We start from the raw sequence: 57472 nt of genomic DNA, 5'->3' as shown, positions 1-57472 counted from the left end.
CGGTCTTTTCCGGCTCGGTGATGCGGTAAAACACCGATGTGTCCACCTGGACCAGCACGTTGTCCTTGGTGATGGCGTCTTGGCTGGCGGTGGGCAGTTGCCGTTCGAGGATGGAAATCTTGTGCTTCACCACATCGAGAAAGGGCACGATGAAATTGATCCCGGGTCCCAACACCGCGTGCAGCCGGCCGAAGCGTTCCACCACGTGCTTTTCCGACTGGGTCACGATGCGTACCCCGCGATAGACAACCGCGATGATGAAGAGCGCCACAAGCAGCCAGATCACGGTGCCGGATTGTATCCCGTTAATGAGCTGGGTCATAATTCATTTCCTCAATTCAATTTGTTGACTTCAAATACGATGTGGCCCCTTGGACTTCCAGAGCTTTCGGGATTAAAGGGCTTCAAAAGCAAAAGGTGCATCGATGACACGCCGTTTCGAATTCGAAAAACTGGGACAGGATGGCAAGGCGCGGCTGGGCGTGATTCACACGCCGCGCGGTGACATTCGTACCCCGGCTTTCATGCCGGTGGGCACCGCGGCGACTGTCAAGGCGATGATGCCCGAAAGCGTGGCCTCGACCGGGGCCGACATCCTGCTGGGCAACACCTATCACCTGATGCTGCGCCCGACGGCGGAACGGATCGACCGGCTGGGCGGTTTGCACAGGTTCATGAACTGGCAAAAGCCGATCCTGACCGACAGCGGCGGGTTCCAGGTGATGAGCCTGGCACAGCTGCGCAAGCTGACCGAGGAAGGCGTCACCTTCAAATCCCATATCGACGGATCGAAACACACACTGACCCCCGAACGCAGCATGGAAATCCAGCGGCTTCTGGGCAGCGACATCGTGATGTGTTTCGACGAATGCCCGGCGCTGCCGGCCGATCGTGACCGGATCGCGGAGTCGATGCGCCTGTCGATGCGGTGGGCGCAGCGGTCGCGCGACGCCTTTGGCGACCGTCCGGGGCACGCGCTGTTCGGGATTCAGCAGGGCGGGCTGGAACGGGATTTCCGCGAAGAGAGCGCCGCAGCGCTGAAACAGATCGGATTCGACGGCTACGCGGTCGGCGGGCTGGCCGTGGGCGAGGGGCAGGAGGCGATGTTCGATTGTCTGGATTACGCCCCCGACATGCTGCCCGAGGACAAGCCGCGCTACCTGATGGGGGTGGGCAAGCCCGACGATATCGTCGGCGCGGTGGCGCGCGGCATCGACATGATGGATTGCGTGCTGCCGACCCGGTCGGGCCGTACCGGCCAGGTGTTCACCCGCCACGGGGTGGTCAACATCAAGAACGCGCGCCATGCCGACGACCCGCGACCGCTGGATGAACACTGTTCCTGCCCGGCCTGTCGCAATTATTCGCGTGCCTACCTGCATCACGTTTTCCGGGCCCAGGAAATGATCAGCGGGATGCTTCTGACCTGGCATAACCTGCAATATTATCAGGATCTTATGCAGGGGATGCGGGACGCGATCGCGGCCGGAACGTTCGACGATTTCCAGCGCGACTTCCACGCGCAGCGGGCAGAGGGCGATATCGAGCCTCTCTAGGACTTGTTCCTGTTTTCAGGGTTTTCGGTAAAACCAAAGACTGTGCTGCCGTTGGTTAATGTGCAGTCAATAACAAATTAACAAAATCAAGAGTTTTGCAGGCCGCTTGGTTCCTCTGGTGCCATCGGGGCCTGCATAGAAGTGATATGCGCCTTTCCGCCCACTCTCCGGGGGTGGTGAGACGGAAGTTGAGTTGTGTAAAACCGCCAAGGAGACCCCCTGTGAATATGCAGCCTTCGGAGGTGTTGAAACCCAACCTCGGGACAATGCCAGAACCCCCGCCATCCTATGCGACAGACGGTGCCGAAATGCCCTTCGGCATCGAGGAAATGTTTTTTTCCAAAACCGACAAACGCGGCGTGATCGACGATTTCAACGATGTTTTCGTGCGTGTGTCGGGCTTCAGCGGCGAAGACCTGTGCGGTGCGCCGCACAAGATCCTGCGCCACCCCGATATGCCCAAGGCCGTGTTCTGGCTGCTCTGGAACGGTCTGCAAAACGGCGAAGCGGTCGGGGCCTATGTCAAGAACCGGACCAAGGACGGCAGGTATTACTGGGTCTTTGCCCTCGCCGCTCCGGTGGCAGACGGCTACTTTTCGGTCCGCATCAAGCCCACCAGTGAGATACACAAGCAGGTCATCGCGCTCTACGAGGAAATCCGGGCGGCGGAACTGACCGAAAAGCTGACCGCCGAAGAAAGCGCGCAGCGCCTGCTGCAACGGCTGCGCGACCTGGGATATCCCAATTACGGCTGGTTCCAGTCCGCCGCTTTCGGCCTTGAATACGAGGCGCGGCAACAGGCGCTGAAGGCGCCGCCGATGATGGACGTGGTCAACACCAAGGTCGCGTCGCAGATGACGCAGGACCTGCAACGGGAACTCGCTGCGCTGGCCGCTGAATTCGATGGTGCGGAAATCCTTACCGCCAACATGAAGATCTTTGCCGCCAAGCTCGATCAGGGGCGCGCTGTCATCAACGAGGTCGCGAAGAATTACGACCTGATGTTGCGCGACATCCAGGGCCATCTGAAAACGTTGCTGGCGCTGCCGCAATCGGGCGGTATCTGGTCCACGCCGGAGGGCCAAAAAGCAAGCTTCATGCTGTGCGGCTACCATCTTCTGGACGAGGTGGTGCATGATTACGAACACGAGAAAATCAAGTCGGGCGATCCCGCAACGCCGGAAGAGATGCACCAGATTCAATCGCTGCGTTCGGGCTACAAGGGGCATTCGGACGACGCGGTGAGTGATTGCGTGAAATCGGCGCTGACCATCCAGCGCCGGATCGAATTCCTGCTGCGGATGGTGCTGGGATTGTCGACGATCCGCATCGCCTGCCGCGTCGAAGCCGGCAGCCTGCGCCAAAGCGCGCACGGGCTCGATACCATCGTCGGTCGGCTTGACGATTTCCAGGATCGGATTGAAACGCGGATGGTCGGGATTCAGCAGCTGGCCACCGATATCCTCGATCGCATCGGGAGGCCGCAGGGCAATGTGAAATAGCGCTGCCGCAGAGAAAAATCGACGAAAAGAAATGGCCGCCGGGAGCGGCCATTTCTTTTAAACATGAAGAAAAACAGGGGTGCCGCGCGCGCGCGTGCCGGAAACCTTCGATGCGGCCTTCTGACCGGCTAAAATTCGATTTTTTCAGGACGTTTTGATTGACAGAAACAAGCGCTCGGAACCGCGCGGGCGTACCGGTTTCGGGATGAAATACATCCCGTGCCGGGCGCGGACGTGGGTTGCGAGCGCACATCGACAAGGAATGCCCCGGAACCGAAACGGGGCGCTACGGGTACAAGGTCTGGAAGGGTAGACTTCATGAATACCATGACAATGAGGGAATTCGACAGCGCGAAGCGCGAACCAAGAGCGCGCGCCGCCGCCGAAGTGAACGTCGAGGAACCCTTCAATGTCGAGGAGATGTTTTTTTCACGCACCGACAAGCGCGGGGTGATCGAGGCCTACAACAGCATCTTCATCCGGGTATCGGGATTCAGTTCCGAGGAACTGAAAGGCGCCCCGCACAAGCTGATCCGTCACAGCGACATGCCCAAGGGCGTGTTCTGGCTGTTGTGGAACGGGCTGGAAAGTGGTGTGCCGGTCGGGGCCTATGTGAAGAACAAGACCAAGGATGGCCGCTATTACTGGGTGTTCGCGCTGGCAACCCCGGTCGAGGGTGGTCACCTGTCGATGCGGATCAAGCCGACCAGCCCGCAACTGGCGTTGGTGGAACAGCTTTACAGGGATATCCGCAAGCTCGAGCTGGAGGAAAAGCTGTCGGCCGAAGACAGCGCCCGGCTGATCTTGTCGAAGCTGGCAGAGCTGGGCTTCGACAGCTATGGCGCGTTCCAGGCCCATGCGCTGCACCAGGAGTTCGAGGCGCGCCGCAAGGCATTGGGAATGCCGGCCTACAACGATCTGCGCAACACCGAAACCATCGCGGTCACATCGGAAAAGCTGCGTCATGAACTGGACGAGCTGACGAAGAAATTCAAGGGCGCCGAGCTGCTGACCGCCAACATGAAAATCTTTGCCGCCAAGCTGGCGGTCGGCCGTGCGACCATCAACGAGATCGCCAAGAATTACGACCTGATGCTGAACGACATCCGCAACCACCTGAACACGCTGGTGGTGCCGCTGATGGGATCCGGCATCTGGGACGCGCCGAAGGAACTCAGCGCCTATTTCATGATCTGTGCGTCGCACCTGATGACCGAGATGTGCGAATTCTTCGAGTCGCAGAAAAGCGGCGTTCCCGGGGTCGATTGCGAGAGTGAAAAAGACTACCTGATAGGGCTGCAGAAAGCCTATGACAAGCAGTCCCAAAAGGCGGTGGAATACGGGGTGCAGTCGGCGGCGTCGATCCAGCGGCGCGCCGAATTCCTGCGGCGCATGGTTCTGGGCCTGTCCACCATTCGCATCGCCTGCCGGGTCGAGGCGGGCATGCTGCGCGGAAAGGCCAAGGGGCTGGAAACCATCGTGTCGCGACTGGACGTGTTTCACGATGAAATCGAGGCGCACCTGGAAACGATTCAACAGCATGTCTCCACGATCCTGCTGTCGGCCGACGATTTCGCATAAGTCGCGATGCCGGGGCAGGCTTCCCGGCCGGGCAGTAATCCTTGCAGGGACCCGATCGCACCTTGCTCATTCCTGTTGGCCGGGGCATTCTGGCCCCCGGTTTTGCCGAATGTGGTTGAAATCGATGGGGCCGACCCCAGATAAAACCACAGGAAACGGAAAGGGCCGGGGTTGCCATATCGGGACCAGCGCCTTTTTGCCAAGAACAAGGAAAACGCATGCAAGAGCCACTTAACGCATCCTATCCAGTTCTGCCGCTGCGCGACATCGTGGTGTTCCCGCACATGATCGTGCCGCTGTTCGTCGGACGCGAAAAATCGGTCCGCGCGCTGGAAGAGGTGATGCAGGACGACAAGCAGATCCTGCTGTCGAGCCAGATCGACCCGGCCGAGGACGACCCGACCGTGGAGGGGATTTACAACGCCGGCGTGCTGGCCAACGTGCTGCAGCTGCTGAAACTGCCCGACGGCACCGTGAAGGTGCTTGTCGAAGGTCAGGCCCGCGTCAAGATCACCGAATATCTGGAAAACGACGATTTCTTCGAGGCCCGCGCCGAATACCTGAATGAAATTCCGGGCGACGCGGCCACGATCGAGGCGCTGCTGCGCACCGTGGGCAGCGAATTCGAACGCTATGCCAAGGTGAAGAAAAACATCCCCGAAGAGGCGCTGGTCACCGTGTCGGAAGCCACCGATCCGGCCAAGCTGGCCGATCTGGTGTCGGGGCATCTGGGCATTGAGGTCGACCAGAAGCAGGACCTTCTGGAAACGCTGTCGGTCAGCGAGCGGCTGGAAAAGGTGTACGGCCTGATGCAGGGCGAAATGTCGGTTCTGCAGGTCGAAAAGAAGATCAAGACCCGCGTCAAGTCCCAGATGGAGCGCACGCAGCGCGAATACTATCTGAATGAGCAGATGAAGGCCATTCAGAAGGAACTGGGCGACGGCGAAGAGGGCGGCAACGAGATTGCCGAACTCGAGGAAAAAATCGCCAACACCAAGCTCAGCAAGGAGGCCAAGGAAAAGGCCGAGGGCGAGCTGAAGAAGCTGAAGTCGATGAGCCCGATGAGCGCCGAGGCGACCGTCGTGCGCAATTACCTCGATTGGATGCTGTCGATCCCGTGGGGCGTGAAATCCCGCGTCAAGAAGGATCTGGGCCGGGCCGAGGAGGTTCTGGACAAGGACCACTATGGCCTGGAGAAGGTCAAGGAACGGATCGTCGAATACCTGGCCGTGCAGCAGCGTTCGAAGAAGCTGAAGGGCCCGATCATGTGCCTTGTCGGCCCGCCGGGCGTGGGTAAGACGTCGCTTGGCAAATCGGTCGCCAAGGCGACGGGGCGCGAATTCATCCGCATCAGCCTCGGCGGCGTGCGCGATGAAAGCGAAATCCGCGGCCACCGTCGGACCTATATCGGTTCGATGCCGGGCAAGATCATCCAGGCGCTGAAAAAGGCCAAGACCACCAATCCGCTGATCCTGCTCGATGAGATCGACAAGATGGGGCAGGATTTCCGTGGCGACCCGGCCTCGGCGATGCTGGAAGTGCTGGATCCGGAACAGAACGCCACCTTCGTGGACCACTACATGGAGGTCGAGTATGACCTTTCGAACGTGATGTTCCTGACTACGGCGAACTCCTACAACATGCCGGGGCCGCTGCTGGACCGGATGGAGATCATTCCGCTGGCCGGCTACACCGAGGACGAAAAGGTCGAGATCGCCAAGCAGCACCTGCTGCCCAAGCAGATCAAGAACCACGGCCTGAAGAAGGACGAGTTCGAGGTTGCCGATGACGCGCTGACCGAAATGGTGCGCCGCTACACCCGCGAAGCGGGCGTGCGGAACCTGGAACGCGAAATCGGCAAGCTGGCGCGCAAGGCCGTGACCAAGATCGTCAAGGGCGAGGCCGAGCATATCAAGGTCACCGCCGACAACATCGACGACTTTCTGGGCGTGAAGAAATTCCGCTACGGCCTAGCCGAAAAGGAAGATCAGGTCGGTGTCGTGACCGGTCTGGCCTATACCAGCGTCGGCGGCGACCTGTTGTCGATCGAAGCGCTGCGCCTGCCTGGCAAGGGCCGGATGAAGACCACCGGCAAACTGGGTGACGTGATGAAGGAATCGATCGACGCCGCGTCGAGCTATGTCCGCTCCATCGCGCCGCAGATCGGCATCAAGCCGACCAAGTTCGACAAGTGGGACATCCACGTCCACGTGCCCGAAGGTGCCACGCCGAAGGACGGGCCGTCGGCCGGTCTGGCGATGGTGACCTCGATCGTGTCGGTTCTGACCGGTATCCCGGTGCGCAAGGATATCGCCATGACCGGCGAAGTGACCTTGCGCGGCAACGCCCTGGCCATCGGCGGCTTGAAGGAAAAGCTGCTGGCGGCGCTGCGGGGCGGGGTGAAGACCGTGCTGATCCCGGAAGAGAACGAAAAGGACCTAGCCGATATTCCGGACAATGTGAAGGAAGGGCTGGACATCATTCCGGTCAGCCATGTCCGCGAGGTTCTGAAACTGGCGCTGGTCGGCGAACCCGAAGCGATCGAATGGGACGAGGAGGCGGAAGAAGCCGCCGCCGCTGCCCTGGCATCGAAATCGGGGCAGGGGGCTGTCGCCCACTGATCCGGCCTGACCGGTCTGAAAGAAACGAATGGCGCTTCCCGGATGCGGGGAGCGCCATTTTCATGCCAGGCAGCAGCGCGCCGTTAACTTTTTGACGCCCGGGGTGGATTTTTCGACGGTCCCTGCCTAGGCTGGCCGCAATATCGAGCGGAAAAAACAAATCGAGGCACAGATATAAACATGGCACGGGCCACGACAAAAAGCACGGCCGCCAAGCCGCGCGGCAGGACGGCTGCGACAACCACCCCCAAGACGCCCGCGGTGCGCCGCGCTGCCGCCAAGCCCGCCGCGGGGACTCCCAAACCCGTCGTGATCAGCGAAACCACCCCGGTTTCGGACGAACTGGAACTGCGCAAGGCCGAACTGATCGAAATGGTGGTGGCGCGCAGCGACGTGAAGAAACGCTATGCCAAGCCGGTGATCGAAGCGGCGCTGGAAATCCTTGGCGAGGCGCTGGCCGATGGCCGCGAAATGAACCTCAAGCCGTTGGGCAAGGTCAAGGTGAACCGGCTGGAACAGCTGTCGAACGCCCGGGTTCTGACCTGTCGGGTACGCCAGACGCCGACGATCAAATTTGATGCGAACGACCCTCTTGCAGAAGCCGCGGAGTGAGTTTAAAAGGCGCGCTACCGGGTGATTAGCTCAGTGGTAGAGCGCTTCGTTCACATCGAAGATGTCAGGGGTTCAAATCCCTTATCACCCACCATCATTTCGTAAGGCCGGTTGACTGCCGCTTACAAAAAAGGCGCTCCCCGACAGGGTTGAGCGCCTTTTTCTTTGGAGGCGGCGCCCTGATGCAGATTTCCGGCATGCAGCCCGGCGCGACCTGCTAACCTGCCTTCATGTGCGGGAGATTCGTCGCGGCGGAAGGCATGACCTGGGCGCAGCTTTATGCGATCCAGCGCGGGTTTCTGGACGCGGGTGGCACGCTGCGTGTCGAAGACGCGCCGGAACCGGTGCAAGGATTCAACGTTAAGCCGACGCAGCAGATCGCCATCGCCTTTGCCCGGGGCGATGATCTGGTGGCGTCGTCGGCGCGCTGGTGGTTCGTGCCGCATTGGCATCGTGGTGACGTGGCGGATTGGAAGGCGACAACCTTCAACGCCAAGGTCGAAACCGCGGCGGCAAAGCCGACCTTCCGAGATGCCTGGCAAACCGGCCGCTGCCTGATCCCGGCGCGAGGGTATTACGAATGGACCGGGCCGAAGGGCGGCAAACAGCCCTGGTTCATCGCGCCGCTGACCAACGAACCGGCGTTCTTCTTTGCCGGGTTGTGTTCGGAACTGGCAAGTGGTTTGCGTACCTGCACGCTTCTGACACGCCCCGCAGCGACCGAAATCGCGCATATCCACACGCGCATGCCGGTGATGTTGCGCGACGACCAGGTCGGGCCCTGGCTGCGCCATGAGGCGGAGGATGGCGAGATGCGTGAAACCCTTGGCACCGGCTGGCAGTTCCGTGCCCATACGGTACAGCGGTTCGGCCTGCATGACGACGGGCCGGAACTGATCGAACCGGACGGGCTGGACCTGTGAAGACGGGGGAATGCGCAGGGTTGCACATATTTTCATCGCAAGATGAAATATGCATCCAGCATGTGCGCTGTAACCCGTGTCGGGCTTGCGGGACATCCGTGCCTGATGGACAAAGGGGGGATTCAATTCGGCGGCTGGCATGATGAAAGACAAAAATCAGACCTTCAGCCTGAAACTTGCCGATTTGCTGGGCCGGATTTATCCCCATCTGGACAGCGATATCCTGGCCTCTCAGGTGATCGACGCGTTTTACCCCGCGCATACCCACCGTCGCAAACGCGGCAGGGTGCCCGGCAACGGCCAGTGGAGCGAACGCGACAGCCTGCTGATCACCTATGGCAACAGCTTCGTGGATGGTCAGCACAAGCCGTTGGACCTGTTGCACGATTTCCTGCACCGGCACCTCGGGGGGGTGATCGACGGCGTGCATATCCTGCCGTTTTTTCCCTATACGTCCGATGACGGCTTTTCGGTGACCGATTACCGGGCGGTCGATCCGCAGCTGGGCGGCTGGGCCGATATCAACCGGATCGGGGCGGAGTTCAAACTGATGTCGGACCTAGTGCTGAACCATGTCAGCAGCCAGTCGCAGTGGTTCAACGACTACCTGCAGGGCCACGCGCCCTACGACCGGTTCTTCTTCGAGGCGGAACCGAGCGATGATCTGGGATCGGTGGTGCGGCCGCGCACCCAGCCTTTGCTGCGCGAGGTCGAAACCGCCAATGGGACGCGCCATGTCTGGTGCACCTTCAGCCACGACCAGGTCGATCTGAATTTCGCCAATCCCGAGGTGTTGCTGGAATTCCTGCGCATCATGCGGCTGCATATTGATCATGGCGTGCGGATCATCAGGCTCGACGCGGTGGCGTTTATCTGGAAGGAGGTCGGCACCTCCTGCATCCACCTGCCACAGACCCACGCCATCGTTCGGTTGATGCGATTGCTGGCGGATTACGCGGTCGAGCCGGTGATCCTGCTGACCGAAACCAACGTGCCCAACGGGGAAAACCTTTCCTATTTCGGTAACCGCAACGAGGCGCATACGGTTTATAATTTCTCGCTTCCGCCGCTGGTGCTGCATGCAATGATGGCGGGCACGGCGCGGGTGCTGAACCGCTGGCAGGGCACCATGCCGCCGGCGCAGTTGGGCTGCGCCTACCTGAACTTCACCGCCAGCCATGACGGCATCGGCATGCGCCCGGCCGAGGGGCTGCTGACGGCGGAAGAACAGGCGCAGCTGATCGACGGGGTGCGCGCCTTTGGCGGGCTGGTGTCGATGCGGGCGCTGCCGGGCGGCGGCGAAGCCCCCTATGAGCTCAACATCACCTGGTACGACGCGATGAAGGGCACATTCGACGGCGAAGACCAGTGGCAGTTCGACCGGTTCATGGCCAGCCAGACCGTGGTCATGGCGTTGGAAGGCATCCCGGCAATCTATGTTCACGCGCTTCTGGGGACGCCGAACGATCACGACGCGGTGGAAAAAAGGGCCAGCAAGCGCGCGATCAACCGTCATTGCTGGAATTATTCCGATCTGAACGCCTTGCTGGAAGATCCCGAAAGCACCCCGTCGCGGGTGATGAGCGAACTGCTGCGCCGGATGTCGGTGCGGCGCAGGCAGAAGGCGTTTCACCCCAACGCCACGCAGTTCACCCTGCAGATCGACGAAAGGCTGTTCGGGCTTTGGCGGCAAAGCCTTGACCGCGGTCAGTCGATTTTTGCGCTGCATAACGTCAGCGCCGATGCGCTGACCATTTCGCCGATGTCGATCAACCTGATCGAGGGCGAACAATGGGTCGATTTGCTGAGCGGGCAGAAAATTCACCCCAGCGGCGCCGAGATCAGCTTTGCCCCCTATCAGTGCCGTTGGATATCCAACCGCTAACCGGCCTCTTCGAAATCCAGATGCGCCGCCTTGCGCCGGGCCTCCATCAGGTTCGGATCGGCGGACTGGACCCGGCTCCAGGTCGGGATGAACGGAGTTTCATGCGGGTTTTCAAGGAAACTGTGACCGGCCTCGACGATGTTTTCGGCGAACAGTTCGGCCGCCCGTTCTTCCATGTGGCGGTCGATGTATAGCCCGTTCATCCGGGCATCGTTGTAATAGAATTCCAGAAGGTCCAGCGCCGACCGGTAATAGGTCGCCTTGAGTGTGCGGAAGATTTCCTCGGTGAACACGGTGCCGTCGGCGGCCAGCTTGCGGAAGATCGATTTGCAGATGTCGATCGACATGCGCGACAGGCCCTTGGTCTTGTCGTCGGGGCTCAATACCTGGTGCTTGTGGTCGTAGGCATCGGCGATTTCGACCTGGCAGACGGATTTCGGGGCGAAGTTGCGCCACGCTTCGGACAGAACGCCGATTTCCAGCCCCCAGTCCGATGGCATCCGCAGGTCGGGCAGGACGTTGGTGCGCATGGCGAACTCGCCCGACAGCGGGTACCGGAACGAGCGCAGGAAATCGATGTAATCGCGATCGCCGATGACCCGTTTCAACGCGATCAGGATCGGCGCGACCAGCATCCGGCTGACCCGCCCGTTCAGCTTGCCGTCGCCGATCCGGGGATAGAACCCCTTGGCCATCTGGTAGGGGAAAGTGGGATTGGCCACCGGATAGACAAGCCGTGCCAGCATGTCCTTGTCATAGGTGACGATATCGCAATCGTGGATCGCCATCACCGCGCTGTCCTTGCAGGCCATCATGTAGCCCATGCAGGACCACACGTTCTTGCCCTTGCCGGTTTCCGATGGTCCCAGGTCCAGCTGTCCCAGCCGGTCGTCGATCGCCTTCATCCGCGGGCTGTCGTTCCAGATCACGATATGCTGCTGCGGCAGGCGGGAAAAATACTGCTTGGCATGGCGGAACTGTTCGGCATCCGCCTGATCCAGCCCGATGATGATCCGGTGTAGGTAGGGCACCTCGCTCAGTTCATCGAGGATATGGGGCAGCGCGTCGCCTTCGAGTTCGGAAAACAGCGAGGGCAGCACCAGCGAAATCTTTCTGGTGTCGCTGATCGCCATCAATTCGCGGGTCAGGTAGTTCGAATCGCTGCTACGCAGATTGTGCAGGGTTGCGATATTGCCGTTCTGGTGAAAATCCGACACGCGCTTCAGGCTCCTGTTTGTCTGCTTATGGCCTCTGAGAGTAGTGAGAGGATCATTTCGTTCCAACCGGCAGGCCCGGTTCGTGTGCTCTTCAAGATGTGTCCTGCCTGATCTTTGGGCATCGGGGGCAGGGGCCTTGCATGCGGGTTGCGGATCAGCACCGGGACATCCGATGCCAGCAGCATTTCCAGGTCGTTCGGCGCGTCCCCCAGGGCGATCCGGCGCGGTTGGCCGTAAAGCGCCGCGATCTCGTCCATCCGGTCGGCCTTGGTGCCGCCCAGGCTGAGCGTCAGGTAGCGACCGCCATAGCGGGCGGTGATTCCCCGATCGGCCAGGTGCCGTTCGAACGCGGCACGCTCTTCGTCGTTGCCCGTCCACTCCCCCGGTTCCGAATGGTTGCGCTGCCGGGCAAGCCGCGCGCGGTTCAGGTCCAGCCCGGTCGATCGCGCAACCTCGGCATCGCTCATGTCGCCGAACCCGATGAAATGACGCCGCAGTTCCGCCGGGACCATATCAAGCGCCGCGCGGATGCGGGCATAATCGCCGGCGTCGCGTGCGGATGAGCCATGCGCCGGCAGGATGCCGGCGCCGTTTTCGATGATGGCTGGGTAGGCTGAGAGCCCGATTTCGGCCCTGAGCGGCGCGACTTCGGCGGCAGTCTTGGAACTGGCCAGGATCACCGGAATGCCGCGTTCCCGCAATCGCTGCAGCGCCGGACCCGCGGCGGCGTGGCTATAGGTTTCGTGATCCAGAAGCGTGCCGTCCAGATCGGTGAAAACTATCAGCGCAGCTTTCGTCATCTGACCCCTTGCGCGTTATGGCGGCATTCGCTATTAGAGCCCGCACGGGTGATTAGCTCAGTTGGTAGAGCGCTTCGTTTACACCGAAGATGTCGGGAGTTCGAGCCTCTCATCACCCACCATTTCCCTTTAAAATCAAACTTCTGCAGGATTGTCCTGACGTCTTAGCGCAATTCCATCAACGACAGGTTAAGCCGCTTTGGCCGGGTTGTAAAATGGCGTGCCTGCGAAGGGCCGAATATCCGCGCCGCGCCGTGCGAACGGAATCGCCACCATCGCCGGGCCGGGTGACCGGGGACTGCGTGTTCATTTGATCCACGAAAAGGTGTCGCGGCCCCCTCCATCGCCGGTTTTCCAGCGGAAAAATCACTGCAGGATAGGGCTGCGCAATTTTGTCCGGAATATTTGTGATTTTCCGACATGATCCGCTTGACGGGGCACGGCACTGCGCATAAACAGCCTCTCACGCTCGGGACGCCCTGAGCGGGTAGCGAGCGGTTGTAGCTCAGTTGGTTAGAGTACCGGCCTGTCACGCCGGGGGTCGCGGGTTCGAGCCCCGTCAACCGCGCCACCGCTGCCCGATCAGATAGACCCGAGGAAATGCGCGGTTGTAGCTCAGTTGGTTAGAGTACCGGCCTGTCACGCCGGGGGTCGCGGGTTCGAGCCCCGTCAACCGCGCCATTTTCCTCCTCATTTAACATCTTGAGGCCTGTCAGATGCGCTTTCTCGATTCGCTTTCATGGCCGATTCTGATCATCGCCGCACTGGCTTTGGGACTGGCGCCGTTCGCCCCCGAACCGCACCTGTGGGAAAAGCTGAAAATGCTGGTGGCGGGCACTCTTGTCCGCCCGATCGACATCTTCGATCTGTGCCTGCACGGCGCGCCCTTGCTGTTGCTTTTTGCCAAGGCGGTCCGCGTCCTGTTCGCGCGCGGTCAGGAATAATCGTAGCCGACGATTTCCTCCAGCCTAAGGTCAAGTTCCTGGCGCATGAAGCCGCGGTCTTCCGCGCTCATTTCCTTTGGCGTCTCGCCACGGGTTTCGGCGTCCACCGACAGCTTGAACCGATTGCCCAGCCGGCGTGACACGCCCTTGATCCGTTCCCCCCTGAGCGGCAGGCCAAGGCTGTCCAGCGCCCATTTCGCGAACCCTTCGGGATCGGCCTGCACGGTTTCGGCCCGCACCAGCATCAGGTTGCAGTGCCGGTTCAGCATGCCCAGATGCGCCGCCAGCTTGACGCTGCGCATCTCGAACAGGTTGTCGTACTGCCGTCCGGTGATCGGGTGGCGGTCGTATTGCAGTTCCTCGCCTAGCACCTTGTCGGCCAGTTCGGGGTGCAGTTCCTCGAAATCGGTGGGCCGGTCGACGATGCTGCGCCAGGGGCTGCGGATGAAGCGGGAAAAATCCAGCGTTTGCAGCCGCGGGTCCAGATGCCAAGGCCGCTTGTGCATCGACAGCGCCCAGCTTTCGGCATTGCGCACCACCACCACGGCAAGGAAATCGCGCGGGATCGCCGGCATCCGTGGTGCCGCGTGTTTCCAGCCCAAGGCCTCGGTGCGCATGATCTCGATATTCTTCTCGAACAGCTTGCGCACCAGGTTGGTGGCCGAAGCGCGCTCGCCCAGCACCTGGAACTGGGTCAGCGGCACGTCGTTCACCCGCCGCAACAACAGCCCGGTGTCGCGGAATTCATCCAATAACTTGGGGCGGCTTGCCTGTGTCACTGCAGTTATCCTCTGTCGGGCTTTACCATATTTTAATTCTCATACCCCTTCAAACCGGTTAGGACGGGGCAGGGGACAATCCCGGGCAAACCGGGACCGGATCGGAGCGAGCGAGGCAATGCAATCGACAGCGGCCGCCGTCACCATGGTGCGTGACGACCTGTTTTTCCTCGATACCTGGCTGCGCCATTACGGGGCGGAATTCGGCCGCGAAAACCTCTATGTGATCAACCATGGTCGCGGCGAAGCGGTGGCGGAACTGGCGCGGGGCTGCAACGTCATCGGCCTGCCGGGCGATCCGCACCGCAATTTCGACATGAAGCGCTGGCGGCTTTTGAACAATATCGTCGGTGGGCTGAAAAGCTACTACAAGCACGTGGTCGTCGGCGACGTCGACGAAATCCTGGTGATGGACCCGGAAAAGGGCCGCACGCTGCTGCAGTTCCTCGAAGTCCGCCGCGCCGGCCGGGTGCTGACGCCGCTGGGGCTGGAGGTGCTGCACCGGATCGATGTGGAAACCGATCCGATCACCGATCGCGTGCTGGGGCCGCGTCGCCATGTCCGCGTGGCGCCGCATTATTCGAAACCTTGCGTGATCTCGACCGGCACCAAGATCGCCCGCGGTGGCCATTTCACCCAGTTCGGGCAGCTGATCACGCCGGAAAGCCTGTATCTCTTCCACCTGAAATTCTGCGATTTCGGCGAATACGCATCGGCGATGAACCGGCGCAACGCGGTCACCGCCGAAATCGGCACCGGTATCGACGACACCGCGGTCGGACGGCACTGGTTCGCATCCGAGCGCGGCGAGGACCGGGCGCTGTTCGACGGATTCGCGAGGCTGGAAATGGTCGAGGGCTTCGACATGCAGCCCTATCGGCAGCACATGCACGACACGTTCAAGCTGCGTGGCGATACCGGATTCTACGAATTTGACCGGCCCGACTACGACACCCAGTACCTGCTGCCCGACAGGTTCAACGGAATCTTCTAGCCAAGGAAATCCAGCAGTGCGGCGGTGGTTTCTTCCGGCGCGGTGTCGGGAAAGAAATGCCCGCCGGGAATGCCCTGCGCCCGCAGATCGCTGCAGCGATCCGCCCAGGTTCCCGGCACGTCATAGGCTCGCGCCATCGCCCCGTCGGCGCCATAGAGCACCATCGTGGGGCAGGTGACGCGCCGGTCCAGGTCGGCCGCGTCCAGCGCGAAATCCACCTCGATCGCGGCGCGGTAATCGTTGCACATGCCGCGGATCGTGTCCGCATCGCGCCAGGCCGCGCGATAGGCGGCCAGTTGCCCGGGGTCGAAATCCCCGATTTTCGATGCGCCCCATCCCAGCAGGCAGCTTTCGAAATAATAATCCGGATCGGCCCCGATCAGCCGCTCGGGAAACGGCGCCGGCTGGGCCAGGAAGAACCAGTGATAATAAGCCTTGGCGACGTCCTGCGTCAGCTCGTCCAGCAGCAGGTGGGTCGGCACGATATCCATCAGCGTGAGCGACGTCACCCGCTGCGGAAAATCCAAGGCCATCCGGTGCGCCGTGCGCGCGCCACGGTCATGGCCGACAAGGTGGAACTTCTCGAAGCCCAGTTCGCGCATCAACCCGGCTTGGTCCCGCCCCATCTCGCGGAAGGAATAATCGGCAACCACTTCGGGCTTCCAGGATCCGCCATAGCCGCGCAGATCGGCGCAGACCACGGTGAAGCGCTGCGTCAGGCGCGGCGCGATCGTCGTCCACATCGCCCGCGTCTGCGGAAACCCGTGCAGCAACAGCACCGGCGGCCCCGATCCGCCGATCTCGTAAGCGATCTCGACCTCGCCGACCCGCAAGCACCCAGCCTCGAACCCTTGCATCGCCAATCCCCTTCTCCTTTTCCCAAATATCCCGGGGGAGTCGCGCAATGCGCGACGGGGGCGGCGCCCCCATCCGCGTCGCCGTTCAGGCGACGCCACCCCCGCCAGGATCAGCCTTGCTTCGCCAGAGCGTCCAGGATCCGCGCCCAACTGCGCACGCCGTGGTGGAAGCTCGACAGGTCGTATTTCTCGTTCGGCGAATGGATCTGGTCGTCGTCCTTGCCGAACCCGATCAGCATCGCGTCGGTGCCCAGGATGTCCTTGAAATACCCCGCGATCGGGATCGAGCCGCCGCAGCCCACGTAAGCCGCCGGGTGGGGCCATTCGTCGCTCAGCGCACGGCGGGCCTTTTCGAACGCCGGGTTGTCGATCGACATCTGCGAAGCGGGCGATCCCTTTTCGGTGCGGTACTCGATGCTGAACTCTTCCGGCAACCGGCTTTCGACATAATCGCGGAACGACTTGCGGATCGCGTCGGGGTCCTGCTTGCCGACCAGCCGGAAACTGACCTTGGCGCTGGCCTGGCTCGGCAGCACGGTCTTGAACCCGGCGCCGGTATAGCCGCCCCAAATACCGTTCACGTCGCAGGTCGGGCGCGACCAGATCATTTCGATCGGCATCCGGTCTTGTTCGCCCGCCGGCTCCTTCAGCCCGACCTCGCCGAGGAAGGCCGCGTGATCGAAATTCAGCCCCTGCCACTGCGCCAGCACGTCCTCGGGCAGTTCCTCGACCCCGTCGTAGAATCCGGGCAGCGTTACCCGTCCGGTGTCGTCATGCAGGTCGGCCAGGATCCGGGTCAGCACCCGGATCGGGTTCATCGCGATGCCGCCATACATGCCCGAATGCAGGTCGCGGTCGGGCCCGGTGATGGTGAAGTCCTCGCCCAGCAGGCCACGCAGCATGGTCACGATGGTCGGCGTGCTGTCGCCGAACAGCCCCGTGTCGCAGATCAGCGCGACATCTGACTTCAGCTCCTCGGCGTTTTCCTTCATGAACGGGATCAGCGACGGCGATCCTGATTCTTCCTCGCCCTCGAAGAAGAAGGTGATCTTGCAGGGCAACGATCCGTGCACCGATTTCCACGCACGGCAGGCCTCCACGAAGGTCATCAGCTGGCCCTTGTCGTCCGAGGATCCGCGGCCGCGGATCACCTTGTGGCCGTCCACGTCTTCCAGCGCCGGGTCGAACGGGTCGCGGTCCCACAGGTCAAGCGGATCCACGGGCTGCACGTCGTAATGGCCGTAGAACAGGATATGCGGTCCCGGGCCGTCGATGTGGCCCACCACCATCGGATGGCCCGGCGTCTGACGTTTTTCTGATTCGATTCCAATGCTTTGCAGATCGCTGACCAGCCAGTCGGCGGCGGTTTGGCAATCATTCCTGTAGGCCGGATCGGTGGAAATGGAAGGGATTCGAAGCAGTTCCAGCAACCGTTCGATTGCGGCGGGCAAATCCTGATCGATGCGGGACAGAACGGTTTCTAGCGACATGGGGTCTCCTGTAAGGTATAATTTTCACGCGTCGGGCGCGCGCAGCCCGGTTTTTTCCAGCGGCATGGTTGATGCAAGTCAAGGAAATCACAAGCGTCAATTTGTTACCTGTTGTCGGGAACGCGCTCGGACTATAACGATTTCTTGCATATGTTCGAACAGGACAAGCCCGGTATAATCGCGCGACAGGATCAGCGCGCGACGCCGAGCCAGGAAGGAAGGACCAATATCGTGGATTACACGGCCAAGCTGGATCAAGCCCTGAACAAGCTGCACGAAGAGGGGCGCTATCGGACCTTCATCGATATCGAACGGGAAAACGGCAATTTCCCGCACGCCACCTGGACCCGTCCCGACGGCTCCAAGCGGCCGATCACCGTCTGGTGCGGCAACGATTACCTGGGCATGGGGCAGCACCCGGTCGTGTTGGCCGCGATGCACGAAGCGATCGACGCCACCGGCGCGGGATCGGGCGGCACCCGCAACATTTCCGGCACCACCGTTTATCACAAGCGGCTGGAGGCCGAACTGGCCGACCTGCACGGCAAGGAAGCGGCGCTGCTGTTCACCTCTGCCTATATCGCCAATGACGCGACGCTTTCGACCCTTCCCAAACTGTTCCCCGGGCTGATCATCTATTCGGACGAACTGAACCACGCCTCGATGATCGAGGGCGTGCGCCGCAATGGAGGCGCCAAGCGCGTGTTCCGTCACAACGATGTAGAACACCTGCGCGAACTGCTGGCCGCCGACGATCCCGAGGCGCCGAAGCTGATCGCCTTCGAATCGGTCTATTCGATGGATGGCGATTTCGGCCCGATCGAGGCGATCTGCGACCTGGCGGACGAATTCAACGCGCTGACCTATATCGACGAAGTGCATGCCGTGGGCATGTACGGCCCGCGTGGCGGCGGTGTCACCGAACGCGACCGGCTGGCCCATCGCCTCGACATCATCAACGGCACCCTGGCCAAGGCCTTTGGCGTGATGGGTGGCTACATCGCCGCTTCGGCCAAGATGTGCGACGCGGTGCGCTCCTATGCGCCGGGCTTCATCTTCACCACCTCGCTGCCGCCGGCGGTGGCGGCGGGCGCCGCAGCCTCGGTCGCGCATCTGAAGAAGGATCAGGAACGGCGCGATCAGCACCAGACCCAGGCCAAGATCCTTAAAACCCGCCTGAAGGGGCTGGGGCTGCCGATCATCGATCACGGTTCGCACATCGTGCCGGTCATCGTCGGCGATCCGGTGCATACCAAGCAGCTTTCCGACATGCTGCTGGAACAGTTCGGCATCTACGTTCAGCCGATCAATTTCCCAACCGTTCCGCGCGGCACCGAACGTTTGCGCTTCACGCCGTCTCCGGTTCACGGACCCGACGAAATGGATACTTTGGTACGGGCCATGGACGAACTTTGGTCGCAATGTGCGCTGAATCGTGCCGAAATGAGCGCCTAAGTCTACATCTGGTTTAAAAATCCTTGCCATATGCTACGCTGAACGAAACAAAAGATCGTGTTCGGATCGTGTGGTTCGGTATACGAATCAGCAAGTAGGGCAGTGGGGATGATCAGGCGAAAAGCACCGCAGGTGTCAGGCGAGGTGAATGTCGGGCCCAAGGGGTTTGACGATTTCGAAATGCGTCTGGGCGATGTCATGCGTGGCGAACGGGCCACGATGGGCAAATCCCTGCTCGATGTGCAGCGCGAATTGCGCATCAAGGCCGCCTACATCGCTGCCATCGAAAATGCGGACCCTTCGGTCTTCGACACGCCCGGCTTCATCGCCGGGTATGTCCGTTCTTATGCCCGCTATCTCGGCATGGACCCGGAAGAGGCGTTCAGCCGCTTCTGCGAGGAAAGCGGCTTCACCACCGCCCATGGCATGTCCGCCAGCGCATCGGGCCAGAAGAAGGCGAAAGAGGTGCCGCTGGCCACGATGAACGGTCGCGATCCCTTCAACGCGCCGACCACCCCCTTCGCGCCGGAAAAGGAAGGTTTCTTCGCGTCCGTCGAACCCGGAGCGATCGGATCGGCGCTGGTGCTGATGGCGCTGATCGGCGGCATCGGTTTCGGCGGCTGGACGGTGCTGAACGAAATTCAGCGGGTGCAGTTCGCCCCGGTGGAAAACACGCCCGACGTGCTGGCCGATCTGGACCCGCTGTCGACGACCGGGACAGGGCCGGCGACCGCGCAAAGCGGCACCTTCACCCCGCCGCAGGAAGCCTTGGATCGCTTGTACCGGCCGCAGGCGCTGGACGTTCCGGTGCTGGTGGCGCGCGACGCGCCGATTTCCACCCTTGATCCCTCCACCGTGGGCAGTTTCGTGCCGGCGATGCCGGATCGGTTCGCCGCCGTGTTCGCCGATCCCGAACCTATCGCCGGACCAGAGCCGGAACAGGTGCTGCCGCAGGTTGTCGAAACGCTTGGCGAAGGTATCACCATCGTCGCAGCACGGCCGTCCTGGGTGCGGGTCCGCGCCGCCGACGGCACCGCGGTGTTCGAAGGGATCATGGAACCCTGCGAAACCTATTCCGTGGCGCAGACGGAACAGCCGCACACGATCCGCGTGGGCGACAGCGGCGCGATCTATTTCGCCGTCGACGGCAAGACGCTGGGCCCGGCGGGCGAGCGCGGGTCTGTCACCTCGAACCTGACCTTGTCGGTCGATCATCTGGCCGCGACCTATCAGGTGGCCGATCTGGAAGCCGACGGCGAACTGGCCAATATCGTCGCCGATCTGCGCGGCGGCGCGCCCGAACCGGTCTGCCATAACCTCGATTGAGACGGTTCAACCCGTTGAAGCGGGCGCGGCGATGGCCTATGTCCAAGCTGCAATAGCAGAGGTTTCCTACCATGTCGCTGAACCACGTCCGCCCGTGGCGCAACATCTATCGCCGCGAAAGCCGCAAGATCCATGTCGGCAACGTGCCGGTCGGGGGCGATGCGCCGATTTCGGTGCAGACCATGACCAACACGATCACCTCGGACGTGAAGGCCACGATCGATCAGGTGCAGCGTGCGGCAGAGGCCGGGGCGGATATCGTGCGGGTTTCGGTCCCGGATGAGGCCAGTTCCAAGGCATTGAAGGAAATCGTGCGCGAAAGCCCGGTGCCGATCGTCGCCGACATCCATTTCCACTACAAGCGCGGGATCGAGAGCGCCGAGGCGGGTGCAGCCTGCCTGCGGATCAATCCGGGCAATATCGGTGACGAGAAGCGCGTGAAGGAAGTGATCAAGGCGGCGCGCGATCACAACTGTTCGATCCGCATTGGCGTCAACGCTGGCAGCCTGGAAAAGCACCTGCTGGAAAAATACGGCGAACCGTGTCCCGACGCGATGGTCGAAAGCGGCATGGATCACATCAAGATCCTGCAGGATCACGATTTCCACGAATTCAAGATCAGTGTGAAGGCGTCGGACGTATTCATGGCCGCCGCCGCCTATCAGCAGCTGGCCGAGCAGACCGACGCGCCGATCCACCTGGGCATCACCGAAGCCGGCGGGCTGATGTCGGGCACGATCAAATCGGCGATCGGGCTGGGCAACCTGCTGTGGATGGGGATCGGCGACACGATCCGGGTCAGCCTGTCGGCCGACCCGGTGGAAGAGGTCAAGGTCGGCTACGAGATTCTGAAATCGCTGGGCCTGCGCCATCGCGGCGTCAACATCATTTCCTGCCCCAGCTGCGCCCGGCAGGGCTTCGATGTGATCAAGACGGTCGAGGCGCTGGAAAAGCGGCTGGAGCATATCAAGACGCCGATGAGCCTGTCGATCATCGGCTGCGTGGTGAACGGGCCGGGCGAGGCCTTGATGACCGATGTCGGCTTCACTGGTGGCGGCGCCGGGTCGGGTATGGTGTACTTGGCGGGCAAGGCCAGCCACAAGATGTCCAACGAACAGATGATCGATCATATCGTCGAAGAGGTCGAAAAGCGCGCCGAAGCGATCGAGTCGGAAACCACGCCGGACGCGGCGGAATAGGCCGGTCTTGGCCCGGTCATACGCCTAGCGCGTCAGGTATTTCTCGATCACCGCCGCGGGCACGTCACCGCGGACAATCATCCGGGGCAGGACATAGCTCGGCGCCATGTCGACCCCGATCCGCTCTGCCAGTGCCGCATCCTGGTCCAGATCGAACACCGTCACCCGCAAATCGAGCCGCTCTGCAAGCGCGGCGAGATCGGCGCGCGCCCTTTCGCACCCCGCGCAACTCGGCCGCACGAAAAGCGCCAGCACCTTCTCGGCTTCGGGCGATCCGATTTCCGTGGCGGCGGGGTCGAACAATTCACCGGCGGCGGCGCTGAGCTGCACCAGATCGCGGTCGATGTCGTCCTGGTAGGGTGACGGGGCAGGCGGGTTGAAGGCCTGCCAGACCGGTTCGGGATCGGCCAGCAGCGCCGCACGCAGTTCATGCCCCAGAGCAGCACGTTCCCGTTCGTCGAAGAGCGATCCGCCCTGAGCAAAAGACGGCCCCGCAAGCAGGGCCGTCCAAGCAAGAACCAAGGCGGGCCGGGGGATCACTTCTGCGCGCGGGTGGCAGCGACCAGTTCGGTCATGTTGGCCAGCGGTACGTATCCGCGCAGCATCTGGTCCTGCAGGACGAAGGTCGGGGTGCCGCTGATGCCCAGTTTCTGCGCCAGCACGTGATTGTCGCCGATCAGCTGGTCGACCTCCGGGTCGTTCATGCGGGCGGCGATCGCCTTTCCGTCCAGCCCCATCGTGTTGGCCAGACGCACCATGGATTTTTCGCTGACCTTGCCACGGAACTTGATCAGGGCGTCGTTCATCTTGCCATAGGCGTCATCGCCCGCGACCAGCCTGGTGGCGATGGCAAAACGCGATGTCAGCACCGAGTCGTCGCCGAGGATCGGGAATTCCTTCACGATGAAGCGGATGTTGCCGTCGGTTTCCAGCAATTGCTTCACTTCGTCATGCGCCTTGCGGCAATAGCCGCAGCGGTAGTCCATGAATTCGACTAAAGTGATGTCGCCTTCGGGGTTGCCGCCGACCCAGGCCCGGTCATCGTTGAAAATGGCGTCGCTGTTGGCCTGCACCATCTGTTTGTCACGTGCCACTTCGGCCACGGCCTGACGTTGTTCGTAGACCTGGTAGGCCTCGAGGATCACCTCGGGGTTTTCCAGAAGATAGGCCCGCACCTCGGCGCGGAATTCAGCGCGTTCCTGGTCGTTCATATCGCTGATGTCGAAGGCCTGCGCCGGGAGCGCAAGGGTCGAAAAAGCGACGGCGGCGAGGAATTTCTTCATGTTTACTTCCTTTTGCTGGCTTGGGCCTCGGCAGCAGAGAGCACATCCTGCGCGCGAAGCCAAGGGGCCGACCCGCGCGGCAAAAGGTCCGCCGCGCGTTTGGCATGTATCTGGGCATCTTTGAACCGTCCGGCAAGGGCATAGCGTTCGGCGGTGACCACCGAGGCCATGCCGGTCTTGCCGGTTTTGGCATAGGCCGTGGCCATGTCGCGCAGCACCCGCGCGTCTGTGAAATCACGCGCCCGGGCTTTTTCCAGCGCCTGCAGCGCGCGCTTGGGCTGACCAGCGGCCAGCAAGGCGCGGCCCTGTCCGCCAAGGATCAAAGCATTGCCGGGCGCCAGCGCCGCGGCGCGGCCATAGGCGGCAACGGAGGCTTCGGCGCGGCGGCTTTCCAGCAGAATCTGCCCGTTCAGTTCATGCACGAAGGGATCCTTTGGCCGCAGCGCGATCAGCTTGCCGATCGCGGCGAGCGCCTTGGCGCTGTCGGGCTTGCGGTGATAGGCGACGGCCTGCCGCACCAAGGCGATATCCTTGCTGGCGCTGGATCCGGCCCGGCGCAAGGTCCAGCTCGGCGCGCGCAGGAAGGCCGACAGCTTGCCCTGGGCGCGGGCGAACCAGTAATCGGCATCCTTGTTCCGGCCCGGCTTGGCCTTGGCCGCCGTCACCTGCGCCTGCACCGCCCGCAGCCGGTCGCGGGTCAGCGGATGGGTGCGGGCATAGGGATCCTGCCGGCTCTGGTTCAGCAGTTCCTGACCGCTGAAGATATTGAGCAGATCGATCATCGCTTTGGGATCGGCCCTGGCCGAGATCATGTAGCGGATCGCGGAATTGTCGGCGGCGCTTTCCTCGGCCCGGGTATGGGACATGAACACGCGGTTGGCGGAACTGCTGACACCAAGGCCCAGGGCGCTCACCGCGGACCCGTCCGCGCCCGAGGCCGCAGCCGCCGCCGCCAGCGCGATGCCCAGCCCGCTGATCGTGTTGGCCATCCGCATGTTGCTGAAGCGCCGCGCGATATGCCCGTTGGCGATATGCGCGGCCTCATGCGCCAGCACCGATTGCAGCTCGTCTGCTGTCTTCATCTTCAGCAGCAACCCCGAATGGATGAAGATATGGCGGTGATCGACCACGAAGGCATTCAGGCTGCTGTCGCGGATCACCATCACCTTGACGGATCCCGCCGGCAGCCCGGCAGCGTTCAAAACCGGCTGCGCAAGACGGCCGAGGGCGTGTTCGATATCCGCGTCGCGCAGCAGCGTGACAGCCTGCGCCGGCAGCGCATGCGACAGCATGACCGCCAGTACGGCGAGAAAGCGAAGAAGAGGATGCATTGACGGCGCGCCTGTTTCCGGATGAATTGGCCCTTCGGTTGGCTCGCAGCATAGGAAGGAAACCATGCGGAACTCAAGACGATCACAGGTCGATCCCTTTATTGTGATGGACGTGATGGAAGCCGCCCGCGCCGCCGAGGAAGCGGGGCGCGATATCATCCACATGGAAGTCGGCCAACCCGGTACCGCGGCCCCCGAAGGCGCGCGTCAGGCATTGGCCCGGCTGATGCAGGACGACGCGATGGGTTATACCGTCGCGCTTGGCCTGCCGGCGCTGCGCAAACGCATCGCGCGGCTTTACGGCGACTGGTACGATGTCGATCTTGACTGGAACCGGGTGATCGTCACGCCGGGATCGTCGGGGGCTTTCCTTCTGGCCTTCACCGCCTTGTTCGATGCCGGCGACCGGATCGGGATCGGCGAACCGGGCTATCCGTCCTACCGGCAGATCGTCAAGGCGCTGGACCTTGTTCCCGTGGGGCTGCAGGCGTCGCCGGATCACCGGCTGCAGCCGGTGCCTGCGGATTTCGCGGGCATGGATCTGCAGGGGCTGATGGTGGCCTCGCCCGCCAACCCGTCGGGCACCATGCTGGACAAACCCGCGATGCAGGCGCTGGTCGAGGCCTGTCAGGCCAGCGACACCGCCTTCATCAGCGACGAGATTTATCACGGCATCGAATACGAGGCGAAGGCGGTCACCGCGCTGGAGGTCACCGATGATTGCTACGTGATCAATTCCTTTTCCAAGTATTTTAGCATGACCGGCTGGCGCATCGGCTGGATGGTGGTGCCCGAGGATCATGTCCGGGTGATCGAGAGACTGGCGCAGAACATGTTCATCTGTCCCAGCCACGCCAGCCAGGTCGCGGCGCTGGCGGCGATGGATTGCGGCGAGGAGCTCGAGGCCAACATGGCCGTCTACCGCGAAAACCGCCGGCTGATGCTGGAAGGGCTGCCCAAAGCCGGCTTTGACAAGATCGCGCCGCCGGACGGGGCGTTTTACGTCTATGCCGATGTCAGCGACCTGACCGATGACAGCCGCGCCTTCGCCGCCGAGATCTTGGAAAAGGCCGGGGTGGCGGTGACGCCGGGGCTGGATTTCGATCCCGTTCGCGGGGCAGGGACGCTGCGGTTTTCCTATGCCCGCGCCACGGCGGATATCGTCGAGGGGCTGAAGCGGCTGGAACGGTTCATGGCCGCGCGGCGGTAAGGCCGCCACGAGGCCGGGCGGCGCCATCGGGGTTGCGAAGAGTGATGAAACCCGCTCGCGGGGCTGTGCAAACCGGCCCCGTTCGGGATAGTGTGGCGCCAACAACAACCGGGAACCGGGCAGATGAGCGGTATTTTCAGACAGTTGCGGCTGGCCTTTGCGCTGGCGCTTTGGGCCTTGCCCGCGACGGCGCAGGACCTTTCCGGCCTCGCGCGCGTCGAGATCGGCAATTCGCAGATCACCGACCGCAGAAGCGGCATCAAGGTGGAACTGGCGCTGAGCCAGGGTGTGCCCTACCGCGTCTATACGCTGGCCGATCCGGCGCGGCTGGTGTTGGATTTCCGCGAAGTGGACTGGCGCGGGGTGACCAAGCCGGTGCTGCTGAATGCCGACAGGGCAAGCGACCTGCGCTTCGGCACCTTCCGACCGGGCTGGTCGCGGATGGTGGTCGATCTGAAAGGGCCTTACGCAATCAGCGAGGCGGGAATGGTGGTGGCGCCGGACAGCGGCAAGGCGCGTCTGTCCGTCACCCTGATCGAGACCGATTTCGAAAGCTTCGCCGCGCGCTCCGGCGCGCCGTACGATCCCCGCTGGGACCTGCCCGAACCGACGGCACGATCCGAAACCAAGGGTCTGCCGGGCGAGGGGCCTCTGGTGGTGGTACTGGATCCCGGCCATGGCGGCATCGATCCCGGCGCCGAACGCGACGGCTACAGCGAAAAGGACCTGATGCTGGCCTTTGCCCGCGAACTGAAGGAAACGCTGCTGCGCTCGGGAGGGTTCGAGGTGGTGCTGACCCGCGACGACGACCGGTTCGTGTCGCTGGAACGCCGCGTCGCCATCGCCCACGAGGCCGGTGCACATGTGTTCCTGTCGCTGCATGCCGATGCGCTGGCCGAGGGGCAGGCAAAGGGGGCAACGCTGCACCTGCTGTCGGAAAACGCCACCGACGCCGCCTCGGCCAAGCTGGCGGAACGGCATGATCGCGACGATATCCTGTCGGGGGTCGACCTGACCGGGCAGGATGACGTCGTGGCCGGTATCCTGATGGACCTGGCGCGGCAGGAAACCCGGCCGCGTACCGAACGGCTGGCCCAGTCGATGGTCGCAGGGATCAAGGAGGCGGGGCTGGCGATGAACCACCGTCCGGTGCGCCGCGCCGCCTTTTCGGTGCTCAAGGCGGCCGATATTCCCTCGGTCCTGCTCGAGGTCGGCTTCCTGTCCAATCCGCGCGACATGGAGAACCTGTCGAACAAGCAATGGCGCATCGCCATGGCGGCCGGCATCCGCGACGCGCTGCGCGCCTGGGCCGCCGAGGACGCGGCGCTGGCCAAACTGGTGCGGCAGTAGGCGGGGCCGAAACAGCGGAAAACGGCCCAGGCTTCAAGCGGAGTTGTTTTGACGGCGCCGAATGCCGACATTATAGAGTGGCAACCATTCAAAAGGGGCGGCGCGCGTGCTCAGGTTCATTCTTTCTTTCTTCGGGGCCATTTTCACCCTGGTCACCCTCGGGCTGGCGGTTGTCGCGCTGAGTATCGGGTCGATCTTCTATATCTATGGCCGCGATCTGCCCAGCCACGAGAGCCTGGCGCAATACACCCCGCCGACGATCAGCCGGATCTATTCCGGCGAAGGCCAGATGATCGACGAATTCGCGCAGGAACGTCGCCTGTTCACCCCGGCCGAGGATATCCCCGACCTGGTGAAACACGCCTTCATCTCGGCCGAGGACAAGAATTTCTACACCCACAAGGGCTATGACGCGCGCGGCATCGCCGCAGCGGCGCTGGAAGCGGTGAAAACCCGCGGCGGATCGGTGCGCGGCGCCTCGACCATCACCCAGCAGGTGATGAAGAACTTCCTGCTGGGCGGCGAACGCAAGATCGAACGCAAGATCAAGGAAATCATCCTCGCCACCCGGGTCGAAGAAACGCTGAGCAAGGACAAGATCCTCGAGCTTTATCTCAACGAAATCTTCCTCGGCCAGAATTCCTATGGCGTGACGGCGGCGGCGCAGACCTATTTCAACAAGACGCTGGGCGAACTGGCCCCGCACGAGGCGGCGACGCTGGCCTCGATGCCGAAGGCGCCGGGCAAGTTCCACCCCGTCCGCAACAAGGACCGGGTGCTGGCGCGGCGCGACTTCGTGCTGAAGGAGATGGCCGAGAACGGCTATATCTCGAAAGCGGTCTATGAGAGCGAAAAGCAAAAGCCGCTGCGCTCGGTGCAGAACGGCGATTTTGACAGCTTCAAGTCGGCCCTGCCGCCGCGCGATTATTTCACCGACGAAATCCGCCGCCAGCTGAGCCGCGATTTCGGCGAGGAACAGTTCTTCTCGGGCGGCATGACCGTGCGCGCGACCGTCGATCCCGAAATGCAGGTCGAAGCCGCCATCGCGCTGCGCCGGGGTCTGGAAAAGTACGACCGCGCGCGGGGCATTTGGATTGGCTCCGGGGTCACGATCCCGGCCGATCAGCTGACCGACGAGGCCAGCTGGCGCGCCGCGCTGGCGGCCACGGAGATGCCGCGCGACATCGATCTGGACGGGGTCTGGCACCCGGCGGTGGTGCTGGAACTGGGCAAGCAGGACGCCCGGATCGGCATCGAAGGGGTGGACGAGGACGCGGACGGCCACTGGATCATCGCCAAGGACGTGCAATGGGCCCGCAAGAAGCTGGAAGACGGCAAGCTGGCCAAGAAGGCGCGTGTTGCCGGCGACCTGCTGAGCGTGGGCGACGTGGTTCTGGTGCGTGCCCAGACCAAGAAGGATGGCAGCTTCGACCGCTGGACCCTGCGGCAAGTGCCGGAAATCCAGGGCGGATTCATGGCGATGGACGTCAATACCGGCCGGGTGATCGCGATGCAGGGCGGCTTCAGCTACCAGGACTCGGTGTTCAACCGTGCCACCCAGGCGATGCGCCAGCCGGGGTCGAGCTTCAAGCCCTTCGTCTATGCTGCGGCACTGGACAGCGGCTATTCCCCCGCAACCATCGTGATCGACGCCCCGATCGAGGTGAACACGCCGCAGGGCCTGTGGCGCCCGCGCAATTCGTCGAACAAGTTCTACGGCCCGACGCCGCTGCGTACCGGGATCGAAATGTCTCGGAACCTGATGACGATCCGCCTGGCGCAGGAAATCGGCATGGACGTTGTGGCCGATTACGCCGAACGGTTCGGGGTCTATGACAACATGGGCAAGTTCCTGGCCAATTCGCTGGGCGCGGATGAAACCACGCTCTACCGCATGGTCGCGGCCTATGCGATGTTCGCCAATGGCGGCGAACGGGTGGAACCGACGCTGGTCGACCGGATTCAGGATCGCTATGGCAAGACGATCTATCGCCACGACAGGCGCGACTGCGTCGATTGCGCCAACCCGAAGGTCCCCGCCGGTCGCAGCCCGGCCATCGTGTCGAACCGTGAACGGGTGATGGATGCGATCACCGCCTATCAGCTGACTTCGATGATGAAAGGCGTGGTCGATCGTGGCACCGCGTCGAGCACGGTCAATCTGGACGTGCCGGTGGCGGGCAAGACCGGCACCACCAACCAGGCGCGCGACGTGTGGTTCGTCGGCTTCACCAGCAATATCGTGGCGGGCTGCTACATGGGCCATGACCAGCCGCGGCCGCTGGGGCGTGGCGCCTATGGTGGCAGCATGTGCGGCCCGGTCTTCACCGAATTCATGAAGGAAGCCACCAAGAAATACGGCGGCGGACCGTTCAAGGTTCCCGAGGGCGGCCATTTCATCAAGATCGACCGCTATACCGGCGAACGCCTGCCCAACGATGCCTCCGGGGCCGACGTGGTGGCGGAATATTTTCGCGACGGGGAAGAGCCGCTGTTCGGCATCACCTTCGATGGCGGTTTTGCCATGGGATCGAACCTGCCGCTTTTCGAAGAGGTCGGCGATCCCGGTCGCGAGGTCACCACCTCGACCGGCGACACCGCGATTGTCGGGCCCAAGGCGACCTTCGGGTCGGTCTCCTCGGGCGGGCTTTACTGAGGTAGCCGGGGGGCGTGTCCCCTTGGAACGCCCGCCAGCCGGCCCTGCGCCCGCACAGCGCTTGCCCCCGTTCCCCCGCTGGTTTATCACCCGGCACTGAGAGTTTTTCACAAGGATGACCGATGCGCGCCGAGGTCCAAAATACCGTTTCCGAAATCGAAAAGTCGCTGGAGCTGTTGCGCCAGCGGATGGATTGGGAGACCGCGCAGTTCCGGCTGGAGGAATTCAACGCCCGGGTCGAGGACCCGACGCTGTGGGATGATCCGGAAAACGCCCAGAAACTGATGCGCGAACGTCAGTCGCTGCTTGATGCGATCAATACGCATGACGGCATCAAGCAGGAAATGTCCGACAATATCGAGCTGATCGAACTGGGCGAGATGGAAGAGGACGAGGAGGTCGTCACCGAGGCCGAGGAGGCGCTGAAGGCGCTGGCCAAGAAAGCCGCCAAGAAAGAGCTCGAAGCGCTCTTGAACGGCGAAGCGGATTCCAACGACACCTTCCTCGAAATCAACTCGGGCGCGGGCGGCACCGAAAGCTGCGATTGGGCCTCGATGCTGGCGCGGATGTATGTCCGCTGGGCCGAAAAGAAGGGCTACAAGGTCGAACTGCAATCGATGAGCCCGGGCGAAGAGGCCGGGATCAAATCCGCCACCTACAAGATTTCCGGCCATAACGCCTATGGCTGGCTGAAATCGGAATCGGGCGTGCACCGGCTGGTGCGCATCTCGCCCTATGACAGTGCCGCGCGGCGCCATACCTCGTTCAGTTCGGTCTGGGTCTACCCGGTGGTCGACGACAATATCGAGATCGAGGTCAACCCGGCCGATATCCGCATCGATACCTACCGGTCCTCGGGCGCGGGCGGACAGCACGTTAACACCACCGATTCGGCGGTGCGGATCACCCACATCCCGACCAATATCGTGGTGACCTCTTCGGAAAAGTCGCAGCACCAGAACCGCGACATCGCCATGAAGGCGCTGAAATCGCGGCTCTACCAGATGGAGCTGGACCGCCGTCACGCGGCGATCAACGAGGCGCACGAAGCCAAGGGCGACGCCGGCTGGGGCAACCAGATCCGGTCTTACGTTCTGCAGCCCTACCAGATGGTCAAGGACCTGCGCACCGGGTTTGAGACCTCGGACACCGCCGGGGTTCTGGATGGCGATCTGGATGGTCTGATGGCCGCGACCCTGGCGATGGATGTCGCCGGAAAAAGCCGCGCCGACGCCCAGAGCGAGGACTGATCCGGCTTTCGTTACCTGTCGTCTGAACGGGCCGTTTTGAACCGCTTGCCGCGCGGGGTTCCCGCCCGTACCGCCGGGCGGGGCAGGGGGGAAGACGCGTTCGCTTCGTCGTTTCCGGTGTCCTTCCTAAGCCTTTCGCATAGGTTTCCCTTCAAATGCGCGGCCGTAGGGGCTTGCGCCAAAGCCGCACTTGACCCATTTGTAGCAGCGCGGATGGTTCCGTCGTTTTTGTTGTGGGAGTCTTGAGTTATGGATTTGCTGGATCGGGATGCGCTTGAAATTTCGGCCCTTCTGGAAACGCGCGAGCTGAGCGCGGAAGAGCTGATGAAGGCCACGCTCGACCGGATCGGCGCTGTCAACGGCAAGGTCAACGCGATCATCTCGATGTGCGACCCCGACACGCTGATCGCCGAGGCGCGCAAGGTCGACAACTCCCCCCGGCGCGGCTGGCTGCACGGGATTCCGCTGGCGGTCAAGGACCTGGCCAATGTGGCGGGGATCGAAACCTCGATGGGATCGCCGATCATGGCCGGGCAGATCGCCAAGGAGGATTCCATTTTCGTCAGCCGGATGCGCCGGGCCGGCGGGCTGTTCATCGGCAAGACCAACACGCCGGAATTCGGCCTGGGCAGCCACACGTTCAACCCGGTGCACGGCCACACACACAATCCCTATGACCTGTCGAAATCCGCTGGCGGATCGTCCGGCGGTGCGGCGGCGGCGCTGGCGTCGCGGATGCTGTGCGTGGCCGACGGGTCGGACATGATGGGCAGCCTGCGCAACCCGGCGGCCTGGTGCAATGTCTATGGCTTCCGGCCCAGCTGGGGCCGGGTTCCCTCCGATCCCGAAGGCGACATGTTCCTGCACCAGCTGTCCACCAACGGCCCGATGGGGCGGTCGCCCGCAGACATCGCGGCGCTTCTCGAAGTGCAGTCGGGCTGGGACCACAACCAGCCGCACGGGTTGTTGCCGGAGATCTATCTCGACCGGATGATGGGAGATCTGGCCTATGCCCGGATCGGCTGGCTCGGTGACTGGGGCGGCGCCTACCCGATGGAGGAAGGCGTCATGGACACCTGCAAGGAGGCGCTGAAATCCTTCGAGCAGATGGGCGGTATCGTCGAAGAGGTGGCCCCGCCAATGCCCGCCGAACAGTTGTGGAGCGCCTGGATCACGCTGCGGTCCTGGGCCGTCGCGGCCAAGCTCGGCCCGCTGCTGGAAACCCACCGGGACGAATTGAAACCCGAAGCGATCTGGGAAATCGAACTGGGCCTGAAGCTCAGTGCGATGGACGTGCACCGCGCCAGCGTGGTGCGGACACAATGGTTCCGCAAGGCGGCAGAGCTGTTCGAGGAATACGATCTGCTGGTGATGCCCACGGCGCAGGTCTGGCCTTTCCCGGTGGAGCAGCGTTATCCGAAATCCATCGCGGGCCACGCCATGGATACCTATCACCGCTGGATGGAAGTCGTGGTGCCGGTCAGCCTGATCGGTCTGCCCTGCCTGAGCGTCCCGGCGGGGTTCGGTGAAAACGGTCTGCCGATGGGGCTGCAACTGGTCGGCCCGGCGCGCGGCGATTTGCGGGTGCTGCAGCTGGGCCAGGCCTGGCACGAAGGGACCCAATGGGCCGGGAAACGCCCGCCCTTGCTGTCGTAGAGCTTGATTTTGTCCTGAAAACCCCCTCCCATACTCAAAAACAAGAATATTTGTATGGGAGGATACGAATGCCGGATACCCCTTTGCCGGGTGCCCCCGAATTTGGAGAGGTGACTTTCGCGACATTGGCCGAGGCCTTGCGCCGGGGCTGGGCGGACATGAAGCGCGCGCCGGGCTTCGGCTGCGTCTTCGCCGCTTTCTATGTCGTGTTGGGGTTGATCATGGCCTGGGTCACCTACGTGACCGGGCAAAGCTATTGGCTGATCTTCGCGGCGGTGGGGTTCCCGCTGATCGGACCCTTCGCGGCGGTCGGACTGTACGAGGTCAGTCGCCGGATCGAGCAGGACCGGGCGATGGACCTCTACCAGATCTTCGGCGTGGTGGCGAAGCAATCGAAGCGCCAGTTGCCCTCGATCAGCGCCATCATCATCTTCATGTTCCTGTTCTGGTTCTTCATCGCCCACATGATCTTCGCCCTGTTCATGGGGACGATGACGATGACCAACGTGTCGTCTTCCTTCGACATCTTCCTGACCGCCAACGGTCTGATCATGCTGGGGCTGGGCACGGCGGTGGGCGCGGGGTTCGCGCTTCTGCTTTACATGGTCACCGTGTTGTCCCTGCCGATGCTGCTGGATCGTGAAGTCGACTACGTCACCGCGATGATCGCGAGCTTCAGGACGGTGCAGGAAAACCTGTTTCCGATGCTTGCCTGGGCGGCGTTCATCGCCGCGATCACTTTCGTCGCGATGTTGCCGGCATTCCTGGGGCTGTTTTTCACCCTGCCGCTGCTGGGGCATGCCACCTGGCACCTTTACCGGCTGATCTGCCGCGAAGGCTAAGGCGGGCCTCGCGGCCCTGCATTGATGCAGGTCAACGTATTCGGATTGGTTATTTCGTACCGATTAATGAGTGGGAACTTGTATTTCGCGGCCGTCTTTGCGTGTCGCATAATCCATTAACCAGGAGGAGAAGACCAATGCATAAAAGGGTTCTTTTCGCGGCCGCTGCCGTCGCGGCGATCTTTAGCGGGCCAACCTTGGCCGATGAAATGACAGATCCCGGAAAAACGACCTTCATGCAATATTGCGCCGCCTGCCATGGCGAATATGGCATGGGACAGGGGGCGGTCGCCGATGTGCTGACCACCGAAGTGCCCGACCTGACCACGCTGGCGGCGCGCAATGACGGGGTTTTCCCGATGCTCCAGGTGATCCATGTGATCGACGGCCGCACCGGGGTGCGGGCGCATGGCGGGCCGATGCCGATCTTCGGCGCGCTGTTCTCGGATGATCAGGATTTCGGCCCCTATGGCGGCCCGGTCTATACCCGCGGCAAAATCCTGTCGCTGGCCTATTACCTGGAATCGATCCAGAAATAACGCTTCCGGCGACACCCTGAAACTCGCCCGCAACCGCGCCAGTCCCTGGCGCGGTTGTTTCGTTTGGGGCCGATTCCCGTCATGGGCGGCGCTTTGCCGATCCGGCCGGGGCGGCAAAACCGGCGCCGGGCCGCCCAATCGCGGGGCCGCTGCCGGTGATGTTCCGCCGGGGCCGATTTCTGCGCCAAACCCTGCCCACGGGAATCGCGGAAATTCGCGGCGGACCGCCGCAAACCGGCCCTGGCCCGCCCGCCGCTTCCCGCTGCCGCGCGGTGATGATCGGATAGTCCCAGGACAGGCACAGTGCCGTCCGAGAAAACTGACAAGAGGATATGAAAATGCGTATCGCAACACGTCTGAACACCGCCGCAATCGCCCTGACCCTGGCCAGTCCGGTTCTGGCCGAGCAGATCGACGCCAGCCTCGATACCGATGGCGACGGGTCCTACAGCTTCGCCGAGCTGTCGGCGGCTTTCCCGGATCTGACCGAAGAACTTTTCGCCGAATTCGACATTTCCGCCGAAGGCCTGCTGGACGCTCAGGAAGTGTCGGAGATGAAAAAGGCCGGCGCCTTCCCGATGAAGCAAGGCTAAGAAAAAGCCCCCCGGCTTGGCGCCGGGGGGCATTGCTCGCAGAATTGCGTGACAGACGGGCAGGCGCCGGGTCAGGCCCCGCGCGACAATGCCGCGACGCCGGTACGCGCCACTTCGATCAGGCCCAGCGGGCGCATCAGCTCGGCGAAGGCATCGATCTTTTCCGGCGTTCCGGTGATTTCGAACACGAAGCTTTCCAGCGTGCTGTCGACCGCGTTGGCGCGGAAGATATCGGCCAGGCGCAGCGCCTCGACCCGCTTCTCGCCGTCGCCGCGCACCTTCACCAGCGCCAGTTCGCGTTCCACCGTCGCGCCCTCGACGGTCAGGTCGTGCACGTCGTGCACCGGCACGATCCGGCCCAGCTGCGCCTTGATCTGTTCGATAACCTGCGGCGTGCCCTCGGTGACGATGGTGATGCGGGAATAATGGCCCAGGTGATCCACCTCGGCCACGGTCAGGCTTTCGATATTGTAGCCGCGGCCGGAAAACAGCCCGATCACGCGGGCCAGAACGCCCGGTTCGTTGTCGACGATCACCGCCAGCGTGTGGCGTTCCTTCTTGTCCGAAAAGGTCGGGCGCAGGTTGTAGGCGGAATGCTTGGTCGAGCCTTTTTTGATGTGTAGAGCAGCCATGATGTCTTCTTCTTTTCAAAAATATCCACGGGGGTCCGGGGGCCGTCAGCCCCCGGGGCTCGGGGCCTAGACCAGGACCGCGCCGGAAGACCCGATCGCGTCCTTGGTGCTGGCTTCGCCCAGAAGCATCTTGTTGTGGGGCTCGCCCGACGGGATCATCGGGAAGCAGTTTTCGTGCTTTTCCACCAGGCAGTCGAAGATCACCGGACCGTCATATTCCAGCATTTCCATGATCGCGTCGTCCAGATCCGCGGGGTCGCTGACGCAGATGCCCTTGCAGCCAAACGCCTCGGCCAGCTTGACGAAATCGGGCAGCGCCTCGGACCAGCTTTGCGAATAGCGTTCGCCGTGCAGCAATTCCTGCCACTGCCGCACCATGCCCAACCGTTCGTTGTTCAGGATGAACTGCTTGACCGGCAGACGGAACTGAACGGCGGTGCCCATTTCCTGCATGTTCATCAGCCAGGACGCTTCGCCGGCGACGTTGATCACGAGGGCGTCGGGATGCGCCATCTGGATCCCGACCGAGGCCGGTAGGCCATAGCCCATGGTGCCCAGGCCGCCGGACGTCATCCAGCGGTTCGGGTCTTCGAAGCCCAGATACTGCGCCGCCCACATCTGGTGCTGGCCGACCTCGGTACAGACATAGCGGTCCATCCCCTTGGTCAGCTCTTCCAGCCGTTGCAGCGCGTATTGCGGCTTGATGGTCTGGCCTTCCTGCTTGAACTTCAGGCAGTCGATGGCCTTCCAGCCGTCGATCTGCTTCCACCAGGCCTGCAGCGCCTCGCGGTTGGTCTTGCGGCCGCGCGATTTCCACACCTTCAGCACGTCTTCCAGAACGTGGCCGACATCGCCGACGATCGGGATGTCGACGCGGATCACCTTGTTGATCGAACTGGGGTCGATGTCGATATGGGCCTTTTTCGATTTCGGGCTGAAGGCGTCGATGCGGCCGGTGATCCGGTCGTCGAACCGCGCCCCGACGTTGATCATCAGGTCGCAGTCGTGCATCGCCATGTTGGCCTCGTAAAGCCCGTGCATGCCAAGCATGCCCAGCCAGCCCTTGCCGCTGGCGGGATAGGCGCCCAGACCCATCAGGGTCGAGGTCACCGGGAACCCGGTAGCATCGGCCAGTTCGCGCAACAGCTGGCTCGCCGCCGGGCCGGAATTGATCACTCCGCCGCCGGTGTAGAAGATCGGCTTCTTGGCGTTTTCGATCGCCTCGACCAGTTCCTCGATCTCGGCCATGTCGCCCTTTATCTGGGGCTGGTAGTGGCTGATCTCGATCTTCTGCGGCTCGACATATTTGCCGGAGGCGAACTGCACGTCCTTCGGGATGTCGATCAGAACCGGGCCGGGGCGGCCCGACTTGGCGACGTGGAACCCTTCGTGGATGGTGCCCGCCAGCTTGTCGGTATCCTTCACCAGCCAGTTGTGCTTGGTGCAGGACCGGGTGATGCCCACGGTGTCGGCTTCCTGGAACGCGTCCGAGCCGATCATGAAGGTCGGCACCTGGCCGGTCAGTACCACGATCGGGATCGAGTCGAGCAATGCATCGGTCAGGCCGGTCACCGCGTTGGTGGCGCCGGGGCCCGAGGTCACCAGGACCACGCCCGGCTTGCCGGTGGAACGGGCATAGCCCTCGGCGGCATGCACCGCGCCCTGTTCGTGACGCACCAGCACGTGGCGGATATCGTTTTGCAGGAAGATCTCGTCGTAAATCGGTAGCACGGCGCCGCCGGGATATCCGAATACGACATCCACGCCCTGATCCTTAAGGGCCTGGACCACCATTTTCGCTCCGGTCATCTGACGTGTCATCTTTTCGCTCCGTTTACGACGTCAATAAATCAGCCAATAAAAAGCCCCCGATTTTCAGTCGGGGGCGCATGGGGTTCCATTATGGTGTCCGTTACCGGCCCATGCGCCATGTTCCTACGATTACGACTAGCGTTTGCATCGTCAGAGGCTCCTTAAAGTACTGGCCGGAGTATTATGGGCGGGGGCAGGGGGCGTCAACCGAGAAAAAAACGAAAAGTGTCGCCCGCGACAGTTTTTCTTTGCAAATATTGCGCGTCTTACCCTGGTCGGCGACATTCGGCGGTGCAAATGGCGCCCGGGGCGGGCAGGCCAGCTGTCAGAGGACCACGCCGGTTCCCTGCAGAACCCCATGTTCCAGCGCATAGCGGGTCAGGCCCGCGGTCGAGGAAATGCCCAGTTTGCGCTTGATGTTCTTGCGGTGGGTTTCCACCGTGCGCACCGAAATGTCCAGCGCGATGGCCACTTCCTTATTCGACTTGCCCTGCGCCAGCTGCAGCAGGATCGTCTGTTCCCGCTCGGTCAGCTGTTCACGGGTTTTGCCGTCTGGCGGGGTCAGCGATCCCTGCGCGCCGGTGCACAGGTAGCGCTCGCCGCGCATCACGGCATCGATGGCGGCCTTGATTTCCTCGGTCGGCACGTCCTTGAGGACATAGCCCATCGCGCCGTGACTCAGCGCCGAGCTGATATATTCGCGGCTGTCATGCATCGACAGGATCAGCACCCGGGTTTCGGGGCAGCGTTCGAGGATGATCTCGGTTGCCGAAAGCCCGCCGATGTCGGGCATGTTGAGATCCATCAGCACCACGTCGGGGCGCAGGGTTTCCACCGCTTCGATGATTTCGCGGCCCTTGTGGAAGGCACTGACGATTTCGATATCGTCATAGGCTTCCAGGATCGACTGGATGCCTTCGGCGACCATCGGGTGATCATCGACGATCACGACTCTAACGGGGTTTGTCATCAGATTGCTTTCTTCGGCGTCTCGGAGGGGCGGTCCGGCGGCAGCAGGTGGTTGAGAGGCACGATCGCTTCGATCGTTGTTCCGTCACGCCCCGACTGAATTTTAAGGGTTCCGTCCAGCTGTTCAATCCGTTCCTGCATGTTGCGCAATCCCAGCCCGCCCAGAGTTTCGCCGGTGTCGCGATCATGTGACCCGGACAGGCCGCGGCCGTTGTCGCTGATGCGCAGCGTCGCCCCCTGGCGGTGGCCGCGCAGATCGACCGTGACCTCGGTGGCATCGGCATGGCGTTCGACATTGGTAAGCGCTTCTTGCGCGATGCGGTAAAGCGCGATCTTGCTGTCCTCGTCAAGCCGGTTGCGGAACACAACCGTGTTAAAATCGACATTGATCCCGGTGCGGATGCTGAAATCCTCGCTCAGCGTCTGGATTGCCGGGCCAAGCCCGAGGTCGTCGAGCGCACCGGGGCGCAGGTCGCGGCTGATCCGGCGTACTTCCTGGATCGCGCCGGACAGATGATCGATGCCCTTGTCCAGCGTTTCGCTGGCTCTCTCGTCGCCGGCCTGAAACCGCCGCCGGGCGATTTCCAGCGCGTAGCGGATGCCGACAAGGATCTGGCTGATGCCATCATGCAATTCGCGCGCGACGCGGCCTCGTTCTTCTTCCTGCGCGTCGAATACCCGCTGGGTCAGCTTTTTCAGCTTGGCATCGGCCAGCCGGCGTTCGCGGATATTGATGACCATGCCGGAAAAGAACACCAGCAGCAGCGCCGCGAGGGTGATCACGCTGATATAGATGAAGGTACGCTGTACCCGTTCCTCCACCTCGGCCCGGGTCGAGGCCACGTGCTGCAGAATGTCATCGATGAACACGCCGGTCCCCACCGCCCACCGCCAGGACGGGAAAGAGGTGACATAGGTGATCATCCGCGCCTCTTCCCCGGTCGAGGGTTTCGGCCACAGGTGTTCGACATAGCCCGCCCCCTGCCGCGCGGTGGCGATGAAGTCGGCCACCACCGGGGTGCCTTCGCTGTCGGTCAGGTCCATCCAGTTGCGGTTGATCAGGTCGGTCTGGCGCGGGCTGACCAGATTGTTGCCGTCATAGTCATAGACGAAGAAGAATCCTTCCTCGCCATAGATCATCGCCGACAGGATCTGCATCACCTGCTGCTTGGCGGCCTGGTCATCCGGTGCGGCGCGGCCATAGACGAAGTAGAATCCGTTGCGCGCCTGGGTCACGTAATTGCGCAGTTCGGCCTTCTTGGCCTCGATCAGCTGGGTTTCCAGCTGGCGAATTTCGCGCGCGGCCAGTTGCCGCGACTGGTTTGCCACCAGCAACGCGATCGCCGTCACGGCCAGAACAAGTGGCAGTGTGGCCAGCAGGAAAAGTTTCTGGCCGTAAGATGGTCGTAAGCTTTGCAAAAGCCGGCGCATGCGTGATTCGATACGCGCGATTCGCGCCGGACGCAAACCCACTTTGCGATTTGCAACGCCGAAAAGGCCGTTGGCAGAGGCCGATATTGGCCAGTTTTTTCGTTCATGAACATGTTTCTACGTACTAGTAGGTATTCCCCCGAAGAGGGTCTCTGGATAGGTTTGCGCCACTCGAAACGATCCGCACCTGGCCGTGGACGGGCCTGGCGTGCAGAGGAAATCTGGGAGGATTAATTTATGGATCGTCGTTCTTTTCTGAAAACTTCGGCTCTGGGCGGTTCGGCTGCTGCCGCGGCATCGCTGGCGGCGCCGGCTTACGCACAGGGCAAGCGTACCCTGACCATGGTGACTTCGTGGCCGCGCGGTTTTGCCGTTCTTGATGATGCAGCCAGCTACCTGGAAAAAATGGTCGGTGAAATGTCGGATGGCAGCCTGACCATCGACAAGAAGGCACCGGGCGAACTGGTTGGCGCGCTGGAAGTGTTCGACGCCGTGTCGTCGGGCCAGGCAGACATGTACCACTCGGCCGATTACTACTTCGGCGGCCAGCACCCGGGCTTCAACTATTTCACCGCAGTGCCGTTTGGCGGTACCGCGCAGGAAATCACCAACTGGTACTACCATGACGGCGGCGAACAGCTGCATGACGAACTGGGCCAGATCTTCAACCTGAAAGGCATGCTGGCCGGTAACTCGGGTTCGCAGTCGGGCGGCTGGTTCCGCAAGGAAATCAAGTCGGCAGCCGACTTCAACGGCCTGAAGTTCCGTATGCCGGGCCAAGGCGGCAAGGTGCTGGGCAAGCTGGGCGCATCGGTTCAGAACATCCCCGGCGGCGAACTGTATCAGGCGCTGTCTTCGGGTGCGCTGGACGGTCTGGAATGGGTCGGTCCGATGGCCGACGAACGCGCCGGCTTCCAGGAAGTTGCGAAAGTCTACTACGCTGCAGGCTTCCACGAGCCGGGTTCGGCGCTGGCGGCCAACGTCAACCTGGACGTCTGGAACGACCTGAGCGATCAGCACAAGGCGATCCTGCGTTATGCCTCGATGGCAACCACCCAGCTGCAGCTGTCGGAAACGCTGGCCAACAACGGTGCCGCTCTGGAACGTCTGAAGGCGCAGGGCGTCAAGGTCCTGCAGTTCTCCGACGACGTCTGGGATGCGTTCGGCAAGGCCTCGATCGAGGTCAAGGACGAGGACATGGGCGATCCGCTCTATGCTTCCATCCGCGAGAGCTTCGAGAAATCTCTCTACACCTCGTCGGAATGGATCAACCAGTCGGATGGCTTCTACGTGCAGCAGCGGAACCGTGTTCTGGGCGGCTGATCGTAGTCTATAAAACTTCAGGGGCTCCTGTTTTGCAGGGGCCCTTTCTGGCGTCTTTGCGCCAATCGAAATCCCTGCGAAGGGAAACACGGGGGAAATCATGCAGGAAGAAAGCTCTGTCACGCTCGGACAGATCCTGGGTGCATTGGGCGATGGCGTCGTCTGGTTTTTCCAGAACATTGCCATGGCGTTTTACAATTTCGGTTACGCGGTCTCGCATCCGCAGCTCTGGCTGGACTGGTCCGACAAGGAAGCGGTGATGCGCTTCGTCTACTACGGCGGGTCGGTCGAGTTCTTCTTCGTCGTCTTCACGGCGGTTCTGATCATCACGGCCATCGGCATGTGGCGCAACGGCTTCATGTGGGGCTGTGTGCGGGTGCTGGAAGGCTTCGCCAACACGGTCGGGCGCTTCTTCGCCTGGGCCGGTCTGCTGATGGTGCTGCAACAGATCATCATCGTGTTCATGCAGCGGATCTTCACCCGGCCCGATATCGTGTTCGGCTTCGGTATCCCGCTGCAATTCGACATCAGCTGGTATGCCGAGGAACTGAAATTATACAACGCGCTGGTGGTGACGCTTTGTGCCACCTACACCTTCGTCCAGGGCGGTCACGTCCGGGTCGACCTGATCTATGCCGGTGTGAAATTCCGCACCAAGAAGGTGATCGACATGTTCGGATCGCTGTTCTTCATGATCCCCGCGGCAACGCTGATCTGGATGTATGGCTGGTTCTTCCTGTGGCGGCACCTGATCGTGCCGAAGCCCTCGGCCAGTGACACGCTGGAACGGTTGCTGATGAAATCCCGCGCAATGCGCTGGAACGTGGAAACCATCGGTTTCTCGCCGAACGGCTTTACCGCCTACTTCCTGTTCAAGATTCTTCTGGTGGCCTTCTGCGGCATGGTCTTCCTGCAGGCGATCGCGTTCTTCTACCGTTCCTTCTTGGAATGGAAAGAAGGCGAGGAAAGTGAAAACAAATACCTCGACAAGGATAGCCTTGGCGAAGGTGAAGAAGCCTACGAAGGCACGCACTAAGGGGGCAGTGGGAACATGCTATTTGGACTTGATGGGGTCGAGATCGGCCTGATTATCGTCGCGCTATGCCTCTTCGGGGGCATTCTGTCGGGCTTCCCGGTGGCCTTCGCCATCGGCGGGGCAGGGGTGATTTCCTTCGGGATCATCGCCGCCCTGGACAGCGCCGGATTGTTGATACACCAGGCCATCGATACCGGTTCCGCCATGTATCAGGAACTGGTCAGTTCCGGCGTCAAACCCGATTCAATCTCGATCTTCCGATACCCGGACCTGCCAAGATTGGCCGAACCGATCTTCGTCAAGGGCTGGGAAACCGCGATGGACCGCAACGTGTCCTTCATCGTGAACCGGATGAACGAACGGGTGCTGGCCGGCCAGTCGATCGAAACGCTGCTTGCGGTACTGATGTTCGTGCTGATGGGCATTACGCTGGAACGCTCCAAGATCGCCAACGACCTGCTGACCACCATGGCGCGCGTCTTCGGGCCGCTGCCCGGCGGTCTGGCGGTGTCGGTGGTCGTCGTGGGTGCCTTCCTGGCGGCATCGACCGGTATCGTTGGGGCGACCGTGGTGACCATGGGGTTGCTGTCGCTGCCGACCATGTTGCGCAACAACTATTCGCCCGAAATCGCCACCGGCGTGATCGCGGCGTCGGGCACGCTGGGGCAGATCATCCCGCCCTCGATCGTGATCGTTCTGCTGGGTACGCTGGCAGGGGACCTCTATTCGGCGGCACAGGAAGCCCGCGCACAGGCGGCAGGGTGTACCGATGCGTTGACCTATCTGGGTGAACCGGCCGTCGTGTCGGTGGGGACGCTGTTCCAGGCGGCGCTGCTGCCGGGCGTGCTGCTGGCACTGCTTTATGCGCTTTATGCCTTCGGTTACGCACTGATGAATCCCTCAAAGGCACCGGCGGTCGAACTGGGCCATACCGGCCACGAACCGATTTCGCGCCGCGAAGGCCTGACCTGGTTCCTCGGCGTTCCAGTCGCCCTTATCGGTGGCGCATTCCTGCTGACCTCGGTCGGCCTGATCGGCAGCCAGAGCCTTGCTGTGGATACCTACACCGATGTCGGCACCGGCGCGTCGCTGCGCACCAATGTCGGCGATGAATGCAAGGCCGCGATGATCGATCTGCACGGGCAGGAAGCCTGGGACGAAGCCATCGCCCAGCAGCAAGCGATCGACGCGGCCGGCGGCGTGCAAGAAAGCCGCAAGCTGTCGCCCGAGGAAATCGCCGAACGCATCGCCGCCAAGGCCGAAGCTGCGGCACCGATCGGTACCGGTGTGGCGATCCTTCTGGTGATGCTGGCGGTGACCCTGGCCTGGGCGCGCGGCACCAGCCCGTCCGCGGACCCGCGTCCGCTGATCATCGGCGCGATCGGTATCATCCTGACCGCGCTGGTCGATATCCTGCTGGTGGGTCCGGCAACCAGTTCGGGCCGGATGGTCGTGCTGATGCTGATCCCCGCGCTGATCGCGCTCTATGGCTGTCGTCACGGCATCGAGCGGCTGGCCAAGAATGAACTGATCCGGGTGGTGTTCCCGCCGCTGGTTCTGATCATCGCGGTTCTGGGGTCGATCCTGGGCGGCATCACCAACCCGACGCCGGCTGCGGCGCTTGGGGCCGGTGGCGCGATCATGCTGGCGGCGTACCGCAAGCTGCGCGACGAGGAAAAGTCCGGCAAGGTCGTGATCTGGTCCACCTTCGCGGTGGTCATCACCATCCTCGTCGGGATCAACTTCGACCTGCGGATCAACCAGCCGGACGTCAGTTTCGAAACCTGGGTGGCGTTCTTCGTCGCCTACGGTGCCTATCTCTATGCCGCTTTCGGCCTGATCTACAGCTGCTATGTTCTGTTCCGCTCGGGCGTTCTGACCCCGGTGGTGCGCGAAACGGCCAAGGTGACCTCGATGGTGTTCACCATCCTGATCGGGTCGCAGCTGCTGAACCTCGTGGTGATCTCCTTTGGCGGGGAACATTACATCCAGCAGTTCCTGAAGAGCTTCGACAACGAATTCACGGTCTTCCTGATCGTGATGCTGGTGCTCTTCGTGCTGGGCTTCGTGCTGGACTTCCTCGAGATCATCTACATCGTGATACCGATCGTGGGCCCCGTCATCTATGGCGGTACCTTCGATCCGAAATGGGTAACGATCATGATCGCGGTGAACCTGCAGACCTCGTTCCTGACGCCGCCGTTCGGCTTCGCGCTGTTCTACCTGCGCGGCGTGGCCCCGGCGAGCGTGACCACCGCCCATATCTATCGCGGGGTGGCGCCCTTCGTGCTGATCCAGGTGCTGGGGCTGGCGATCCTGTGGTTCTTCCCCTCGATCGTGACGATCGTGCCGGACCTCATCCCGCACTGATCCGAGGGACAGACAAGAAAACGAAAGCCGCCCTTCGGGGCGGCTTTTTCGTCAGAGCGGATGGTCAACGAGGCCAAATACCCCGGCGCGGTGCGTGCGTAGTTTTTCGCATGGGGGTGTTCGTCACGGGGCCTGGCGCAATCGACGGGCCGGGAGCCAATCCGCAGGGATCAGAACTTCACCGGGTGGCTGAGATCGGGCAGCGAGATATTGGCGACCTGTTCGGCGATCGGATCGGTCGACAACGGGTGCAGTTCCGAAGAATAGGCATCGTCGCCCTGGAACGCTTCCCAGCGGCCGGCCTTGAACACTTCCAGCCCGGAGAAGCGGGATTTGTATCCCATCTTGCCGCTGCCCTGCACCCAGTAGCCCAGGTAGACATAAGGCAGGCCGGATTCGCGCGCAATCTCGATGTGATCGAGGATCACGTAGGTCCCAAGGCTTTCGCGCGTCAGTTTGGGATCGTAGAACGAATAGACCATGCTGGTGCCATCGGACAGCAGGTCGGTCAGGCAGACCGCGATCAGCTTGTCGGTGTCGCTGTCGACATATTCGATCACCCGGCTGCGGACCGGCGTTTCCTCGATCATCGCGGCGAATTCGAACACGTCCATGTCGGCCATGCCACCATCGGCGTGACGGCTGTCGAGATAGCGGCGGAACAGGTCGTACTGTTCCTCGGTCGCCCAGGGCGAGGTCGCCCGGCGGGTCAGCCGCGCATTTCGTTTCAGCGTGCGGCGCTGGCTTTTGTTCGGGATGAAGCTGTCGACCCGGATCCGCGCCGACAGGCAGGCGGCGCAATCGGTGCAGGACGGCCGGTAGAGCACGTTTTGCGAGCGGCGGAACCCCTGTTGCGACAGGCTGTCATTCAGCGCAGACGCACTGTCCCCCTGCAACGCGGTGAACAGCTTGCGTTCCATCCGGTCGGCCAGATAGGGGCATGGCTGCGGCGCAGTCACATAGAACTGTGGAGCAAGGGGTAAAGTATGTCGCATAGCATCCAATAACGAGAACCCGCTCGAAGATATCAGCCAAACGACTATGCGCCAAGAGTCGATCTTTCGGCATAATCGCCGTGTTTACGGGCAGATCGGCACATTCTTGCTTGGATCAGCGCCGCGCCGCCCGGTTCAGCGCCACGGTGCCCAGCATCCGGTCGCTCAGCCCCTGGCCATTGCCGGAGGTGGCCATCAGCACCACCGAGATCACCTGCAGCACGGGGATGGCGAAGGAAATGTTCAGCCCCAATGTGTGCAAAAAGGCGGTTCCCAGGTCGAAACGCTGCCCGTCACCGGTGCGGAATTCGATCGCGGTCAGCCACATCCCCGGCGTCGCCGACCGGTTGGTCAGGCTGATCACCCGGTAGGCAAAGCCCACCATCATCATCAGGAAGGGAAAGAAGAACAGCCCGGTAAAGGCGGTGAAGGGCAGGATCGCGACGCAGATCAGCACGATCAGGACCGTGTCGATCACGAAGGCGATCAGCCGTTTCAGCGGCACGTCGTCGTAGAATTCGGGCTGCATTTCGGGGTCGGGCAGATGCCAGTCGGGCTGGCGCATCGGTGTGTCCTTTCAAGCAGGGGCCGGCCCGGACGGTGCCGGGCCGGTCGTGGCGGTGCGATCAGGCGTCTTCTTCTTCGCGTTCCTTGGCCGCTGCGCGGGAACGTTCATCCATGAACTGGTCGAATTCTGCCTTGTCCTTGGCGTCGCGCAGGCGCTGCAGGAAGGCTTCGAAATCGTCCTGTTCACGTTCCAGCCGCTGCAGCGTGTCGGCCTTGTAGGCGTCGAACGCGGTGTTGCCGCTGGATTTCATCGCGTGGAAACCGTGGCGAGTGTGGCGTTTGCAGGATTTTCCGAACATCTGTTTGCTCCAGATCATATAGAAAAGAAGGGCCAGCCCGATGGGCCAGAAGAAGACGAAGCCCAGAACCATGGCGGCGATCCATGCGCCCTTGCCCTTGCTGTCAAGCCAGGCTTCGGCTTTGGACAACCATCCCATGGCCGGTCCGGTGGTCGAATATGAAGCGGCGGGTGTCATCAAATATCTCCGTTGCTGTCGAAATGTGAATGCCTTTCACATTAAATAAATTGGCACCCGGGGTCGCCATTGCAAGGGTTTATGTGAATGGTTTTTACATTAATTTGGATTATGATGTGAAATCAGCGGCTTGCGCGCCGGTGAGTCGGGGCAAATCAGAGGGGTGGAGTTCGAAGATATGGTGCGGCGTACCGGCGGCGGCCCAGATCGTGCCAAACTCCAGCAGCCTCGGGTCGAGAAAGGCGCGGATCGGATTGAGGTGCCCGACAGGCGCGACGCCGCCGATGGCGAACCCGGTCTGGGCGCGGATCAGCGCGGCATCGGCCTTGCCCAGCTTTTCGCCCGCCACCGCGCTGGCCTTGCCGGTGTCGACCTGATTGCCGCCCGCGGTCAGGAACAGGATCGCCTCGCCGCTGTCTTCGCCCCTGAAGATCATCGACTTGGCGATCTGGTCCAATTCGCAGCCTGCCACGTCCGCCGCCTGCTGCGCGGTGCGCGCCAGCCCCAATTCCTTGATCTCTGTGTCGATGCCGGCGTCTTGCAGCGCTTTTTTCACGCGTTTGAGGCTTTTGCTCATCGGAGGTAATCCCATTTGTTTCCCAATGGATTACCGATAGCGAAGAAGGAACCTCGCTTCCAGCCCGCCCGGGCCTGCAATTTGATCCCCGTCATTGACCACCCGATCACGGCGTTACATCTTGCCGCCATGACATTCGCATCCCGCATGACCCGCCAGCCCACAGCTTTCAACCCCGACCGCGGGAAAGAAGCGCGAGACCTGTTTGCCGACCTGCCGCCGGGGCTTGCCGGGCTGATCGAAGGGGCGGCAGGGTGCAGCCCCTACCTGTCGACGCTTCTGCACAAGGAAACCGGCTGGATCCTGCCCGCGCTGGAGGCACCGGAACAGGCGGTCGACACGCTGTTTGCCGATCTGCGCGAAATGGCCCCCGACCGGTTGCCCGATGCCCTGCGGCAGGCCAAGCGCCGTATCGCATTGCTTGCTGGACTGGCCGATTGCGCCGGGGTCTGGTCGCTAGAAGAGGTGACCGGCACCCTGACCCGGCTGGCCGACCTGTCTTGCCAATTGGCGCTGCAGGCCACGGTGGGGGCGGAAATCCGGCGCGGCAAGCTGCCCGGCGCGACCGAAGACGACGTTGAAACCGCCGGTGGCATGGTCGCCTTCGCCATGGGCAAGATGGGCGCGTTCGAACTCAACTATTCATCAGACATCGACCTGATCTGCCTGTTCGACGAAACCCGCTACGACCGTTCGGATTATCACGATGCGCGGTCTTCGCTGGTGCGGGCGACACGCAAGATGGCGGCGATGCTGTCGGACCTGACCGGTGAAGGCTACGTGTTCCGCACCGATCTGCGGCTGCGCCCCGATCCGTCGGTCACCCCCGTTTGCATGGCGATGGCCGCGGCGGAAACCTATTACGAAAGCCTTGGGCGGACCTGGGAACGCGCCGCCTACATCAAGGCGCGCGCGGCGGCGGGCGACCTGAAGGCGGGCGCGGCATTCCTGGAAACGCTGCGCCCCTTCGTCTGGCGCAAGCATCTGGATTTCGCCGCGATCCAGGACGCCCACGACATGCGCCTGCGCATCCGCGAACACAAGGGACTGGGGGGCGCGTTGGACCTCTACGGTCACAACATGAAGCTGGGCCGGGGCGGCATCCGGGAAATCGAATTCTTCACCCAGACCCGGCAGCTGATCGCCGGCGGGCGCGATCCGGACCTGCGGGTGCGCGGTACCGTCGACGGATTGCGGGTGCTGTCCGAGAAGGGATGGATTCCGCAGGACGCGGCGGCAAAGCTGACCGATCACTACCGGTTCCACCGCGAGGTCGAGCACCGCATCCAGATGGTCAACGACGCCCAGACCCACGCCTTGCCCACGAATGACGAGGGGATGCTGCGCATCGCCTGTTTCATGGGCCGCGACATGGACGACCTGAAAGCCGACCTGCGGCGCAGGCTGGAAGAGGTGCATGACCTGACAGAGGGGTTCTTTGCCCCCGACGCGGCCGCGGCGGCCGAGGAAACGATCGACCGCGAAATGGTGCAGCGTTGGCGCAGCTATCCGGCTCTGCGCTCGACCCGCGCCGTGGAAATCTTCGACCGCATCAAGCCGCGCCTGTTCCAGCAACTATCCCGCGCCGCCCGGCCCGACGAAGCGGTGCGCGCCTTCGACGGTTTTCTTGCCGGGTTGCCGGCCGGCGTGCAGCTTCTGTCGCTGTTCGAGGCCAATCCGCAGCTGATCGACCTGCTGGTCGATATCGTCGGCACGGCACCGGAACTGTCGGCCCACCTGTCGCGCCATTCGGGGGTGTTCGATGCGGTGATCGGCGGTGATTTCTTCACCGCTTGGCCGGGGCTGGCGGTGCTGCGCGAAGAACTGTCGAGCAAGATGACGGCGGAAACCGATTACGAACGCAAGCTCGACCTGGCCCGCCGCTGGTGCAAGGAATGGCATTTCCGCGTCGGCGTGCATCACCTGCGCGGGCTGATCGATGCCGATGGCGCCGCCGCGCAATATGCCGACCTGGCCGAGGCGGTTCTCGCCGCGCTCTGGCCCGAGGTGGTGGCACAGTTCGCGGCTAAACACGGGGATTGCCCCGGTCGGGGCGCGATGGTGCTCGGCATGGGGTCGCTGGGGGCGCGGCGGCTCAACGCGACCTCCGACCTCGACCTGATCGTGATCTATGACGCCGATGGCGTGGAGTATTCCGATGGCCGCCGCCCGCTGGCCTCGCGCGCCTATTACGCGCGGCTGACGCAGGCGATGGTCACCGCCGTTTCGGCGCTGCTGCCCGAGGGGCGTCTGTACGAGATCGACATGCGGTTGCGCCCGTCGGGCACGCAAGGCCCGGTGGCGGCCAGCCTGACCAGTTTCCGCGACTACCAGATGAACGAGGCCTGGACCTGGGAACATCTGGCGCTGACCCGCGCCCGCGCCGTTGCCGGTGATCCGAATGTCGCAAAAGACGTGGAAGCGGTACGGCGCGAGGTTCTAACCTCGTCCCACGATGCCGCCAAGGTGATCGCCGACGTGGCCGACATGCGCGCCAAGATCGCCGATGCCAAGGCGCCCTCGGGGCCTTGGGAGGCCAAGATCGGTCCGGGCCGGTTGCAGGATGTCGAGCTTCTGGCCCAGGCCAGCGCGGTGATGTTCGGTACCAGCGCCCAATCGATGCCCGAGGCGCTGGAGGACGCCGTGAAAGGCGGATGGTTGTTGGAAAAGGAACGGGAGGCGCTGAACGCGTCTTACCGGTTGTGCTGGAAATTGCAGATGGTGTCCAAATTGCTGACCGACAAACCGCTTGACCCCGACAGCATCGGGCAGGGGGGCTGCGACATGCTGCTGCGTGAAACGGCAGCTGCGGATATCGACGCGTTGCTGACCGAGCTGCGGCGGAAAACGCAGGCGGCAGGCGAAGCGATCGATGCGGCGCTGGCGCGCGACATATCGGTGCGGGCATGACGGCGGATCGGCTCGACCCGAAGGGATTGATCCGGGAAAGTTTCCGGATCGAAGGCATCGGCGAACCCGAATGCCGGTCGATCTTCCTCGACTGGGCGCTGAGCCTGCCCGATGGCAGCGACAGCCAGCAGGCGTTGCCGCTGCTGATCGAACGGCACGCGTCGGAGCCTGACGATCACCCGATGATGGCGGTGCTGCGCGAAGGGCTGGGGCAGGTCGGCGGCCCGAAACGGCGCGGCGGCTGGCGCGGCAGGCGCGGGCGCTAGGGCAGGATCTGCAGCCAGCCCCAGACCGTCAGGATCGACACCGCCGTGGCGACCAGCACCGAGGACGCCGCGACCCTTTTCCCGACGCCGTAGATATTGGCGAACAGATAGGTGTTCACCCCCGGCGCCATCGACGCGGTCAGCACCGCCGAACGCAGGTCGCTGACCGGCAGGTCGAATGCCCGGCCCAGCCCGTAGACGATCGTGGGATGCAGCAGCAGGCTGACCGCGATGATATAGGCGATCACCTTGCCGTCGCCCTCGGGCTTGTAGCGCACCAGCAGACCGCCCAGGCCGAACAGGGCGGCAGGCAGGGCGGCGCGTTTCATCAGGTCCACCGCCGCCGTCACCGGTTCGGGCAGCGCGATGTCGCCGAGGTTGACGATGAAGCCCAGGGCGATGCCCACCACCAGCGCGTTGCGGAACATCGCGATGCCCACGGTGCGCGCCACTCGGAACGGCGACTGGCCGCGGGCGCGGACGATTTCCATCACCGTGATCCCCACCATGTAGCAGAACGGCGCATGGATCGACACGATGGCGAAATTGGCGGCCAGCGCATCCACGCCATAGGCGCGTTCGGTGATCGCCAGCCCCAGCAGCACCGAATTGGAAAACAGCCCGATGAAGCCGATGGCGACGCTGTCTTCCCACGGCCGGCCGAACAGGAACCGCGCGCCCAGCATCCCGGCGGCGAAACCGCTGCCCGCGCCGATATAGAAGGACAGCATCAGGGCGGGGTGATAGCTGCGGCTGAGGTCGAGCGAGGCGATGGCCGAAAACAGCAGGCAGGGGATGGCGAAATTCTGCGCGAATTTCATCAGCCCGTCGATCTGGCCCGCGTTCAGGTATCCCTTCCAGGTCGCGAAATAGCCGAACCCGATCACCAGGAAGACCGGAAGGACGACGTTGAGAAGGTCTTGCATCAAACGGGGCCTTTGCGCGTGCGGAACGGGCTGGGCGCCTCCGGCGGGGGGGCCGCCAGGATGAAGGCTGCTCAGACCTGGTAGGAAATCGTCATGCCGTCATAGGCGGGAGTGATGTGATCGGGAGTTTCGTCGTCCAGCGTCTGGTAGTCGAGATCGATATGCATGTTGGTCAGGACCGCCCGGCGCGGCGCCACCTGCGCGATCCAGTCCAGCGACTGTTCCAGATGGGAATGGGTCGGATGCGGCGTGCGGCGCAGCGCGTCAAGCACCCAGCAATCCAGATCCTGCAACACGTCCCAGGCGTCGCCCTCGATGGTGGCGACATCGGGCAGGTAGGCCAGGTCGCCGACCCGGAAGCCGAGCGCGTCGATCGATCCGTGGCCGACCTGGAACGGGGTCAGGGTGATGTCGCCGCCCTTGCCGGAAATGGTGATGTCACCGTCGATGGTGTGCATGTCTAGGATCGGCGGGTACGGGCTGTCCTCGGGTTGGATGAAGGCATAGCCGAACCGCGAATACAGCGCGTTCTGGGTGTCGCCATCGGCCCAGACGTTCAGCCTTTTGCGCATGTTGAACACGATCATCCGCAGATCGTCGATCCCGTGCACGTGATCGGCATGGGCATGGGTGTAGACCACCGCATCGAGTTCGCCCACATTGGCATCAAGAAGTTGCTGGCGCATGTCGGGCGTGGTGTCGATCAGGACGGAGGTCTTGCCCGCGTCGGTGATCCGGTCGACCAGCATCGAACAGCGGCGGCGGTTGTTCTTGGGGTTGGTGGGGTCGCATTCGCCCCATTGACCGCCGAGGCGCGGCACCCCGCCGGACGATCCGCAGCCCAGAATTGTAAAACGCAGTTCAGCCATCACGCGGCGGCCTCATACTTGGCGGCCTTCCAGAACAGGCGGTCGAAATTGGCCTGTGTCCGGGCGGCGAAGTCAGCATATGCAAGCCCGAACACCTCGGCGCCCACCTGCGCGGTATGCACGGTGTAACCCGGTTCGTTGCGTTTGCCGCGGAAGGGTTTCGGGGCCAGGTAGGGGCTGTCGGTTTCCACCAGCACCCGGTCGATCGGGGCATTCGCGAAGATGTCGCGCACCTCCTGGCTTTTGGGGAAGGTGGCGATGCCCGACATCGACAGGTAGAAACCCAGCTCCAGCGCCGTTTTCGCCAGTTCGGGACCGGACGTGTAGCAATGCATCACGCAGGAAAAGGCGCCGTTGCGGTGCTCGGCGCTGAGGATATCGGCCATGTCCTCGTCCGCGTCGCGCGAATGGATGATCAGCGGCAACCCGGTGCGGCGCGCGGCCTCGATATGGATGGGCAGGCTTTGCTTCTGAATGTCCGCGCTGTCGGCCGTGTAGTGGTAATCAAGGCCGGTTTCGCCGATGCCGACGAATTTCGGATGCTCGGCCAGAGCGGTCAGCTCATCGACCGTGACCAACGGTTCGTCGGCGGCGCTCATCGGGTGGATGCCGGCGGCATAGAAGACGGGGGCGTATTTTTCCGCGATGGCGCGCACCTGCGGTTCCTGCCGCAGTTTGGTGCAGATGGTGACCATGCGGGTGACGCCAGCCTCCAGAGCGCGGGCAACGATGGCATCGCGTTCGTCGTCGAAATCGGGGAAATCGAGGTGACAGTGGCTATCGGTGATCTGGATCAGGTCGGTCATGCGTCTCTCGGGCTCTGGTCAGGCCGCGGCGGTTTTCTGTATCTTGAAAACCGTATCTAGGATGAGCGCGGCAGGGTCAAGGTTCACCGCCCGTCCGTGGCGGCTGCGCGCGCCGATCTCCTGCGCCAGATCGGCCCAGTCGCGGCCTTTACGCGGGGTGGGCGACAGGCGCTGCAGCAGGGCTGCTTCGCCTCGGGCGGCTTCGCGCTCGGGCGGGGCGCCGATGGCGCCGGTACGCGCCAGCCGCGCCATCAACAATTCGTTGAGGCTGAACAACAGGTCGAGCCGGGTTTCGGCGCCACGCGCGGTGGCCGCTTCGGCCAGCGCCAGCGCGCGGGACCGGTCGAGCCGGGGCAGGGTGTCGTACAGGCCGATCAGATCCTGGTAGATGTCGAGCCCATTGAGGTTCAAAAGCCGCAGCGCTTCGCCCACTGATCCGGCGGACAGTTCGGCCAAGGCTTCGGGGTTGGGGATGTCGGTGACGCCGGCCTGTTGCAGCGCGGCGGCCATGTCATCGGGCGCCAGCGGGGACAGCCGCAATTCGCGGCAGCGCGACCGGATCGTCGGCAGCAGGCGCGAGGGCTGATGACAGACCAGCAGGAGCGTGGTGTTGGCGGGCGGTTCTTCCAGCACTTTCAAAAGCGCATTGGCGGCCGAGACGTTCATTTCGTCGGCGGCGTCCACGATCACCACCCGGCGGCCGCCATCGGCGGCGGAAAGGCCGAAGAAGTTCTTCAGCTTGCGCACCTCGCGGACGAGGATTTCATTCGCCAGCTTGTCGCCCTTTTCATTCGGGCCGCGCCGCAGCAGGAATAGGCCGGGTTCCGACAGCGCCTGAATGCGGTGCTCAACGGGATGATCTTCGGGGATCGCCAGGCTGTCGGGTTTGGCCGGTTCCCCGAACAGCCCGCCGCCCTGATCCATCGGCGTTGCCAGCAGGAAGCGCGCGATGTGCCAGGCCAGCGTCGCCTTGCCGACGCCCTTCGGCCCGGTGATCAGCCAGCCGTGATGCAGGCGGCCGGAATTGAACGCGTCCAGAAACGCCGCCTCGGCCTTTTGCTGGCCGTAAAGCGTGCGGGTTTCGCGCGGATGCGGCGCACCCTCGACGCGATCGGGTTCGGGAAACAGTTCATCGGCCATGTCAGAGCCGCGCCTCGACCTGTTGCAATACGTCCGCCGCGACGGCGTCGATATCGCGGCCGCCGTCGATGGTGAGGAAACGATCGGGGAATTCCGCCGCCAAGGCAAGGAAACCGTCGCGCATTTTCTGCTGTAGCTCCGCGCCGAAGGCTTCGAACCGGACATCCTCGCCCTGCCGCGACAGGGCGCGGGTCAGTCCGGTTTCCGGATCCATGTCGATCAACACCGTCACGTCGGGTTCGCGCCCGATCATCAGCGCGTGCAGCTTGTCCACGTCTTCGCGCAGATCGCCGCGGCTGAGCCCCTGATACATCCGGGTGCTGTCGGCGAAGCGGTCGCAGATGACGATCTTGCCGGCGTCCAGAGCGGGCTGGATGGTGCGTTCCAGGTGATCGCGGCGCGCGGCGGTGAAAAGCAGGATTTCGGTTTCCGCCGACCATCGGTCGGGGTCGCCCTGCAGCACCAGCGCGCGGATTTCCTCGGCCCCCGGGGATCCGCCCGGCTCGCGGGTCAGGACCACGTCATGGCCGCGCGCGCGCAGCGCCTCGGCAAGCAATCGGGCCTGAGTGGATTTCCCAGACCCGTCGATGCCTTCGAAACTGATGAATGTGCCGGTCGTGCTCAAGAGGCGCCCTCGGGGCCCTGTTCCAGCCGGTGCAAAAGGGTGATCGCCGCCGTTTTCAGCCGGGTCACGAAACCGCCGGCGGGCACGTCACGATCGGCAACCAGCGGGAAGGAGGTTTCATCCAGCCCTTCGGGTTTCAGGATCAGCCGGGCGATTTCCTGGCCCTTGGCGATCGGCGCCTCGATCGGGCCCATGTAAACCACCTCGGCCTCCACCGCGTCGCCGCCGAGGGCCGGCATCAGCGCGCTCAGATCCTCGGCCGGGGTCAGCCCGACGCGCGGCACGTTGCCCATCCAGACATCGGCCTCCGCGATCACGGTGCCGGCCTTGGCGATCGGGCGCAGCACGAATTGGCGAAAGGCCCAGTTGACGATGGCTTCGGATTCCTCGGCCCGGGCGCGGGTGCTGTCGAGCCCGGAGATCACGAAGACGATGCGCCGGTCGCCCTGTTTTGCCGACCCGACAAGGCCATACCCGGCCTCGGAGGTGTGGCCGGTCTTCAGCCCGTCGGCGCCGATGTTCAGCCCCAACAGGGGATTGCGGTTGTGCACGTTCTGCGGTGCGCGGCCGTCAAAGGCGAATTCGCGTTCGGAAAACAGCGGGTAATACTGCGGGAAATCCTCGATCAGGCGGGTTGCCAGCAGCGCCAGGTCGCGCGTCGACATCCGGTGCCCGGCGGCGGGCCAGCCATTGGCGTTGGCGAAGGTCGAATTGGTCATCCCCATCTTCTGCGCCCGCTGGGTCATGTAGCGGGCGAACCCGGCCTCGGTCCCGTCCGGCGACAGCGCCTCGGCGATCACAACGCAGGCATCGTTGCCCGACAGAACGATGATGCCGCGCAGCAGGTCTTCGACCCGGATCCGGTCGGTGGTGTCGAGGAACATGGTCGAACCGCCGTAGCTCATCGCGTGTTCGGACACCGGCAGCTTTTCATCTAGGTTCAAGCGGCCGTCCCGCAGCGCTTCGAAGGCGATGTAAAGCGTCATCAGCTTCGACATCGAGGCCGGCGGCAGCGGCGTGTCGGCATCCTTGTTCAACAGCACCGTGCCGGTGTTCAGATCGACGACGAAGGCCGAGCGGGCATTGGTGTTGAACGCCGAAACCGGCAGGGTCAGGATCAAGCTGGCCAGCATGGCGGCCAGAACGGTTCGGATCATGCGAAACATTCGGGTCCTCTCGTCAGTTGCGCACGGCATAGGCGTCGGTGAAGCCGCTCTTCTTGACCTTGTCCAGCAGCGTGCTGCGTTCGGATTTGGAGCTTGCCGGACCGACCACGACGCGCCAGTAGGTCTTGCTCTGCAGGCTGGACGTCTTGACCGTCGGGATCATGCCGGCCCGTTGCATCATCGCGGCGGCGTTCTTTGCGTTGGCCTCGACCGAGAAGATGCCGATCTGCAGATAGGGTTTGTCCAGCTTCGAGGCTTTTGGCGCCGCTGCCGGTTTCGGTTCGGGCCGCGCTTCCGGCTTGATCCCGGCGGGGACGGTTTTGCCCTCGGCCTCTTCGATCGCCGCGCTGGCGGCGCTGACCGGGTCGAGAGGCGTGGCTTCGATCTCGGCCGGGGCGGTCATCGCTTCGGCACTGCTGTCAGGGGCGGGTTCGGGATCTTCGGCCACTTCCTCGCGGCGCAAGGCGGTGACGTTCAACTCCACCGGTTTGCCCGCCAGCATGCCCAGGGCCGTGGCAGCGTCCGACGATACCTGGAAACGCGGCCCGGGAATTTCGCGTTCGCGCCGGAACAGCGCGCCGATGACGAATTTCCCGTTGGCCTCATTACGGATGATCACCCGTTCGGGGTCGGTCACGTCCGGATGCGCCACCCAGACACCGCCGAGCGACGGCCGTCCGTCCCAGAGCCCGGCTTCGGTTTTCTGGAATACGTCGGGCGCTTCGATATCGCGCTCGATCAGCTTTACCGAGCGGGCAGGGGTGGCGTCGGCGCCTTCCTGCGGTTGTTTCTGGAACAGGTTGAAATTCGCGCCTTCTTCGCAGCCGCTCAGCCCGAAGGCCAGCCCGGCCACCACAAGCCCCTGTGTGATGCGCAGGAATTTTCCGTGTCGATCCGCCGTGAAGAACATGTCTGTCTCTCGCCTTTGTTCAGCGCCCTAGGACCAATCTGCCGGTTTTCCGGTCTGTCATTCGCGGCCCGGGGCGAACACCTCGACCATAGCTTATCCATATGTGTGCAACAAGGAAAGTGACTGGAGGAGGATCGGCGGATTTTCCCCGGCTCAGAGGCCTTTCAGAATCAATCCTTCCGGTTTAAATCAGTCGGACCGGAGGAGTGGCAGAGTGGTTGAATGCACCGGTCTTGAAAACCGACGTAGGTGAAAGTCTACCGTGGGTTCGAATCCCACCTCCTCCGCCACCATAATTTTTCAATTAAATCAAATACTTAATGGTCGATCGAATCGTCTTATTGGACCCGTTGTTGGGCCCAATGTTGGATAATTTGATGGCTGTTGCGAAACCTGTTCGGTCTGCGGCGTAGGTGACTGCTTGCCAAACGATGATTGGAAACATGCGCGAAGGTGCAAAAGCCCCCTGACGGGGGCTTGTCTGAATGGCATGTCTCGTTAATTTTTTGGCGGTCAGCGATAGCGCTCGTTAGGGCGCAGGTTGCGCCTTGCTCGCGAGCGTTACGCTTGATCGGGTCGTCGGGTCGTAAATTGAAATTTCCCAAGCCGTATCTGCGAAGCTAATCTTGGGAAAGCCGGTATCAACGCGAATTCCCGGCCTATCTAACCTACACACGGCGGGGTCGATGAAACCCTGAGAGGAGTAGCTACAGACAATAAATAGCCCTTCTGTGGAATGCGCTATTGCACCCCGTTCGCTCAGCGCCTGCGAAGGACTTTCCATCGGGCTCGACGTGGACAGTAGCCAATCTGTCCCATAGCTTTTGACAATGGTGTCGGGCAGTTCGGTGACCAACATGAAATTACGATCCGGTGTTGGGTTGTCCAGCAGCAGGAGTTCCTTTTTCCCATCTTCGTCAGCAACGCAGAGAGCAGAGTGGATTTCACCGCGAACTTGTATCGAAACTAATTCTCCATGTTCACACTCAGAAAATTTCTTAGCCTTGATATTGGGAAATAGGTGCATGCCAAATCCTCTCGCTTGAAAAACTGTAGGTCGTGTCAGAGTGACACCGAGCGCCCGTTAGGGCGCAGATGCGCGCGCAGATATAACGGGGTAGTCGTGGTGCTTTGCTCTTAGGGTCAGGACCCATTGATTTCCGCCGGGTGGCGTGATTCACCGTTCGAAAAACGAGCGGTAAAATGTCTGACCTT

50 protein-coding genes and 5 tRNA genes (1 of these 55 cut by a window edge) are annotated in these 57472 nt (G+C 62.6%); 30 read left to right on the top strand and 25 right to left on the bottom strand.

The annotated features are described in order from the left end of the window. A protein-coding gene (locus IT775_RS12935; RefSeq protein ID WP_212701536.1) for an SPFH domain-containing protein crosses the window boundary here: on the bottom strand, positions 1 to 322 show its start. 566 nt of this gene lie to the left of the window's left edge; 322 of the gene's 888 nt are visible here — the first part of the coding sequence; the start codon lies at positions 320 to 322; its stop codon lies beyond the left edge, outside the window. A 103-nt stretch (positions 323 to 425) separates the two neighbouring features. On the opposite strand from IT775_RS12935, the gene tgt reads away from it, so the two are divergent. From tgt to IT775_RS12895, 8 genes are all read left to right on the top strand, one after another. Continuing rightward, positions 426 to 1556, top strand: coding sequence for a tRNA guanosine(34) transglycosylase Tgt (gene tgt / locus IT775_RS12930; protein WP_212701535.1), 1131 nt, complete (start codon positions 426 to 428; stop codon positions 1554 to 1556). A 266-nt stretch (positions 1557 to 1822) separates the two neighbouring features. Then, positions 1823 to 3058, top strand: coding sequence for a PAS domain-containing protein (locus IT775_RS12925; protein WP_212701534.1), 1236 nt, complete (start codon positions 1823 to 1825; stop codon positions 3056 to 3058). A 318-nt stretch (positions 3059 to 3376) separates the two neighbouring features. Continuing rightward, positions 3377 to 4639, top strand: coding sequence for a PAS domain-containing protein (locus IT775_RS12920; RefSeq protein WP_212701533.1), 1263 nt, complete (start codon positions 3377 to 3379; stop codon positions 4637 to 4639). Between the two features lie 218 nt (positions 4640 to 4857). Further along, the gene (gene lon / locus IT775_RS12915) at positions 4858 to 7260 is read left to right on the top strand and encodes an endopeptidase La (protein WP_212701532.1); all 2403 of its coding nucleotides are present in this window, start codon (positions 4858 to 4860) and stop codon (positions 7258 to 7260) included. A 180-nt stretch (positions 7261 to 7440) separates the two neighbouring features. Beyond that, complete coding sequence (locus IT775_RS12910; RefSeq protein ID WP_212701531.1) at positions 7441 to 7872, top strand: HU family DNA-binding protein; 432 nt, start codon at positions 7441 to 7443, stop codon at positions 7870 to 7872. Between the two features lie 19 nt (positions 7873 to 7891). Beyond that, positions 7892 to 7966, top strand: a tRNA-Val gene (locus IT775_RS12905). Positions 7967 to 8102: 136 nt separating this feature from the next. After that, entirely contained in the window at positions 8103 to 8795 is a 693-nt protein-coding gene (locus IT775_RS12900) for an SOS response-associated peptidase (RefSeq protein ID WP_212701530.1), read from the top strand. Between the two features lie 142 nt (positions 8796 to 8937). Beyond that, positions 8938 to 10680: a sugar phosphorylase gene (locus tag IT775_RS12895; protein ID WP_212701529.1), complete on the top strand. Its 1743-nt coding sequence runs from the start codon at positions 8938 to 8940 to the stop codon at positions 10678 to 10680. Here the strand turns inward: IT775_RS12895 and IT775_RS12890 are convergent. Next, positions 10677 to 11897, bottom strand: coding sequence for a glycosyltransferase family protein (locus IT775_RS12890; RefSeq protein WP_212701528.1), 1221 nt, complete (start codon positions 11895 to 11897; stop codon positions 10677 to 10679). The two genes, IT775_RS12895 and IT775_RS12890, sit on opposite strands and share 4 nt — an antisense overlap. A 5-nt stretch (positions 11898 to 11902) precedes the next feature. Further along, positions 11903 to 12697: an HAD-IIB family hydrolase gene (locus tag IT775_RS12885; protein ID WP_212701527.1), complete on the bottom strand. Its 795-nt coding sequence runs from the start codon at positions 12695 to 12697 to the stop codon at positions 11903 to 11905. A gap of 46 nt (positions 12698 to 12743) precedes the next feature. Here IT775_RS12885 and IT775_RS12880 point away from each other — a divergent pair. From IT775_RS12880 to IT775_RS12865, 4 genes are all read left to right on the top strand, one after another. Beyond that, positions 12744 to 12819: transfer RNA gene (locus IT775_RS12880), tRNA-Val, on the top strand. 372 nt (positions 12820 to 13191) lie between these two features. Beyond that, positions 13192 to 13268: transfer RNA gene (locus IT775_RS12875), tRNA-Asp, on the top strand. 33 nt (positions 13269 to 13301) lie between these two features. Continuing rightward, positions 13302 to 13378: transfer RNA gene (locus tag IT775_RS12870), tRNA-Asp, on the top strand. A gap of 35 nt (positions 13379 to 13413) precedes the next feature. Continuing rightward, positions 13414 to 13641: an RND transporter gene (locus IT775_RS12865; RefSeq protein WP_212701526.1), complete on the top strand. Its 228-nt coding sequence runs from the start codon at positions 13414 to 13416 to the stop codon at positions 13639 to 13641. Here the strand turns inward: IT775_RS12865 and IT775_RS12860 are convergent. Further along, positions 13632 to 14420, bottom strand: a complete 789-nt coding sequence (locus IT775_RS12860) for a hypothetical protein (protein ID WP_212701525.1) — start codon at positions 14418 to 14420, stop codon at positions 13632 to 13634. The two genes, IT775_RS12865 and IT775_RS12860, sit on opposite strands and share 10 nt — an antisense overlap. A 118-nt stretch (positions 14421 to 14538) precedes the next feature. On the opposite strand from IT775_RS12860, the gene IT775_RS12855 reads away from it, so the two are divergent. After that, entirely contained in the window at positions 14539 to 15414 is an 876-nt protein-coding gene (locus IT775_RS12855; protein ID WP_212701524.1) for a glycosyltransferase family 2 protein, read from the top strand. Here the strand turns inward: IT775_RS12855 and IT775_RS12850 are convergent. Further along, complete coding sequence (locus tag IT775_RS12850; protein ID WP_212701523.1) at positions 15411 to 16271, bottom strand: alpha/beta fold hydrolase; 861 nt, start codon at positions 16269 to 16271, stop codon at positions 15411 to 15413. The genes IT775_RS12855 and IT775_RS12850 overlap by 4 nt on opposite strands. Before the next feature lie 110 nt (positions 16272 to 16381). After that, entirely contained in the window at positions 16382 to 17761 is a 1380-nt protein-coding gene (locus tag IT775_RS12845) for a M20/M25/M40 family metallo-hydrolase (protein ID WP_212701522.1), read from the bottom strand. A 231-nt stretch (positions 17762 to 17992) separates the two neighbouring features. Here IT775_RS12845 and hemA point away from each other — a divergent pair, with 231 nt between their 5' ends. The 3 genes from hemA to ispG all read left to right on the top strand — a co-directional run bounded on the left by hemA (position 17993) and on the right by ispG (position 21741). Further along, a complete protein-coding gene (gene hemA / locus IT775_RS12840; protein WP_212701602.1) occupies positions 17993 to 19216 on the top strand; it encodes a 5-aminolevulinate synthase in 1224 nt (407 codons plus the stop codon). A 108-nt stretch (positions 19217 to 19324) separates the two neighbouring features. Further along, positions 19325 to 20542, top strand: coding sequence for a helix-turn-helix domain-containing protein (locus tag IT775_RS12835; RefSeq protein ID WP_212701521.1), 1218 nt, complete (start codon positions 19325 to 19327; stop codon positions 20540 to 20542). 71 nt (positions 20543 to 20613) lie between these two features. Next, the gene (gene ispG / locus IT775_RS12830) at positions 20614 to 21741 is read left to right on the top strand and encodes a flavodoxin-dependent (E)-4-hydroxy-3-methylbut-2-enyl-diphosphate synthase (RefSeq protein ID WP_212701520.1); all 1128 of its coding nucleotides are present in this window, start codon (positions 20614 to 20616) and stop codon (positions 21739 to 21741) included. A gap of 24 nt (positions 21742 to 21765) precedes the next feature. On the opposite strand, the gene IT775_RS21595 is transcribed toward ispG, so the two are convergent. The 3 genes from IT775_RS21595 to IT775_RS12815 are packed head-to-tail and all read right to left on the bottom strand — an operon-like array spanning position 21766 to position 24355. Further along, positions 21766 to 22281, bottom strand: a complete 516-nt coding sequence (locus IT775_RS21595) for a glutaredoxin family protein (RefSeq protein ID WP_212701519.1) — start codon at positions 22279 to 22281, stop codon at positions 21766 to 21768. Next, positions 22278 to 23024, bottom strand: coding sequence for a DsbA family protein (locus tag IT775_RS12820; protein ID WP_212701518.1), 747 nt, complete (start codon positions 23022 to 23024; stop codon positions 22278 to 22280). Before IT775_RS12820 ends, IT775_RS21595 begins: the two co-directional genes overlap by 4 nt. A gap of 2 nt (positions 23025 to 23026) precedes the next feature. Continuing rightward, complete coding sequence (locus IT775_RS12815; RefSeq protein WP_246525559.1) at positions 23027 to 24355, bottom strand: M48 family metalloprotease; 1329 nt, start codon at positions 24353 to 24355, stop codon at positions 23027 to 23029. A 64-nt stretch (positions 24356 to 24419) separates the two neighbouring features. On the opposite strand from IT775_RS12815, the gene IT775_RS12810 reads away from it, so the two are divergent. From IT775_RS12810 to IT775_RS12775, 8 genes are all read left to right on the top strand, one after another. Beyond that, a complete protein-coding gene (locus tag IT775_RS12810) occupies positions 24420 to 25565 on the top strand; it encodes a pyridoxal phosphate-dependent aminotransferase (protein WP_212701516.1) in 1146 nt (381 codons plus the stop codon). Positions 25566 to 25688: 123 nt separating this feature from the next. Next, complete coding sequence (locus IT775_RS12805) at positions 25689 to 26915, top strand: N-acetylmuramoyl-L-alanine amidase (RefSeq protein WP_212701515.1); 1227 nt, start codon at positions 25689 to 25691, stop codon at positions 26913 to 26915. A 106-nt stretch (positions 26916 to 27021) separates the two neighbouring features. Further along, positions 27022 to 29571, top strand: coding sequence for a penicillin-binding protein 1A (locus IT775_RS12800; protein WP_212701514.1), 2550 nt, complete (start codon positions 27022 to 27024; stop codon positions 29569 to 29571). Between the two features lie 122 nt (positions 29572 to 29693). After that, positions 29694 to 30821: a peptide chain release factor 2 gene (gene prfB, locus IT775_RS12795; RefSeq protein WP_212701513.1), complete on the top strand. Its 1128-nt coding sequence runs from the start codon at positions 29694 to 29696 to the stop codon at positions 30819 to 30821. A gap of 249 nt (positions 30822 to 31070) precedes the next feature. After that, positions 31071 to 32477, top strand: a complete 1407-nt coding sequence (locus tag IT775_RS12790; RefSeq protein ID WP_212701512.1) for an amidase — start codon at positions 31071 to 31073, stop codon at positions 32475 to 32477. Between the two features lie 68 nt (positions 32478 to 32545). Next, complete coding sequence (locus tag IT775_RS12785) at positions 32546 to 33319, top strand: DUF2189 domain-containing protein (RefSeq protein WP_212701511.1); 774 nt, start codon at positions 32546 to 32548, stop codon at positions 33317 to 33319. A gap of 137 nt (positions 33320 to 33456) precedes the next feature. After that, complete coding sequence (locus tag IT775_RS12780; RefSeq protein WP_212701510.1) at positions 33457 to 33858, top strand: c-type cytochrome; 402 nt, start codon at positions 33457 to 33459, stop codon at positions 33856 to 33858. Between the two features lie 338 nt (positions 33859 to 34196). Next, a complete protein-coding gene (locus IT775_RS12775; RefSeq protein ID WP_212701509.1) occupies positions 34197 to 34451 on the top strand; it encodes an EF-hand domain-containing protein in 255 nt (84 codons plus the stop codon). A gap of 71 nt (positions 34452 to 34522) precedes the next feature. Here IT775_RS12775 and ilvN read toward each other — a convergent pair whose 3' ends face one another. The 4 genes from ilvN to IT775_RS12755 all read right to left on the bottom strand — a co-directional run bounded on the left by ilvN (position 34523) and on the right by IT775_RS12755 (position 39295). Continuing rightward, positions 34523 to 35083, bottom strand: coding sequence for an acetolactate synthase small subunit (ilvN, locus tag IT775_RS12770; protein ID WP_212701508.1), 561 nt, complete (start codon positions 35081 to 35083; stop codon positions 34523 to 34525). A 66-nt stretch (positions 35084 to 35149) separates the two neighbouring features. Then, positions 35150 to 36904: an acetolactate synthase 3 large subunit gene (locus IT775_RS12765; protein ID WP_212701507.1), complete on the bottom strand. Its 1755-nt coding sequence runs from the start codon at positions 36902 to 36904 to the stop codon at positions 35150 to 35152. A 316-nt stretch (positions 36905 to 37220) separates the two neighbouring features. Next, positions 37221 to 37865 (bottom strand): response regulator transcription factor, encoded by a 645-nt coding sequence (locus IT775_RS12760; protein WP_212701506.1) that lies wholly within the window; start codon positions 37863 to 37865, stop codon positions 37221 to 37223. Continuing rightward, the gene (locus tag IT775_RS12755) at positions 37865 to 39295 is read right to left on the bottom strand and encodes a cache domain-containing protein (protein ID WP_212701505.1); all 1431 of its coding nucleotides are present in this window, start codon (positions 39293 to 39295) and stop codon (positions 37865 to 37867) included. Before IT775_RS12755 ends, IT775_RS12760 begins: the two co-directional genes overlap by 1 nt. 237 nt (positions 39296 to 39532) lie before the next feature. Here IT775_RS12755 and IT775_RS12750 point away from each other — a divergent pair, with 237 nt between their 5' ends. From IT775_RS12750 to IT775_RS12740, 3 genes are all read left to right on the top strand, one after another. Continuing rightward, a complete protein-coding gene (locus IT775_RS12750) occupies positions 39533 to 40618 on the top strand; it encodes a TRAP transporter substrate-binding protein (RefSeq protein WP_212701504.1) in 1086 nt (361 codons plus the stop codon). A 100-nt stretch (positions 40619 to 40718) separates the two neighbouring features. After that, complete coding sequence (locus tag IT775_RS12745) at positions 40719 to 41654, top strand: TRAP transporter small permease subunit (protein ID WP_212701503.1); 936 nt, start codon at positions 40719 to 40721, stop codon at positions 41652 to 41654. 15 nt (positions 41655 to 41669) lie between these two features. Continuing rightward, positions 41670 to 44024, top strand: a complete 2355-nt coding sequence (locus tag IT775_RS12740; protein ID WP_212701502.1) for a TRAP transporter large permease — start codon at positions 41670 to 41672, stop codon at positions 44022 to 44024. 170 nt (positions 44025 to 44194) lie between these two features. Here the strand turns inward: IT775_RS12740 and IT775_RS12735 are convergent, their stop codons facing one another. From IT775_RS12735 to IT775_RS12720, 4 genes are all read right to left on the bottom strand, one after another. Further along, a complete protein-coding gene (locus IT775_RS12735) occupies positions 44195 to 45019 on the bottom strand; it encodes an arginyltransferase (RefSeq protein WP_212701501.1) in 825 nt (274 codons plus the stop codon). A gap of 115 nt (positions 45020 to 45134) precedes the next feature. Next, the gene (locus IT775_RS12730; protein WP_212701500.1) at positions 45135 to 45584 is read right to left on the bottom strand and encodes an RDD family protein; all 450 of its coding nucleotides are present in this window, start codon (positions 45582 to 45584) and stop codon (positions 45135 to 45137) included. A 61-nt stretch (positions 45585 to 45645) separates the two neighbouring features. Further along, entirely contained in the window at positions 45646 to 46062 is a 417-nt protein-coding gene (locus IT775_RS12725; RefSeq protein ID WP_212701499.1) for a DUF2852 domain-containing protein, read from the bottom strand. Between the two features lie 109 nt (positions 46063 to 46171). Beyond that, complete coding sequence (locus IT775_RS12720) at positions 46172 to 46639, bottom strand: YbaK/EbsC family protein (protein ID WP_212701498.1); 468 nt, start codon at positions 46637 to 46639, stop codon at positions 46172 to 46174. 129 nt (positions 46640 to 46768) lie between these two features. Between IT775_RS12720 and IT775_RS12715 the strand changes: the two genes are divergently transcribed. Both IT775_RS12715 and IT775_RS12710 read left to right on the top strand, forming a co-directional pair. Then, a complete protein-coding gene (locus IT775_RS12715; RefSeq protein ID WP_212701497.1) occupies positions 46769 to 49549 on the top strand; it encodes a [protein-PII] uridylyltransferase family protein in 2781 nt (926 codons plus the stop codon). Continuing rightward, positions 49546 to 49815, top strand: coding sequence for a hypothetical protein (locus IT775_RS12710; protein WP_212701496.1), 270 nt, complete (start codon positions 49546 to 49548; stop codon positions 49813 to 49815). The genes IT775_RS12715 and IT775_RS12710 overlap by 4 nt, the downstream gene beginning before the upstream one ends. Here the strand turns inward: IT775_RS12710 and IT775_RS12705 are convergent. The 7 genes from IT775_RS12705 to IT775_RS12675 all read right to left on the bottom strand — a co-directional run bounded on the left by IT775_RS12705 (position 49812) and on the right by IT775_RS12675 (position 56257). After that, the gene (locus IT775_RS12705) at positions 49812 to 50741 is read right to left on the bottom strand and encodes an AEC family transporter (protein WP_212701495.1); all 930 of its coding nucleotides are present in this window, start codon (positions 50739 to 50741) and stop codon (positions 49812 to 49814) included. The two genes, IT775_RS12710 and IT775_RS12705, sit on opposite strands and share 4 nt — an antisense overlap. A 71-nt stretch (positions 50742 to 50812) precedes the next feature. Next, positions 50813 to 51610: an MBL fold metallo-hydrolase gene (locus IT775_RS12700; RefSeq protein WP_212701494.1), complete on the bottom strand. Its 798-nt coding sequence runs from the start codon at positions 51608 to 51610 to the stop codon at positions 50813 to 50815. Then, positions 51610 to 52416, bottom strand: a complete 807-nt coding sequence (locus IT775_RS12695) for a TatD family hydrolase (RefSeq protein ID WP_212701493.1) — start codon at positions 52414 to 52416, stop codon at positions 51610 to 51612. Before IT775_RS12695 ends, IT775_RS12700 begins: the two co-directional genes overlap by 1 nt. 18 nt (positions 52417 to 52434) lie before the next feature. After that, the gene (locus IT775_RS12690) at positions 52435 to 53556 is read right to left on the bottom strand and encodes a DNA polymerase III subunit delta' (RefSeq protein ID WP_212701492.1); all 1122 of its coding nucleotides are present in this window, start codon (positions 53554 to 53556) and stop codon (positions 52435 to 52437) included. Between the two features lies 1 nt (position 53557). Then, positions 53558 to 54181: a dTMP kinase gene (tmk, locus tag IT775_RS12685; protein WP_212701491.1), complete on the bottom strand. Its 624-nt coding sequence runs from the start codon at positions 54179 to 54181 to the stop codon at positions 53558 to 53560. After that, the gene (locus tag IT775_RS12680) at positions 54178 to 55338 is read right to left on the bottom strand and encodes a D-alanyl-D-alanine carboxypeptidase family protein (RefSeq protein WP_246525557.1); all 1161 of its coding nucleotides are present in this window, start codon (positions 55336 to 55338) and stop codon (positions 54178 to 54180) included. The genes tmk and IT775_RS12680 overlap by 4 nt, the downstream gene beginning before the upstream one ends. A gap of 22 nt (positions 55339 to 55360) precedes the next feature. Next, positions 55361 to 56257 carry an SPOR domain-containing protein gene (locus IT775_RS12675; RefSeq protein WP_212701489.1) on the bottom strand — a complete coding sequence of 299 codons (897 nt, stop codon included), beginning with the start codon at positions 56255 to 56257 and terminating at the stop codon, positions 55361 to 55363. Between the two features lie 200 nt (positions 56258 to 56457). On the opposite strand from IT775_RS12675, the gene IT775_RS12670 reads away from it, so the two are divergent. Further along, a tRNA-Ser gene (locus IT775_RS12670) sits at positions 56458 to 56547 on the top strand. Between the two features lie 239 nt (positions 56548 to 56786). Here the strand turns inward: IT775_RS12670 and IT775_RS12665 are convergent. After that, positions 56787 to 57284, bottom strand: coding sequence for a hypothetical protein (locus IT775_RS12665; protein WP_212701488.1), 498 nt, complete (start codon positions 57282 to 57284; stop codon positions 56787 to 56789). Positions 57285 to 57472: the final 188 nt, after the last annotated feature.

It is taken from the genome of Thalassovita aquimarina, from assembly GCF_018219815.1.
In the GTDB taxonomy this organism is placed as follows: Bacteria; Pseudomonadota; Alphaproteobacteria; order Rhodobacterales; family Rhodobacteraceae; genus Thalassobius; species Thalassobius aquimarinus.
This window is presented reverse-complemented; position numbering and strand designations above follow the sequence as displayed.

Excerpts from the sequence above, each read along its gene's own strand:
- IT775_RS12910 (WP_212701531.1), top strand. The coding sequence starts at position 7,441 with ATGGCACGGGCCACGACAAAAAGCACGGCCGCCAAGCCGCGCGGCAGG.
- IT775_RS12710 (WP_212701496.1), top strand. The coding sequence starts at position 49,546 with ATGACGGCGGATCGGCTCGACCCGAAGGGATTGATCCGGGAAAGTTTC.
- IT775_RS12695 (WP_212701493.1), bottom strand. The coding sequence starts at position 52,416 with ATGACCGACCTGATCCAGATCACCGATAGCCACTGTCACCTCGATTTC.
- IT775_RS12895 (WP_212701529.1), top strand. The coding sequence starts at position 8,938 with ATGAAAGACAAAAATCAGACCTTCAGCCTGAAACTTGCCGATTTGCTG.
- IT775_RS12730 (WP_212701500.1), bottom strand. The coding sequence starts at position 45,584 with ATGCGCCAGCCCGACTGGCATCTGCCCGACCCCGAAATGCAGCCCGAA.
- IT775_RS12690 (WP_212701492.1), bottom strand. The coding sequence starts at position 53,556 with ATGGCCGATGAACTGTTTCCCGAACCCGATCGCGTCGAGGGTGCGCCG.
- IT775_RS12925 (WP_212701534.1), top strand. The coding sequence starts at position 1,823 with ATGCCAGAACCCCCGCCATCCTATGCGACAGACGGTGCCGAAATGCCC.
- IT775_RS12745 (WP_212701503.1), top strand. The coding sequence starts at position 40,719 with ATGCAGGAAGAAAGCTCTGTCACGCTCGGACAGATCCTGGGTGCATTG.
- IT775_RS12850 (WP_212701523.1), bottom strand. The coding sequence starts at position 16,271 with ATGCAAGGGTTCGAGGCTGGGTGCTTGCGGGTCGGCGAGGTCGAGATC.
- IT775_RS12735 (WP_212701501.1), bottom strand. The coding sequence starts at position 45,019 with ATGCGACATACTTTACCCCTTGCTCCACAGTTCTATGTGACTGCGCCG.
- lon (WP_212701532.1), top strand. The coding sequence starts at position 4,858 with ATGCAAGAGCCACTTAACGCATCCTATCCAGTTCTGCCGCTGCGCGAC.
- IT775_RS12885 (WP_212701527.1), bottom strand. The coding sequence starts at position 12,697 with ATGACGAAAGCTGCGCTGATAGTTTTCACCGATCTGGACGGCACGCTT.
- IT775_RS12760 (WP_212701506.1), bottom strand. The coding sequence starts at position 37,865 with ATGACAAACCCCGTTAGAGTCGTGATCGTCGATGATCACCCGATGGTC.
- IT775_RS12845 (WP_212701522.1), bottom strand. The coding sequence starts at position 17,761 with ATGTCGCTAGAAACCGTTCTGTCCCGCATCGATCAGGATTTGCCCGCC.
- IT775_RS12805 (WP_212701515.1), top strand. The coding sequence starts at position 25,689 with ATGAGCGGTATTTTCAGACAGTTGCGGCTGGCCTTTGCGCTGGCGCTT.
- IT775_RS12810 (WP_212701516.1), top strand. The coding sequence starts at position 24,420 with ATGCGGAACTCAAGACGATCACAGGTCGATCCCTTTATTGTGATGGAC.
- IT775_RS12855 (WP_212701524.1), top strand. The coding sequence starts at position 14,539 with ATGCAATCGACAGCGGCCGCCGTCACCATGGTGCGTGACGACCTGTTT.
- IT775_RS12720 (WP_212701498.1), bottom strand. The coding sequence starts at position 46,639 with ATGAGCAAAAGCCTCAAACGCGTGAAAAAAGCGCTGCAAGACGCCGGC.
- IT775_RS12715 (WP_212701497.1), top strand. The coding sequence starts at position 46,769 with ATGACATTCGCATCCCGCATGACCCGCCAGCCCACAGCTTTCAACCCC.
- IT775_RS12790 (WP_212701512.1), top strand. The coding sequence starts at position 31,071 with ATGGATTTGCTGGATCGGGATGCGCTTGAAATTTCGGCCCTTCTGGAA.
- IT775_RS12750 (WP_212701504.1), top strand. The coding sequence starts at position 39,533 with ATGGATCGTCGTTCTTTTCTGAAAACTTCGGCTCTGGGCGGTTCGGCT.
- IT775_RS12900 (WP_212701530.1), top strand. The coding sequence starts at position 8,103 with ATGTGCGGGAGATTCGTCGCGGCGGAAGGCATGACCTGGGCGCAGCTT.
- IT775_RS12815 (WP_246525559.1), bottom strand. The coding sequence starts at position 24,355 with ATGCATCCTCTTCTTCGCTTTCTCGCCGTACTGGCGGTCATGCTGTCG.
- IT775_RS12675 (WP_212701489.1), bottom strand. The coding sequence starts at position 56,257 with ATGTTCTTCACGGCGGATCGACACGGAAAATTCCTGCGCATCACACAG.
- IT775_RS12780 (WP_212701510.1), top strand. The coding sequence starts at position 33,457 with ATGCATAAAAGGGTTCTTTTCGCGGCCGCTGCCGTCGCGGCGATCTTT.
- ilvN (WP_212701508.1), bottom strand. The coding sequence starts at position 35,083 with ATGGCTGCTCTACACATCAAAAAAGGCTCGACCAAGCATTCCGCCTAC.
- IT775_RS12725 (WP_212701499.1), bottom strand. The coding sequence starts at position 46,062 with ATGACACCCGCCGCTTCATATTCGACCACCGGACCGGCCATGGGATGG.
- prfB (WP_212701513.1), top strand. The coding sequence starts at position 29,694 with ATGCGCGCCGAGGTCCAAAATACCGTTTCCGAAATCGAAAAGTCGCTG.
- IT775_RS12765 (WP_212701507.1), bottom strand. The coding sequence starts at position 36,904 with ATGACACGTCAGATGACCGGAGCGAAAATGGTGGTCCAGGCCCTTAAG.
- ispG (WP_212701520.1), top strand. The coding sequence starts at position 20,614 with ATGTCGCTGAACCACGTCCGCCCGTGGCGCAACATCTATCGCCGCGAA.
- IT775_RS12740 (WP_212701502.1), top strand. The coding sequence starts at position 41,670 with ATGCTATTTGGACTTGATGGGGTCGAGATCGGCCTGATTATCGTCGCG.
- IT775_RS12920 (WP_212701533.1), top strand. The coding sequence starts at position 3,377 with ATGAATACCATGACAATGAGGGAATTCGACAGCGCGAAGCGCGAACCA.
- IT775_RS12705 (WP_212701495.1), bottom strand. The coding sequence starts at position 50,741 with ATGCAAGACCTTCTCAACGTCGTCCTTCCGGTCTTCCTGGTGATCGGG.
- IT775_RS12680 (WP_246525557.1), bottom strand. The coding sequence starts at position 55,338 with ATGATCCGAACCGTTCTGGCCGCCATGCTGGCCAGCTTGATCCTGACC.
- IT775_RS12820 (WP_212701518.1), bottom strand. The coding sequence starts at position 23,024 with ATGAAGAAATTCCTCGCCGCCGTCGCTTTTTCGACCCTTGCGCTCCCG.
- IT775_RS12755 (WP_212701505.1), bottom strand. The coding sequence starts at position 39,295 with ATGCGCCGGCTTTTGCAAAGCTTACGACCATCTTACGGCCAGAAACTT.
- IT775_RS12665 (WP_212701488.1), bottom strand. The coding sequence starts at position 57,284 with ATGCACCTATTTCCCAATATCAAGGCTAAGAAATTTTCTGAGTGTGAA.
- IT775_RS12775 (WP_212701509.1), top strand. The coding sequence starts at position 34,197 with ATGCGTATCGCAACACGTCTGAACACCGCCGCAATCGCCCTGACCCTG.
- tgt (WP_212701535.1), top strand. The coding sequence starts at position 426 with ATGACACGCCGTTTCGAATTCGAAAAACTGGGACAGGATGGCAAGGCG.
- IT775_RS12865 (WP_212701526.1), top strand. The coding sequence starts at position 13,414 with ATGCGCTTTCTCGATTCGCTTTCATGGCCGATTCTGATCATCGCCGCA.
- IT775_RS12835 (WP_212701521.1), top strand. The coding sequence starts at position 19,325 with ATGATCAGGCGAAAAGCACCGCAGGTGTCAGGCGAGGTGAATGTCGGG.
- IT775_RS12785 (WP_212701511.1), top strand. The coding sequence starts at position 32,546 with ATGCCGGATACCCCTTTGCCGGGTGCCCCCGAATTTGGAGAGGTGACT.
- IT775_RS12700 (WP_212701494.1), bottom strand. The coding sequence starts at position 51,610 with ATGGCTGAACTGCGTTTTACAATTCTGGGCTGCGGATCGTCCGGCGGG.